Consider the following 57,671-nt stretch of genomic DNA (forward strand, 5'->3'; position numbering starts at 1 on the left):
CAACGCCTTGATTTTATCCGTGCCTGCCATGCAGGTACGGCCTCCTTCTCCGCTCTTTGCCGTCTTTTTGGTATCAGCCGTAAAACCGGCTACAAATGGCTTGAACGTTTTGACCCTTCTGACCTGTCATCCCTCTCTGACCAGTCGCGCGCTCCGCATTCCCACTCCCGGACAGTTCCTGATGATATCGTCGGGCATCTGACTGCCCTGCGTCAGAAACACCCTGACTGGGGGCCGAAAAAACTGCGGATGTGGTTGCTCAATCACCATGTCGATTTTGCCGTACCTGCCGCCAGTACTATCGGCGATATCCTCAAGCGTGAAGGGCTGGTTCCGGATAAAAAGAGAAAACGCAGAACACCGGGTAATCGCCAGCCGCTGACCACCATCAGTGAGAACAATCAGGTCTGGAGTGCTGATTTTAAAGGCAAATTCAGGTTGCTGAGCGGGGAGTACTGCCATCCCTTCACTCTGACCGACAATCACAGCCGGTATCTGCTGTGCTGCCGGGGAACACACCGGGAGAGTGAGCCCTTTGTCAGAGCGTGCCTGACTGATGCATTCCTGGAATATGGTCTGCCGGAAGTGCTCAGAACCGATAACGGTCAACCTTTCGCGGGAACAGGCATAGCCGGATTAAGCCGTCTTGCAGTCTGGCTAATCAAGCTGGGCATCAGGCCGGAACGTATCAGAAAGGGACACCCGGAAGAGAATGGCCGCCATGAACGAATGCACCGCTCCCTGAAAAGTGCGGTGAAATATGGCAACACCTTCATGACGATGGAAGAACAACAGCGGTGGTTCAGTGACTACCGGGAAGAGTTTAACCACGAGAGGCCGCATGAAGCCCTGGCAGGTGCAACGCCCGGAACGGTGTGGCAACCCTCGGGCCGACACTGGGATGGCAGAGTGCCTGAATATGTTTATCCGACAGGGGGCATGGTCTACAGGGTGAAATCGAGGGGAACACTGTATATGGGAAAAAAGGGGACCGTGTTCCTGAGTGAAGCACTGACTGGTGAGTACATAATGCTGAAAGAACAAGATGATGGCCTGGAAGCCATCATCTTTAATGGAATAACACTTGCGTACTACGACAGTAAAACCCAGAGTGTGCTCCGGATAGACTAAAAGTGTTACCTATGTTCCCGGTCTGATCTGTCACCTATGTATCCGGTCATACAGCAGCGCCACCGGGCTGTCTTTTTTATGCGAGAACCAGGTCACCCTGCGGATGACATGAGCACGCCAGCACGTAGCCTTCGGCGATTTCCGCGTCCGTTAACGTCATGGTGCTGGTGACGGTATAGCTGCCATCCACCACTTTTGTTTTGCAGCAACCACACACGCCAGCGCGACAGGCGGCAACAACGGGGACTTTGTTGCTTTCAAGCGCTTCCAGCAGCGTAGTGCCTACGCGGCCAAAGAAGGTCTGAGCCGGTTGCAGCTTCGTGAACTTCACGCCACTGGTCGCGGCTTCCGCCACCGGGGTAAAGAACTGCTCTTTAAAGAAGCGGCTAACGCCCAGCGCTTTCACTTCGTCTTCCACGATATCCATGTACGGCGCAGGGCCGCAGGTCATCACGGTGCGGGACGCGATATCCGGCACGCTTTGCAGCAGCTCACGGCTCAGGCGACCGGCAACAAAACCCTGTGTTGCGTTATTTTCAGCTACCAGCGTTACCGGGTAATTACGCCATTCGTCGGCAAAAATCACATCTTCCGGCGAACGCACGCTGAAGATCACCTGCACATCGGCCTGCGGACGATTTTTTGCCAGCCAGCGACGCATCGACATCACCGGCGTAACCCCACAACCCGCTGCCAGCAGCAGGAATTTATCTTCCGTCTTATCATCACAGGTGAAATCACCCTGTGCATCAGACAGCCAGATATAATCCCCGCGCTTCACATCGCGGGTCAGCCACTGTGAACCCGCACCGTCATCAATCCGACGGATGGTGAGTGTAATGTATTCGCTCACACCCGGCGTAGAGGAGAGGGTGTAGGCGCGCAGGGTGTTTGTGGAATTGCGGACACTGACCAGCGCATACTGACCTGCACGGTACGGATAGTAGTCATGGCACAGCAGTGACAGCGTCCACACATCCGGCGTCTCCTGATGGATGTGATGAACCTGCATCCGCCACGGACATTGTGAGGTTGGCATCGTCATGAATCGCTCCTTATGCGCTCAGCAGCTGCTGCATATCTTCTTCAACGGTGGTGACCGAACGCAGACCGAATTTCTCGTTCAGCACCGCCAGCAGGTCTGGCGTCAGGAAGCCTGGCGCAGTTGGGCCGGTCACGATGTTGGTCACACCCAGGGAGAGCAGGGTCAGCAGGATGACAATTGCTTTCTGTTCGAACCAGGAGAGCACCAGTGACAGCGGCAGATCATTCACGCCACAGCCCAGTTTTTCCGCCAGGGTTACCGCCAGAATGATGGCAGAGTAAGCATCGTTACACTGACCGGCATCAACCAGGCGCGGCAGGCCTTCGATGTTGCCGAAGTCCAGCTTGTTGAAACGGTATTTCCCGCACGCCAGAGTCAGGATCAGGCAGTCTTGCGGAACGCTGGTGGCGAAATCGGTGAAGTAGTTACGCTCACCGCGTGCGCCGTCGCAGCCGCCGATCAGGAAGATGTGGCGCAGTTTTTCACGGCTGACCAGATCAATCAGGGAATCGGCCGCACCCAGCAGGGTTTCGCGGCCAAAGCCGACGGTGATCAGGTGTTCGATTTCGCTGTACGGGAAGCCGGCCATCTGCTGCGCCTGGGCGATAACAGGTGCAAAATCGTCACCTTCGAGGTGGCTCACACCAGGCCAGCCGACGATGCTGCGGGTCCAGATGCGGTCATCATAGGCACCCACGGTTGGGTCGATGATGCAGTTAGAGGTCATCACGATTGGGCCAGGGAAGCGGGCAAATTCAACCTGCTGGTTCTGCCAGCCGCTGCCGTAGTTCCCGATCAGATGTTTGAATTTACGCAGTTCCGGATAGCCGTGAGCAGGCAGCATTTCACCGTGGGTGTAGACGTTCACGCCCGTGCCTTCGGTCTGTTTCAGCAGGTTGTACAGATCTTTCAGGTCATGGCCGGAGATCAGGATACATTTGCCTTCGGTCGCTTTGACGTTGACCTGGGTTGGGGTTGGATGACCGTAGGTGCTGGTTTCACCGGCATCCAGAATGCTCATGACTTTGAAGTTCATCTGGCCGATTTCCATTGAGCACTCCAGCAGAGCGTTCATATCGGAAGGCCAGGTGCCGAGCCATGCCATGATTTTGTGGTACTGGGCGTAGATATCGTTGTCGTACTGGCCGAGCACGTGAGCGTGTTCCATATAGGCCGCAGCACCTTTCAGACCGTACAGGCACAGCAGACGCAGGCCGAGAATGTTCTCGCCAATCGCCGCTTTGTCTTTGTTCGGGGTAAATTCTGCCGCCTGACGCTGCAAATCGCCCAGGTCGTCGCTCACCAGCTGAAGGCTGGCCATTGGGTTATCCACACGGGCATTCGCGTCTGCATTCAGGGATTGTGCTTTCAGCGCTTCGCGCAGGGCGATGGCTTCACGGGCATAACCGACAATGCGAGGGGAATCAAAGTTTACGTTCGTCAACGTGGAGAAAAATGCGCGAGGTGCAAAGCTGTCTACGTAGTGGTCGATAATGCCGTATTCACGGGCTTTAAACGCCCATGCAGAAAGACCTTGCAGGGCAGCAATCAGCAGGTCCTGGAGGTCTGACGTTTCTGCCGTTTTGCCGCACATACCCTGCGCGTAGGAGCAGCCATTGCCTGCCGGGGTACGGATGGTTTGTTCACATTGCACACAAAACATAATCACACCTGTTAAAGTTATATTTGATATACATCTTTAAGGTTATGCTTGTGCCAGAACGGTGAAAAGCCCTTTCTGCTACAAAATAGAGGGATATTGATTTAGCGCAATTTTGGCGGCAGACAGGCTACCGCCAAAGAAGTATCAGGCGGAGAAGAACGCCATCAAAACAGGAACCAGCAGGCTTAAAATAAAACCGTGCACGATGGCGGCAGGCACCATCTCCAGCCCACCCGAACGCTGTAATACCGGCAGGGTAAAGTCCATCGAGGTTGCGCCGCACAACCCCAGTGCGGTGGAGCGACTGCGACGCACAAGGCCCGGGATCAGCATAATAGCAATCAACTCACGCGCCAGGTCATTAAAGAAGGCTGCGCTGCCAATGACCGGGCCGAAAGATTCAGTGAGCAGAATACCCGACAGCGAATACCAGCCAAACCCGGAAGCCATCGCGAGACCTGTTTTCAGCGGCAGGTCGAGAATAAAGGCATTAATCACACCTGCGACCATTGAACTGGCAATCACCACCACAGCAACCATCATTCCGCGGCGATTAAGGACAATCTGCTTCAGCGTCATGCCATTATTTCGCAGCTGAATACCGATCAGGAACAGGAGGAATATCAAGGTATATTCGCTGGCTTCTGTAGCGTGTTGTAAAAATGCCCATCCGGTTAATCCCAGCAGGAAACCCAGTACCACCACACCGCACAGTTTTAATGATTCCAGCGCCATTGCAATTCGTGAAGGCAACTTTTCCTGATGGTGATGATTTTTCCATGGAATAGTCCGTTCGAGCCAGAACAAGGCCGCGATATTGCACAGCAAAATAACCACAACAGTCACGATGGAATAATGAAGGATTGCAAGCAGATTGACGGCCAGGTTATCCAGGAAAGCCAGGCTAATTCCCATAAAGAATAGAATGACGTAGACAATCCAACTGAGGAAGCGATTGATGAGCCTTAATGCTGATTCACGATGAAGCGGAATAAGGTAGCCCACAATCAGGGGCAGCAGAATGATTAAGAGTCCTGAAAACATGAACAGCCGGGTCCTTATGGGTATCTGTTGAGCGCCAGAGACACTACCCAATAAAGGCTGTCCAGTAAAGCGGCAAAAGAAAGCCGGGTGGCGGCTACGCCTTACCCGGCTTGTGTAGGTGGTGCGGTCTGATGCCCTCACCCCGACCCTCTCCCGGTGGGAGAGGGAGAAAACAGTTAATCGCGTTTTTCCAGCAGAGTGCGGTAGAGCACGCCACCCAGAATACCGCCGATGATTGGCATCACCCAGAACAGCCACAGCTGCTCAAGCGCCCAGCCACCCTGGAAAATCGCCACGGCGGTACTGCGCGCCGGGTTTACCGAGGTATTGGTTACCGGAATAGAGATCAAGTGGATAAGTGTCAGAGCCAGACCAATGGCAATGGGTGCGAAACCGGCTGGTGCATGTTTGTCTGTTGCGCCGTGAATAACCAGCAGGAAGCCTGCGGTCAGCACAATTTCAATCACGATGGCAGACATCATGGAGTAGCCGCCTGGAGAGTGCTCACCAAAGCCGTTAGACGCAAAGCCGCTGGCTGCTGCATCAAAGCCTGCTTTACCGCTGGCAATAACATACAGAACACCCGCAGCAATAATGCCGCCAATAACCTGCGCACCAATGTAGCCAATAACGTCTTTTGCCGGGAAGCGACCGCCAGCCCACAAACCTAATGTCACTGCCGGGTTAAAATGACCGCCAGAAATATGTCCAACCGCAAACGCCATGGTTAATACGGTTAAGCCAAATGCCAGAGCCACACCGACAAAACCAATCCCTAATTCTGGAAATGCTGCCGCCAGAACTGCGCTGCCGCAGCCACCGAACACCAGCCAGAATGTACCAAAACATTCTGCCGCTAATTTTCTGAACATAACCACCTCAATAATAAATTACCGCACACTTTCCCGCATACGGGTTATATCGTCATAAAGGGATGACGACTCAAAGAGTCATTATTTTAGAAACCAACAACACCCCTTCGCCACTTAAATAAATTCGATAAATTTGATTTAAGGCAATGTGATGTCAATCCTTGTTCAAAATGAAGGTTAATACAGCATAGTCCACTTCTCGGGCGGTAGTATCTTGTGTGGTAATTCCTATTTCAAATGAAACGTTGCGGGGAAATTCTGATTTTTTCGTGCGGCTTCGGAATAACTGAGGTGTATTACAGTGTTATGCAGGGCTTCCTCCCGCTATACTCCTGATAACTTGAAGGAAAAAGCGACCTATTCGCGGGGGATTTATGCTTCTCGAACGTGTGGATATTGTGGGATTTCGCGGTATTAACCGCCTGTCGCTGACGCTTGAGCAGAACAACGTTCTGATTGGGGAGAACGCCTGGGGTAAGTCCAGTTTGCTGGATGCGCTCACGTTGCTGCTGTCACCGGAGGATAAACTGTACCACTTTGTGCACGATGACTTCTGGTTTCCTCCGGGCGATGTTACGGGGCGTGAAAAGCATCTGCATATTATTCTGACGTTCCGGGAGGCAGAGCCGGGCCGGCACTGTGCGCGCCGCTTCCGCCCGATGTCGCCGTGCTGGGTTCCCTGCGATGACGATTTCCACCGTATCTTCTATCGCCTGGAAGGCGAGTTGGGCGAAAACGACACTGTGTTAACCCTGCGCGAGTTCCTTGATGGGAAAGGTAACCCCATTCCGCTGGATAACATCGACGAACTGGCCTACCACCTTATTCGCCTTACACCGGTACTGCGTTTGCGCGATGCGCGATTTATGCGCCGTATCCGTAACGGCACCGTACCGAATATGCCGGAAGTGGAAGTCACCGCACGTGAACTGGATTTCCTGGCACGCGAGCTGGTTTCTCGCCCACAAAATTTAACCGACGGCCAGATTCGTCAGGGCCTCTCGGCGATGGTACAACTGCTGGAACACTACTTTTCCGAGCAGGGGACCTCGCAATCTCGCAACCGCCTGATGCGCCGCCGTTCTCATGATGAACAGCGAAGCTGGCGATATCTCGACATTATCAACCGGATGATCGACAAACCCGGTGGGCGCAGCCACCGGGTGATCCTGTTGGGGCTATTTTCCACACTGTTGCAGGCGAAAGGCACTGTCCGGCTGGACAGGGACGCCCGTCCGTTGTTGCTGGTGGAAGATCCTGAAACCCGTCTGCATCCCATTATGCTTTCCGTCGCGTGGCATTTACTGAATTTGCTGCCGCTGCAACGCATCACGACCACCAACTCCGGGGAACTGCTGTCGCTCACGCCCGTTGAGTACGTCTGCCGTCTGGTGCGCGAATCCTCACGCGTTTCTGCTTATCGGTTAGGGCCGGGTGGGTTAAATGCGGAAGATGGCCGCCGCATCGCATTCCATATCCGCTTTAATCGCGCCTCATCGCTCTTTGCGCGCTGCTGGCTGCTGGTGGAAGGGGAAACGGAAACCTGGGTCATTAACGAGCTGGCGCGCTTGTGTGGGCACCATTTTGATGCCGAAGGCATTAAGGTGATTGAGTTTGCCCAGTCGGGGTTAAAACCGCTCATCAAGTTTGCCCGTCGGATGGGAATTGAATGGCACGTTCTGGTCGACGGCGACGAGGCGGGTAAAAAATACGCCGCTACCGTTCGCAGCCTGCTGAATAACGAGCGGGAAGAAGAACGTGATCATTTGACCATGCTCCCGGCCATGGACATGGAACACTTTATGTATCGTCAGGGATTTGATGATGTTTTCCACCGTGTAGCGATGGTGCCGGTCGATGTGCCGATGAATTTGCGCCGGGTGATCGCGAAGGCAATTCATCGTTCGTCAAAACCGGATTTAGCCATTGAAGTGGCAACAGAGGCAGCGAGAAGGGGTGTGGAGTCAGTGCCAACGCTACTGCGGAAAATGTTCTCCCGCGTGCTGTGGCTGGCACGCGGGAGAGCCGATTAAGTGCGGCTTGCCTGGATAACCTGATCGGTCAGGCTATCCAGCAGCTCATAACGGCGGCGATACTCAGAGCGTTTTTTGCTCGCAATCTCTTCCATAAGTTTGCGCGGCATCGTGAGCGGCAGAACGAAGTTGCCGTTATCACATTTTTCACCGCCAATGGAAAGCCAGAAGCTGTCGTAATCTGCCAGCAGTTTGCCCTCTTTTTTCTTGCGATAACGCCAGCTACGGTAGATGTGGGTGGCGTTACTCACCGCGACAATCTGCTCAACCGGGAAGGCGGTTCCCAGCGTCATCGCGGTTTCAACCAGCAGACGTTTTGGGAACAGGCCGTGACAGGCTTTCGTCGCCCCCTGAATCAGCTCGTGAGGTACATGGGCTTTTGCACCCTGCAACCCGCCAATAAAGAGTGTGGATTTCCCTTCGAACTGACACAGTGTAAAAGTTATCTCAGCCAGAACGGTGTTCTGATGGTCGCAAAACGCCAGTGTCGCTTCACCTTCTTTATCGAGGAAGGCATCGGCGCACAGACGCACAGTAAATTGCTGTTCATCTTTGCCTGTTAGGGTCAGCAGCGTCATGCCGGGTTTAGACAAATAGCCGTTCATCAGGGTTGCCGGAAGATGGCGACTCATCGCCTGGTAATGCCAGTTGAGAGACTCAAGCGCGTGCTGGCGGGTCATATTGACCGTCAGCCACGGGCGATGCAGACGACACGGCAGACCAGGCTGCACCTGTAGCATTTGCATTAAGCGGGGTTGTTTTGCCAGGTTTGCCAGCAGACGCGCGGTGCTGAATGGCGTTGCCAGCGAACGTAACATGAATTTACGTCGATAAGAGGGGTTTTGCCACGCAAGTCCGGGCGTGAGATTGCCAAGCGCCAGGTTTTTGAACAGCTGCCAGCCGGATTTGGGTTGCGGCTGATGTGAAAAAGGTGTGTCGACGATGGAAGACATGATAGATCTCGCTTCTTTTGGCAGACCTTTATTTCAGCAGGAGGTATATCAATATCTCGTAAACAAATTGTGACGATTCCAGGAAACAGGGGTTTCGTTGAGGAGAGGTTTAGTTAGAATCAACCGTTATGATTGCCTGAACATTTATTTGGAATATTTATGAACCTTAAGGGAAAACGCAGAAAGCTGTTACTGCTGCTGGCGGTGGTCGTGTTAGCGGGCGGATTCTGGTTGTGGCAGGTGCTGAATGCGCCCGTACCGCAATACCAGACGTTGATCGTACGCCCGGGTGAGCTGCAACAAAACGTACTGGCGACAGGCAAACTGGATGCGCTTCGCAAGGTTGATGTCGGGGCTCAGGTCAGTGGTCAGTTGAAAACCCTGTCGGTTGAAATTGGCGACAAGGTGAAGAAAGGTCAGTTGCTGGGAGTTATCGATCCTGAGCAGGCTGAAAACCAGATCCGTGAAGTGGAAGCCACGCTGATGGAGCTGCGCGCCCAGCGTAGCCAGGCGCAGGCGGAGCGTAATCTCGCGCAGGTGACATTAACCCGTCAGCAGGCGCTGGCTAAAACACAGGCCATTTCGAAACAGGATCTGGATACCGCCACAACCGAGCTTGCGGTCAAACAGGCGCAGATTGGCACCATTGATGCACAAATCAAGCGTAATCAGGCCTCGCTGGATACGGCAAAAACCAACCTCGACTACACGAAAATCGTGGCGCCAATGGCCGGGGAAGTGACGCAAATCACCACCCTCCAGGGGCAAACGGTGATCGCTGCGCAACAGGCTCCGAATATCCTGACGCTGGCGGACATGGGCACCATGCTGGTTAAAGCACAGGTATCCGAAGCGGATGTTATCCACCTTAAGCCGGGGCAAAATGCCTGGTTTACGGTGCTGGGTGACCCGCAAACCCGCTATGAAGGCGTGCTGAAAGACATCCTGCCAACGCCGGAAAAAGTGAACGACGCCATCTTCTACTATGCCCGCTTTGAAGTGCCAAACCCACAGGGCGTGCTGCGTCTGGACATGACCGCACAGGTGCACATTCAACTGACCGGGGTGAAAAACGTGCTCACTATTCCGTTGTCCGCCCTGGGAGAATCGGCAGGCGACAGCCGCTATAAAATCAAAGTGCTGCGCGCCGGTGAAACCCGTGAACGCGAGGTAATGATTGGCGCGCGTAATGATACTGATGTGGTGATTGCCAAAGGGCTGGAAGAGGGAGAAGAAGTGGTTATCAGCGAAAGCCATCCCGGAGCCGCTAAATGACGGCATTGCTGGAGCTGAACAACATTCACCGTAGCTATCCATCAGGTGACGGGCCGGTTGACGTGTTAAAGGGGATCTCCCTGCGCGTGGAAGCGGGTGAAATGGTGGCGATTGTCGGGGCGTCTGGCTCTGGTAAATCCACGCTTATGAACATCCTCGGCTGTCTGGATAAACCTACCCGCGGCACCTATCGCGTGGCGGGGACGGATGTCTCCACGCTGGATGGCGATGCGCTGGCGAAACTTCGCCGTGAACACTTTGGGTTTATCTTCCAGCGCTATCATCTGCTTTCTCACCTGAGTGCGGCGCAGAACGTTGAAGTCCCGGCGGTGTATGCAGGCGTTGAGCGGAAAAAACGGCTTGAACGCGCTCAGGGGCTGCTGACGCGTCTTGGACTGGCAGAGCGAGTGGATTACCAGCCATCGCAGCTTTCAGGCGGCCAGCAGCAGCGTGTGAGTATTGCACGCGCGCTGATGAACGGCGGACAGGTGATTCTGGCGGATGAGCCGACTGGCGCGCTCGACAGCCATTCCGGCGAAGAGGTGATGGCTATCCTTCATCAGCTGCGTGACCAGGGGCATACGGTCATTATCGTTACCCACGATCCGCTGGTGGCGGCACAGGCGGAACGGATCATTGAGATCCACGATGGCGAACTGGTCAGTAACCCGCCTCCGCACCCGTCAAGGGCGGCAGCGCCGAAAGAGGTCTTGCCTGCGTCAAGCGGCTGGGGGCAGTTCGCCAGCGGTTTTCGCGAAGCCCTGACAATGGCCTGGCTGGCGATGGCGGCTAACAAAATGCGGACATTGCTCACCATGCTCGGCATCATCATCGGGATCGCCTCGGTGGTGTCGATTGTGGTGGTGGGCGATGCGGCTAAACAGATGGTGCTGGCGGATATCCGGGCGATAGGCACCAATACCATTGATGTCTATCCCGGCAAAGATTTTGGCGATGACGAACCTCAGTATCAGCAGGCGCTGAAATACGATGACCTGATGGCCATTCAAAAGCAGCCGTGGGTTAACTCCGCCACGCCAGCGGTATCGCAAAATTTACGCCTGCGCTACGGCAATATTGATGTGGCGGCGAGTGCTAACGGCGTTAACGGTGACTATTTTAACGTGTACGGGATGACCTTCAGCGAAGGGGCAACCTTTAACGCGGAACAGTTGGCCGGCCGGGCTCAGGTGGTTGTGCTGGACGCCAACTCGCGCAGGCAGCTTTTCCCGGATAAGACGAATGTGGTGGGTGAAGTTATCCTGGTAGGGAACATGCCTGCCACGGTTATCGGTGTGGCGGAAGAGAAACAGTCTATGTTTGGCAGCAGCAAGATTTTGCGCGTCTGGCTGCCTTATACCACGATTTCCGGGCGGATCATGGGGCAGTCGTGGCTGAACTCCATCACCGTGCGCGTGAAAGAGGGCTACGACAGCGCGCTTGCCGAACAACAGCTTGAGCGTCTGCTGACGTTGCGCCACGGGAAGAAGGATTTCTTTACCTGGAACATGGACGGCCTGTTGAAAACGGCTGAAAAGACCACACATACTCTTCAGCTGTTCCTGACGCTGGTTGCGGTGATTTCGCTGGTTGTGGGTGGCATTGGGGTGATGAATATCATGCTGGTGTCGGTGACAGAGCGCACCCGCGAGATTGGTATTCGCATGGCGGTTGGGGCCAGGGCAAGCGATGTGCTGCAACAGTTTTTGATTGAAGCGGTGCTGGTGTGCCTGGTAGGTGGCGCGATGGGGATTGCCTTATCGATGATTATCGCCTTCACCTTAAAGCTCTTTTTACCCGGCTGGGAGATTGGCTTCTCGCCTGTGGCGATCCTCACCGCATTTTTGTGTTCGACCTTTACCGGTATCTTGTTTGGCTGGCTGCCGGCGCGCAATGCCGCGCGATTAGATCCGGTGGATGCGCTGGCGCGGGAATAGCCCGAAAATAAAAATGCCAGCCGATCGGGCTGGCATTTTGCCTGCGGGATGTACACAATGAAACAGAGGGCTACGCAACAACTTCCGCTTCGATGGGCACGATGACGCTGGCATGATTGCCCTTCGGCCCCTGGTGTACATCGAACCGAACCGATTGTCCGGCTTTGAGCGTTCTGTAACCATCCATCTGAATGGTGGAATAGTGAGCGAAGATATCCTCGCCGCCGCCTTCGGGGCAGATAAACCCAAACCCTTTGGCGTTGTTGAACCACTTAACAGTACCCATTTCCATGCTTCGACATCCTTCGTAAATCTTATAAATTAAGATGGAATGAACCGGTGGTGGAGTGGGGGCTGTTCAAAACCTCGCCATCTCACGCCTGTACAATTTAGATAAACGAAACAGGGCGTCAAGAGTTTGGCGCTGGAGTTGGGACAATAATCAACCAAAATTTGAAGCAGTTAACGCTATTGCAACAGTTTGTGACAGACATCGCGGATGACAGTAATAGATGATTGTTATCTAACATCTGAGGTAGATTCAAAGTGATTATGCAAAATGGGTAAGACGAACGACTGGCTGGATTTTGACCAGCTGGCGGAAGACAAAGTGCGTGACGCGCTAAAACCGCCATCCATGTATAAAGTAATGTTAATGAACGATGATTACACGCCGATGGAATTTGTTATTGACGTGCTACAAAAGTTCTTTTCTTATGATGTAGAACGTGCAACGCAACTGATGCTTACCGTTCATTATCGTGGCAAAGCTATCTGCGGCATCTTTACCGCCGAAGTGGCGGAAACCAAAGTAGCGATGGTGAACGACTACGCAAGGGAGAACGAGCATCCGTTGCTGTGTACGCTGGAAAAGGCCTGATAAGGCATAAAATTGGGGGAGGTGCCTATGCTCAATCAAGAACTGGAACTCAGTTTAAACATGGCTTTCGCCAGAGCGCGTGAGCACCGACATGAGTTTATGACCGTCGAGCATTTACTGCTCGCACTGCTTAGCAACCCATCCGCCCGCGAAGCGCTGGAAGCCTGCTCCGTGGATCTGGTGGCGCTACGTCAGGAACTCGAAGCCTTCATCGAACAAACCACACCGGTGCTGCCAGCCAGTGAAGAAGAGCGCGACACGCAGCCGACGCTCAGCTTCCAGCGGGTATTGCAGCGCGCGGTCTTCCACGTCCAGTCTTCCGGGCGTAGCGAAGTGACTGGTGCAAATGTGCTGGTTGCCATCTTTAGCGAGCAGGAGTCACAGGCTGCCTATCTGCTGCGCAAACACGAAGTCAGCCGACTCGACGTGGTTAACTTTATCTCTCACGGAACGCGAAAAGACGAGCCTAACCAGGCATCGGATTCCAGCAATCAGGTCAATAACAATGAAGAGCAAGCAGGCGGGGAGGATCGTATGGAAAACTTCACCACCAACCTTAACCAGCTTGCTCGCGTTGGCGGTATCGACCCGCTGATTGGCCGCGATAAAGAGCTGGAGCGCGCGATCCAGGTGCTGTGCCGTCGCCGCAAGAACAACCCGCTGCTGGTGGGTGAGTCTGGCGTGGGTAAAACTGCGATTGCCGAAGGGCTGGCCTGGCGTATTGTGCAGGGCGACGTGCCGGAAGTGATTGCCGATTGCACGATCTATTCGCTGGATATTGGTTCACTTCTGGCGGGCACCAAATACCGTGGTGATTTCGAAAAACGCTTCAAGGCGCTGTTAAAACAGCTGGAACAAGACACCAACAGCATTCTGTTTATCGATGAAATTCATACCATCATCGGTGCAGGTGCGGCCTCTGGTGGCCAGGTGGATGCCGCTAACCTGATCAAACCGCTGCTCTCCAGCGGCAAGATCCGCGTGATTGGCTCCACGACCTACCAGGAGTTCAGCAACATCTTTGAGAAAGACCGTGCGCTGGCGCGTCGCTTCCAGAAAATCGACGTGACTGAACCGTCCGTCGAGGAAACAGTGCAGATCATCAACGGCCTGAAACCGAAGTACGAAGCGCACCACGACGTGCGTTACACCGCGAAAGCGGTGCGTGCGGCGGTAGAGCTGGCGGTTAAATACATCAACGACCGTCATCTGCCAGATAAGGCAATTGACGTGATTGATGAGGCGGGCGCGCGCGCGCGCCTGATGCCAGCCAGCAAGCGTAAGAAAACCGTTAACGTGGCGGATATTGAGTCTGTGGTGGCCCGTATCGCGCGTATCCCTGAGAAGAGCGTTTCTCAGAGCGACCGCGACACGCTGCGTACGCTCGGCAATCGCCTGAAAATGCTGGTCTTTGGTCAGGATAAAGCCATTGAGGCCTTAACCGAGGCTATCAAGATGGCCCGTGCCGGACTGGGGCATGAGCATAAACCTGTGGGTTCCTTCCTGTTCGCCGGCCCGACCGGTGTGGGGAAAACCGAGGTGACGGTTCAGCTCTCTAAAGCGCTGGGCATCGAATTGCTGCGTTTTGACATGTCCGAGTACATGGAGCGTCACACTGTCAGCCGTCTGATTGGTGCGCCTCCGGGATATGTAGGCTTCGACCAGGGGGGCCTGCTGACCGATGCGGTTATTAAGCATCCACACGCGGTACTGCTGCTTGATGAAATCGAGAAAGCGCACCCGGACGTGTTCAACATCCTGTTGCAGGTGATGGACAACGGTACGCTGACCGACAACAACGGGCGCAAGGCGGACTTCCGCAACGTGGTGCTGGTGATGACCACCAACGCCGGGGTACGTGAAACCGAGCGTAAATCCATTGGGCTTATCCACCAGGATAACAGCACCGATGCGATGGAAGAGATCAAGAAGATCTTTACGCCGGAATTCCGTAACCGTCTGGACAACATTATCTGGTTCGATCACCTGTCGACTGAGGTTATCCATCAGGTCGTGGATAAGTTTATCGTCGAGTTGCAGGTTCAGCTGGATCAGAAAGGCGTGTCGCTGGAAGTGAGCCAGGAGGCCCGCAACTGGCTGGCTGAGAAAGGCTACGACCGTGCGATGGGTGCGCGTCCAATGGCGCGTGTGATTCAGGACAACCTGAAGAAACCGCTGGCGAATGAGCTGCTGTTTGGTTCGCTGGTGGATGGCGGCCAGGTGACGGTGGCGCTGGATCAGGCGAAGAGCGAACTGACGTACGATTTTCAGAGTGCGGCGAAGCATAAGCCTGAAGCGGCTCACTAAGTTAAACGTTGAACTTAAAAACCGGGCATTTGCCCGGTTTTTTTATGCCTGCAAGGTAAAAGCAAAACGGCAACGGCGTTGTCGTTTTTAGTGTTTGTTCCCTCTCCCTGTGGGAGAGGGTTAGGGTGAGGGCATCAGGCCGCAGCTATTTTCAGCCTGACCAGGGTGTCGCTGTTAGCCCATATTTCATTGGAAATAATCCATCGCTGAAATTTTGCGAGGCGCTTTCCAGTTTCTCTCGAAGATGATTGCTGGATAAATCCACAGTAATAAAATGGCGGCGCACCTGCAAAATCAGGTGTCAGGATTGGCGTTCTGATTACATAAATATGGAAAGATGTTGCTCGCGCAACGTCACTGGTTTCGTTCACTCTTTTTCTGGGTGCGGTATAATCCGTATCTTCAAATATGGTGGGCTGAACCGGGGCTTCTTTTGAAGCGCCGATTTTCCATATGGTCGGTACGCCAAACCGGTTCAGTCTGCCACCCGAAGTTGGCGTTTCTGGTGGTAGTTTTCAGCTTTTAATATGGAAATTATGAATATGGAAAACCAGTCAATCTCCCAGCTATACACCGAACTCTCCCTCAATCCCGATCTCCCAACGCTTGCTGAGCGTTGCAAACTGCTCACTGAAATCCTTCTGGACTGCAAATCACTTCCGCAGACTCAGCCTGTTTGTCGTTGTCTGGGGGCGTACCTCGAAGACGTTAAAACCGGGCTCGCAGAATCAATGCGTGATTTTCAGGTGGTGGAATTTGAGACGGAGGAAGAATTGCCGGGCAAAAAAGAGTGGCTACTGGAAGATACGGAAACGAAGTGCGATTACTGCCGGGCTCTGAACCATGTACTGCTGATTTCGCATTTTGACCACGATATGTTGCCGCATCTGACGGGATTGCTGCATGACATGGCACATTCGATGGCCGGGGATTTAATCGTGCCATTGCAGCCAAGGATGACAATTCGTCTTCCCGTGCATCAACACTAAGTTCATTAAATAAAAAAGGCCGGGATTATCCGACCTTTTAAATATTCATCTGCCATTACAGGCGAAACTAATTAGCGACTACGGAAGACAATGCGGCCTTTGCTCAGGTCGTACGGGGTCAGTTCAACAGTCACTTTGTCGCCCGTTAAAATGCGGATGTAGTTTTTGCGCATTTTACCGGAGATGTGCGCAGTTACCACGTGACCGTTTTCCAGCTCTACGCGAAACATGGTATTAGGTAACGTATCAAGTACGGTACCCTGCATTTCAATATTGTCTTCTTTGGCCATCTAATCCTCTGGGGTATCACTACCAAGTTTTGAACCGGCAAGATAATGCCGAAATTCATCAATTAAGTAAAGAATTGCGCGTTTAAAACGCAGCAAAACAGTTTCGGCGCATTGCCCAAGCGTCACGGTACAACCGAACGAGAAACGCATTCGTAAAGGGGAGACAACAGGATAAACGTCAGGACGTTATCTGAAGCGAGGGTCCCAAACGGCGGCGGGGCAACAGGCAGAAGCTACTCTGCGGCGTAATTATAACACCCTCGTAAAAAATGTGCGGAAAACATTTAGGCATTGGGCAGAAAGAGCGTTCTTGGTACCCAGAAGTCGCGCGGGAGCTTCTCCTGCCGGTAAATATCCAGATGCTCAATGTAGTCGCGGCGGGCGATTTCAACGGCACCAAGTGAGGCGGTATGCTCATTAAGCACCTGGCAATCCAGGAGCTGTCCGCCGCGGTTTGCAAACTCCTGACAGAAAACCAGCAGCGCTGTTTTCGAGGCGTTTACCGCCCGGGAGAACATCGACTCGCCACAGAACAGTGTTCCTTGCGCCACACCGTACATACCGCCAACCAGCTCGCTTTTATCCCAGACTTCGATGGAATGCGCATAACCAAGCTCATGCAAACGGTGGTAAGCGGTGATGATATCCTGGGTGATCCATGTCCCTTCGTGACGATCGCTAGCGCATCCTTCAATGACCTGGCCAAAAGCATGGTTGAGAGTCACGCGATAAGGCGATTTAGCGTGAAACCGCTTCATGCTGCGGCTGAGGTGAAAATGGGCAGGCCAGAGCACGGCACGCGGGTCGGGCGACCACCACAAAATAGGATCGCCTGGGGAAAACCAGGGGAAGATCCCGCGCTGGTATGCCATCAACAGTCGAGCAGGGCTGAGATCGCCGCCTAATGCCAGCAACCCGTTGGGCTCACGTAATGCGCCCTCCGGGGAAGGGAACGCGATATTATGACGAGAAAGCTGGACCAGGCGCATGACAGCAGAACTCCAATACGCGAGTTAGGATCGGTTCAAATATAGTCTACAGACGCTGTTTAAACTGGTAGTAGCGACCCTGTTTCGCTAACAGTTCTGCGTGACTACCTTGCTCAATAATGTGCCCGTTGTCCATCACAATTATCTGATCAAAACTCGCCAGTCCGCGCAGGCGGTGTGTCACCATAATCACCGTTTTACCGACCATCGCATTGGCCAGTAAATCAAGGATTTGACTCTCGGTCGTGGCGTCCAGCCCTTCAGTTGGTTCATCCAGCAGCATCAGCGGCGCATCGTGCAGCAACGCACGTGCAATTGCCAGTCGGCGTAACTCGCCACCAGAGAGCTGGCGACCACCTTCACCCAACCAGCTGTTCAGGCCGTCATCTTCGAGCAGCTTGTGCAGCCCAACGCGTTCAAGCATTGCACTCAGCACGTCGTCACTGGCTTCGGGGGCTGCCAGACGCAAGTTCTCACGTAGCGTGGCACTGAACAGGTGCACGCGCTGTGGTACAACACTGACAGTCTTACGCAGGGCGTGCTCGCTAAATACGCGTAGTGGTACGTCGTTAAACAGAACGTTCCCGTGCTGCGGATCCCATGCGCGGGTTAACAGCTGTAACAGTGTCGATTTACCACAGCCTGTCCGCCCGAGCAGGGCGATACGTGAACCGGCAGAAACCGACAAATTAACGCCTTCCAGGGCGTTCTGCGCTTGTCCATCATAGGCAAAGGTGATGTCCTGGAGTTGAAGCGCAACCTGTGCCGGGACTGCGGTTTGTTGTGTCTGGAACTGCACCTCTGGCTCTTGTTCGGTAATTTGCGTGATACGTACCGCGGAAGCGATAACCTGCCCGAGATGCTGGAAAGCGCCAGTGACAGGGGCCAGTGCCTCAAATGCAGCCAGCGCACAGAAGACAAACAGTGCGATGAGCGCGCCAGGCTGCGTATTGCCACCCACACCGCCAGATGCCATCCACAGCATTGCCACGACGGCAAAACCACCAATGAGCATCATCAGCGCTTGCGAAAAGGCCGTCAGTTCAGATTGCCTGCGTTGGGCTTCATGCCAGTTTAGCTCTGTGCTTTCCATCCGGGCGCGATAGCGCTGGCTGGCACCAAAGATGGTGAGTTCAGCTTGTCCCTGTAACCATGATGTCAGCTGCTGGCGGTACTCGCCGCGCAGACGCGTCAGGTTTTCTCCGGTTGGCTTTCCTGCGCGGTAAAACAGCGGCGGCAGCAGGAACAGCGTCAACAGCATAATGCCGCCCAGCGTCAGGGCGATAGGGGCATCGAGCGTACAAAGCCCAAGAGTGACCACCACAATCACCACAAATGCCCCCACCAGCGGGGACATCACGCGCAGATAAAGGTGATCCAGGGTATCGACATCCGCGACCACGCGGTTGAGCAATTCACCCTGGCGAAAACGCGCCAGCCCGGCAGGGGAGAGGGGCAGTAATTTGCTGAAGGTGTAAACACGCAGATGCTGAAGCACACGGAATGTCGCATCGTGGCTGACCAGACGCTCAAAATAACGTCCAGCAGTGCGGGTAATCGCCGCACCGCGAACGCCCGCAGCCGGCAGCATATAGTTAAAGCTGTACAGCCCGGCAACACCCACAACAGCAGAGGCCGACAGGAACCAACCGGAAAGCGTGAGCAGCCCGATACTGGCAAGCAATGTCACAATCGCCAGAACAATCCCGAGCGTCAGCATCCATTTGTGGCGTTTATACAGGGCAAGATAGGGGAGCAGGGCGCGCATCAGATATCCTCCTGACGGTTAGCCAGCAGGGTGGCAAATGGCCCCTGCGCAGCAACGAGAGAGGCGTAATCGCCTTGCTCGACAATATGACCATTCTCCATGACCCAAATCTGATCCCAGTCGGTTATACCTTCCAGCTGGTGTGTGACCATGAGTGTGGTTTGTTGCAATGAGGCTGCGTTCAGGGCCTGCATCACCCGTTGTTCGCTGTGCGCATCAAGGCTGGCTGCGGGTTCATCCAGCAGCATTAACTGACATGGATTAAGCAGGGCGCGGGCAAGGGCAACACGCTGGGCCTGACCAACGGATAAGCCAGCTGCCTGGTCGCCCACCACAGTATCAACACCTTGCGCAAGCAAAGGCAGAAACTCACTGACCCAGGCACGGTCAAGAACCGATTGCAGCTCATCTTCACGCGCATCAGGGCGGGCAAGTAGCACGTTCTCACGCAGCGTGGCGGCAGGTAATTGCGGATTCTGTCCCACCCAACTGAGTTGTTTACGCCATGCGTCAGGGTCAAGCTCGCGCAGTTCGGCATGATTAATACGCAGCGAGCCGGTATAGGCCATAAAACCTGATAACGCATTCAGCAGTGAGCTTTTACCTGAACCGCTGGTTCCAACCAGAACAACGCGTTGACCCGCAGAAAGCGTAAAGTTCAGCGGTCCGGCCAGCACTTTGCCCTCCGGCGAGAGAACCGAGAAATCGACCGCTTCAACGGTAACTGGCTCTTTGCTGTTCAGCGTAATTTCACCGCGCTCCGGGTGAGCAAGCGGTGTTTCAAGGAAGGTTTTCAGGCTGTCAGCGGCACCCACGGCCTGTGCTTTGGCGTGGTAAAAGGTACCAAGATCGCGAAGCGGCTGGAAAAACTCAGGCGCCAGGATAAGGGCAAGAAAACCGGCTGAAAGGGTAACGCCAGTGCCGTAATGGCCAAAATCAAGTTCGCCAAGATAGGAAAAACCAAAGTACACCGCCACCACCGCAATCGACAGGGAGGTGAAGAATTCGAGTACGCCAGACGACAGAAACGCCAGACGCAATACTTCCATTGTCCGCTGACGGAAATCCTGCGACGCCACACGGATATTTTCGGTTTCGGCTTCACCGCGGCCAAAAATACGCAAGGTTTCCATCCCGCGCAGGCGGTCCAGGAAATGGCCGCTTAAACGGCCAAGCGCCAGGAAGTTGCGGCGGTTAGCATCTGCTGCGCCCATCCCCACCATCGCCATAAACAGCGGAATAAGCGGAGCGGTACAGAGCAGAATAAGGGCGGCTACCCAGTTAGACGGGAAAATGGTGGCCACAATCAGCAGCGGTACGCATACGGCCAGCGCCATCTGTGGAATATAGCGCGCGTAATAGTCGTGCATATCGTCAATCTGCTCAAGGATAAGCGTCGCCCAGCTTCCGGCGGGCTTGCCCTGTATCCAGGCAGGACCTGCTTGCTGGAGCCTGTCGAGCACCTGGCGGCGAATTTCGAAGCGAATATGCTGTCCGGCGTGAAACCCGACACGTTCACGCAGCCAGACCACCCAGGCGCGCAGAACAAAGATCAGGACTAATACGATAAAGGGCATCAGAAGCGCTTCGCGCGGGATGTTCTCCATGATCATATGATTGAGAATGCGGGCCAGCAGCCATGCCTGGGCAACAATCAACAGACCGCTGATAAGTCCCAGCAGACGGGAAATATTCAGCCAGCGGCGGGAAATAACGCTTTGCTTTTTAAGCCAGCGAGTTAACTCTTGTTGACGGGTTTTTTCCATTGCGTACTTTGCAGGTGACGTTATTAGAAATTGGGCACGGCAATGTTACAACGGAGAGACAATAAAGGCGACTTATCGCCGCCTTTATTTACGTTTGTTACTGACTTGTAAAGATTATTTACCTGTTTCAGCCAGCCCGTCAAGGTAGCGTTCAGCGTCCAGCGCGGCCATACAGCCGGTGCCAGCAGAGGTGATCGCCTGACGGTAAATATGGTCCATCACGTCACCCGCAGCGAAGACGCCTGGGATGCTGGTCTGGGTCGCGTTACCGTGAATACCGGACTGCACTTTAATGTAGCCGTTTTCCAGCTCCAGCTGACCGTCAAAGATAGCGGTATTCGGGCTATGGCCGATAGCCACAAACAGACCCGCCACTTCCAGTGATTCCTCGTGGTCGGTGTTCTGCGTATCGCGGATGCGCAGGCCAGCAACGCCCATCTGATCGCCCGTCACTTCTTCCAGAGTACGATTGGTGTGCAGCACGATATTGCCGCTCGCCACTTTATCCATCAGACGTTTAATCAGGATCTTCTCTGCGCGGAAGGTGTCGCGGCGATGGATCAAATGCACTTCAGAGGCGATGTTCGCCAGATACAGCGCTTCTTCTACTGCGGTGTTACCGCCACCGATAACCGCGACTTTCTGGTTACGGTAGAAGAAACCGTCACAGGTTGCGCAGGCAGAAACGCCACGGCCTTTGAAGGCTTCTTCAGATGGCAGTCCGAGGTAACGCGCCGATGCACCGGTTGCGACAATGAGCGCATCGCAGGTGTACTCACCGTTGTCGCCTGTCAAGCGGAACGGACGGTTTTGCAGGTCAACCTTGTTGATGTGATCGAACAGAATTTCGGTTTCGAATTTGGTCGCATGTTCGTGCATACGCTCCATCAGCAGCGGCCCGGTCAGGTCGTTCGGGTCGCCTGGCCAGTTTTCTACTTCAGTCGTGGTGGTCAACTGACCGCCTTTTTCCATACCGGTAATCAACACCGGTTGCAGGTTAGCGCGCGCAGCATAGACCGCCGCGGTATATCCCGCAGGTCCAGAACCAAGAATTAGCAGCTTACTGTGTTTGGCCGTGCCCATGAGATCCCCATTGTTGTTGGCAGACATTTGTCAGGATTGTAGGGAATTTGTTGCCGTAAAAAAAGAGCGCAGCAATTTTGATATCGATATGTGCAATAGACACTGGCGATGGATTGAGCGCTATAACATAACGCTTTCTACTAAAAACCGGTCGTTTATAAGGCAATAAAATGAGGATTAATGGCCAGTCGTTATGAATATCCGGCATGTTGTACTAAAAATCGATGTTTTGCTTTGACAATCCCCTGCGCTTTTGCGAAAACATTGAAGGAAGAAAAAAACCGCGTTAACAGTGTGTCGCATAGACATGCACGTAAATGCCATTTTTACCGGGTCAGTGAAATCTACGCATGGTGTGGACAGACGCCATACGTGATGTCGGTGGCGGCCATTTCAGGCACCGGTCTTCTTACCGTAGAACCCGAATCCGCATCGCGTATATTACATAATCAGGCGATGTGATGAATAACGGGTACAGGCTCTGAACAGTGATGTGCACAGGGTCCAGGCAGGAGTAGGGAAGGAATACAGAGAGACAATAATAATGGTAGATAGCAAGAAGCGCCCTGGCAAAGACCTCGACCGTATCGATCGTAACATTCTTAATGAATTGCAAAAGGATGGGCGTATTTCCAACGTCGAGCTTTCAAAACGTGTGGGACTTTCCCCGACGCCGTGCCTTGAGCGTGTGCGCCGACTGGAAAGACAGGGTTTTATTCAGGGCTATACGGCTCTGCTGAACCCGCATTATCTGGATGCCTCACTTCTGGTATTTGTTGAGATTACTCTGAATCGTGGTGCGCCGGATGTGTTTGAGCAATTTAACTCCGCTGTACAAAAACTTGAAGAAATTCAAGAGTGTCACTTGGTTTCCGGTGATTTCGACTACCTGTTGAAAACCCGTGTGCCAGACATGTCCGCCTACCGTAAGCTGCTGGGTGAAACCCTGCTGCGTCTGCCAGGCGTGAACGACACCCGTACCTATGTGGTGATGGAAGAGGTCAAACAGAGCAATCGTCTGGTTATTAAGACGCGCTAACACGGAACAGGTGCAAAATCAGCGTAGTTTGATTACACTCCTGTTAATCCATACAGCAACAGTGCCGGGGATACCCGGCGCTGTTGTCCGTTTTAGCAAACAGGCAGGACATGCCTGATACCTGGAGAGCCTTTCTTGAGCCAGGAATATACTGAAGACAAAGAAGTCACACTATCGAAGCTAAGCAGCGGACGTCGACTCCTTGAGGCGTTGCTGATTGTTATTGCCCTTTTTGCCGTCTGGCTGATGGCAGCCTTACTCAGTTTCAACCCCTCAGATCCGAGCTGGTCGCAAACCGCATGGCATGAGCCTATCCATAATTTAGGTGGCACGCCCGGTGCCTGGCTTGCGGACACCCTGTTTTTCATCTTCGGTGTCATGGCCTATACCATCCCGGTGATCATCATCGGTGGCTGCTGGTTTGCCTGGCGTCATCGTCAGAACGATGAATACATCGATTATTTCGCGGTTTCGCTGCGCCTGATTGGTGCTCTGGCACTGATCCTGACCTCCTGCGGGTTGGCGGCGATTAATGCCGACGATATCTGGTATTTCGCTTCCGGTGGAGTGATTGGCAGTTTGCTGAGCACCGCGCTGCAACCGATGCTGCATAGCAGTGGAGGCACCATTACGCTGCTCTGTATCTGGGCTGCGGGATTAACCCTGTTTACCGGTTGGTCATGGGTGAGCATTGCCGAAAAACTCGGCAGTCTGATCCTTACTATTTTGACGTTTGCCAGCAACCGTACTCGTCGTGATGATACGTGGGTAGATGAAGACGAATACGAATACGAAGATGAGGACGAAGAGGATACCGCTTCAGCTCCGCATCGCGAATCTCGCCGCGCGCGTATTCTGCGTGGCGCGCTGGCGCGCCGCAAACGTGTGGCAGAAAAATTTGCTAATCCGTTAGGACGCAAAACAGATGCTGCGCTCTTCTCCGGCAAACGCATGGATGACGACGAGCAGGCTGAATACCGTGCTGCGGGTGCCCCCGTTGACCCTGATGATGTGCTCTTCTCTGGCAGCCGCGCCACTCCAGGTGATTACGACGAATACGACCCGTTGTTAAATGGTCATTCCGTTAGCGAACCTGTCGCGGCGGCAGCTGCGGCAACGACAGCCGCTCAGGCCTATGCTGCGCCTGTTGAGGCAGTCATGCCTTCCGCGCCGGTGTATGAGCCAGAGCCTCTTACCCAGCAACCTGCGGTTGAGTGGCAAGACGCGCCTGCAATCCCTGCACATCAGCCGGTTATTACCCCTGAACTGCAAAGCTATGCGCCAGCACAGCCGCAGGAACAGTGGCAGCAGCCATACCAGCCGGAACCGGAATACGCGCCGCAGCCGTACGCGGAGTATGAAGCGCCGGTGTCTCAGCCTTATCAGGACTATGCCCCGGTTGCGGTTGAGCCTGCTCAGCCTGACGCTGAACCGCAAGTTGAAGTGGAAGAGGTCAAACCGACTCGCCCACCAATGTACTATTTTGAAGAAGTTGAAGAACGCCGGGCACGTGAGCGCGAACAGCTGGCTGCCTGGTATCAGCCCGTACCGGAACCGAAGCAAGAACCTGTGACCAGGGCTCCTTCCGTTACTGTTCCACCAGTTGACCCAACACCTGTTGTTGCGCCAGTGGCGGAAAGTGTGAAGCACGCTACCGCGGCGGCGGCAGTTGCTGCGCCTGTCTTTAGCCTTGCATCCGGTGGCGCGCCGCGTCCACAGGTGAAAGAGGGTATTGGCCCGCAGCTTCCTCGTCCTAATCGCGTGCGTGTTCCTACCCGCCGTGAGCTGGCGTCCTATGGCATCAAATTACCTTCTCAGCGTATGGCTGAGGAGAAAGCGCGTGAATCTGAGTACGAAGATGACGCCGATGAGATGCAGCAGGATGAGCTGGGGCGTCAGTTTGCCGTACAACAGCAGCAGCGTTATGGCGAAGAGTATCAACACGAAGCCCGCCCGACTCATGTTCATGAAGAAGATGAAGACGACGTGGCCGAAGCAGAGTTAGCGCGCCAGTTTGCTGCCACTCAGCAGCAACGCTATTCCGGTGAGCAGCCTACGGGAGCGAATCCGTTCTCGTTATCTGACTTCGAATTCTCGCCAATGAAAGATTTGGTTGATGATGGCCCGAGCGAACCGTTATTCACCCCAGGTGTGATGCCTGAAACGCAAACTGCGCACCAGCAGCCTGCACCTGCGCCGCACGTGCAGCAGCCAGCGCCACAGGCTTATGCGCAGCCGCAACAGCCTCAGCACGCGCCGCAGTTCCAGCAGCCACCGGCACAGCCGAAGGAAAGCCTGATTCACCCGCTGCTGATGCGCAATGGTGATAGCCGTCCGCTGCAACGCCCAAGTACGCCGCTGCCGTCGCTGGATCTGTTAACGCCGCCTCCGTCAGAAGTTGAACCGGTGGATACCTTTGCACTGGAGCAGATGGCGCGTCTTGTGGAAGCGCGTCTGGCTGATTTCCGCATTAAGGCGGACGTGGTGAATTATTCCCCAGGTCCGGTTATTACCCGTTTCGAACTGAACCTGGCGCCAGGTGTTAAAGCCGCGAGAATTTCTAACCTGTCCCGTGACCTGGCTCGCTCGTTGTCGACCGTTGCGGTGCGTGTGGTGGAAGTTATCCCGGGTAAACCTTATGTCGGCCTGGAACTGCCAAATAAGAAACGCCAGACCGTCTATCTGCGTGAAGTGTTGGATAACGCCAAGTTCCGCGAGAATCCATCGCCGTTGAGTGTGGTGCTGGGCAAAGACATCGCAGGCGATCCTGTGGTGGCCGACCTCGCAAAAATGCCACACCTGCTGGTTGCGGGTACGACGGGCTCGGGTAAGTCGGTCGGTGTGAACGCCATGATCCTGAGTATGCTCTACAAAGCGCAGCCGGAAGATGTGCGTTTCATCATGATCGACCCGAAAATGCTGGAACTCTCTGTTTATGAAGGTATCCCGCATCTGCTGACTGAAGTGGTCACCGACATGAAAGACGCTGCTAACGCCCTGCGCTGGAGCGTTAATGAGATGGAACGTCGCTATAAATTAATGTCGGCACTGGGCGTACGTAACCTGGCCGGTTATAACGACAAGATCGCGGAAGCAGTTCGTATGGGGCGCCCAATTCCGGATCCTTACTGGAAGCCGGGTGACAGTATGGATGCCCAGCATCCGGTGCTGGAAAAACTGCCTTATATTGTCGTGCTGGTAGACGAATTCGCTGACCTGATGATGACCGTCGGCAAGAAAGTCGAAGAGCTGATTGCCCGTCTGGCGCAGAAAGCACGTGCGGCCGGTATTCACCTTGTACTGGCAACGCAGCGTCCATCCGTGGACGTCATCACCGGTCTGATTAAAGCTAACATCCCTACGCGCATCGCGTTTACCGTATCGAGTAAAATTGACTCGCGTACCATCCTCGACCAGGGCGGCGCAGAGTCGCTGTTGGGTATGGGTGATATGCTGTACTCCGGCCCGAACTCCACCTCTCCGGTGCGTGTCCACGGTGCATTCGTCCGCGATGAGGAAGTTCACGCGGTCGTGCAGGACTGGAAAGCGCGTGGTCGCCCGCAGTACGTGGATGGTATTACCTCTGACACTGAAAGCGAAGGTGGTGGCGGTGGCTTTGACGGTGGCGAAGAGCTGGATCCGTTATTCGATCAGGCGGTTAACTTCGTGACTGAGAAGCGTAAAGCGTCCATTTCTGGGGTACAGCGTCAGTTCCGTATCGGCTACAACCGTGCAGCCCGAATCATCGAGCAGATGGAAGCACAGGGCATCGTGAGCGAGCAGGGCCATAACGGTAACCGTGAGGTGCTGGCTCCGCCGCCGTTTGATTGACCCTTCACCGATTGCAAAGAAGGGTAAATCAGCAAAAATTAAGCATTTTCTTCTGTCGCCTGCCTGCGGGCAGGTTCACAATAGATGACAGAACCCCATATCGGGATGACGTATTTTAAGGAATAACAATGAAAAAATTCGCAATCGCCTGTGCATTACTGACCAGTTTTGTTGCCAGCAGCGTCTGGGCTGATGCAGCCAGCGACCTTAAAAGCCGACTGGACAAAGTGAGCAGCTTCCACGCCAGCTTCACCCAAAAAGTGACTGACGGCAGCGGTAATGCGGTGCAGGAAGGTCAGGGGGATTTGTGGGTAAAACGCCCGAATCTGTTTAACTGGCACATGACACAGCCGGATGAAAGCATCCTGGTATCAGACGGTAAAACCTTGTGGTTTTTCAACCCGTTTGTTGAGCAGGCAACTGCGACCTGGCTGAAAGATGCCACCAGTAATACCCCGTTTATGCTGATTGCACGTAACCAGTCCAGTGACTGGCAGCAGTACAACATCAAACAGAATGGTGATGAGTTTGTTCTGACGCCGAAAGGCAGCAACGGTAACCTGAAACAGTTCACCATTAACGTAAGCACCAACGGAACCATTAATCAGTTTGGTGCGGTTGAGCAGGACGATCAGCGTAGCAGCTACCAGCTCAAATCCCAGCAAAACGGCGCTGTCGATGCATCGAAATTCACCTTTACCCCGCCGCAGGGCGTAACGGTGGACGACCAACGCAATAAGTAAGAGGCGTGAGTGAGCAACCTGTCGCTCGATTTTTCAGATAATGCGTTTCAACCTCTGGCCGCCCGTATGCGGCCAGAAAATTTAGCGCAGTACATCGGTCAACAGCATCTGTTGGCTGCGGGTAAGCCGTTGCCGCGTGCCATCGAAGCCGGGCATCTGCACTCCATGATCCTGTGGGGGCCACCGGGTACGGGTAAAACGACACTCGCAGAAGTGATCGCCCGCTATGCGAACGCTGATGTTGAACGCATTTCCGCAGTGACCTCCGGCGTGAAGGAGATCCGCGAAGCTATCGAGCGTGCAAGGCAGAACCGCAATGCTGGACGCCGCACTATCCTCTTTGTCGATGAAGTCCACCGTTTCAATAAGAGCCAGCAGGATGCGTTCCTGCCGCACATTGAAGATGGCACCATTTTCTTCATTGGCGCGACGACCGAAAACCCCTCCTTTGAACTGAACTCGGCACTGCTTTCCCGTGCACGTGTTTATCTGCTCAAATCGCTGACAACTGACGATATCGAAAAGGTTCTCACTCAGGCGATGGAGGACAAGGCACGTGGTTATGGCGGGCAGGATATCGTGCTGCCAGACGAGACGCGGCTTGCGATCGCTGAGCTGGTCAATGGGGATGCGCGCCGTGCGTTAAACACGCTGGAAATGATGGCTGATATGGCCGAAATGGATGATTCCGGTAAGCGTGTACTGAAACCTGAACTGCTCACCGAAATTGCCGGTGAACGCAGCGCGCGTTTCGATAACAAAGGTGATCGTTTTTACGATCTGATCTCGGCCCTGCACAAATCGGTGCGAGGCAGCGCACCGGATGCAGCGCTGTACTGGTATGCACGGATCATTAGCGCCGGTGGCGATCCACTGTATGTTGCTCGCCGCTGCCTGGCTATTGCATCGGAAGATGTCGGTAATGCCGATCCCCGCGCGATGCAGGTTGCGATTTCAGCCTGGGATTGCTTTACCCGCGTGGGGCCTGCGGAAGGGGAGCGCGCAATCGCGCAGGCGATTGTTTACCTGGCCTGTGCGCCGAAAAGTAATGCCGTCTATACCGCGTTTAAAGCGGCGATGGCGGATGCGCGTGAACGCCCGGACTATGACGTGCCGGTTCATCTGCGTAATGCACCGACCAAACTGATGAAAGAGATGGGTTACGGGCAGGAGTACCGATACGCCCACGACGAACCCAATGCCTACGCCGCCGGAGAGGAATATTTTCCGCAGGAGATGGCACAAACCCGCTATTATCACCCCACAAACAGAGGTCTTGAAGGCAAGATTGGCGAAAAGCTCGCCTGGCTCGCCGGACAGGATCAAAATAGCCCTATAAAACGCTACCGTTAGTTCAATCGTTGCGGTAATGTTGGCGTGGTATCCTTGTGACCGCAGGCTGTGGTCACATTTTCCTATTTTAATTCGATAAGCACAGGATAAGCATGCTCGATCCCAATCTGCTGCGTAATGAGCCAGACGCAGTCGCTGAAAAACTGGCACGCCGGGGCTTTAAGCTGGATGTAGATAAGCTGCGCGCTCTTGAAGAGCGTCGTAAAGTTCTGCAGGTACAAACTGAAAATCTGCAGGCAGAGCGTAACTCTCGATCGAAATCCATCGGCCAGGCGAAAGCACGCGGGGAAGACATTGAGCCATTACGCCTGGAAGTAAACAAACTGGGTGAAGAGCTGGATCAGGCTAAAGCTGATCTGGACGTTCTTCAGACCGAGATCCGTGATATCGCGCTGGCGATCCCGAACATTCCTGACGACAGCGTACCTGTCGGCAAAGACGAAAACGACAACGTCGAAGTGAAACGCTGGGGTACACCTCGCGAGTTCGACTTCGAGGTTCGCGATCACGTCACTCTGGGTGAAATGCACGCTGGCCTGGACTTTGCAGCCGCAGTTAAGCTGACGGGTTCTCGCTTTGTGGTGATGAAAGGGCAGATTGCTCACCTGCACCGTGCGCTGGCGCAGTTCATGCTGGATCTGCACACTGAGCAGCACGGCTACAGCGAAACCTACGTACCGTATCTGGTCAACCACGATACGCTGTACGGTACCGGCCAGCTGCCGAAATTTGCCGGCGATCTGTTCCACACTCGCCCTCTGGACGAAGAAGCAGACAGCAGCAACTACGCGCTGATCCCGACCGCTGAAGTGCCGCTGACCAACCTCGTGCGTGATGAGATCATCGACGAAGACGACCTGCCAATTAAACTGACTGCACACTCTCCGTGCTTCCGTTCTGAAGCAGGTTCTTACGGTCGTGATACCCGTGGTCTTATCCGTATGCACCAGTTCGACAAAGTTGAGATGGTGCAGATCGTACGTCCTGAAGAGTCCATGGACGCGCTGGAAGAAATGACTGGCCACGCTGAGAAAGTGCTGGAGTTGCTGGGTCTGCCGTACCGTCGTATGGCGCTGTGTACGGGTGATATGGGCTTTGGTGCCTGCAAAACCTTCGACCTGGAAGTCTGGGTTCCCGCACAGAACACCTACCGTGAGATCTCATCGTGCTCTAACGTCTGGGATTTCCAGGCTCGCCGTATGCAGGCTCGCTGCCGCAGCAAATCAGACAAGAAAACCCGTCTGGTCCATACCCTGAACGGTTCTGGCCTGGCTGTGGGTCGTACCCTGGTTGCCGTGCTGGAAAATTACCAGCAGGCTGATGGTCGTATTGAGATCCCGGAAGTGCTGCGTCCGTATATGAAAGGCCAGCAGTACATCGGTTAATTTGTCTTAAATTAAAAAAGCGCCTAAGGGCGCTTTTTTTATGCCCCTGCTTTGACACGAAACAATAACGCCTCCCTCTAAAGTAGTAATACTCCTCCGAATGAAAGCCAGCATAAAAAACTAATAACGGAGAAATTCGTTATAAATATCACTATATAGCGATTTTTACCGTATCTCTTTTATTTGTGAGCAACCAAAGTGAGTCTTTATGAAAATCAAAGCGCCTGATGCTTTACTGGCTGCCGAGGTCACTCGCCGTGGGTTGATGAAAACCACGGCAATAGGCGGTCTGGCTGTTGCCAGCAGTGCGTTAACTCTGCCTTTTTCTCGTATGGTGTCGGCAGCGGATGCGCTGTCCCCGGCATCAGTCCCGGAAAAAATGGTGTGGAGCGCCTGTACTGTTAACTGTGGTAGCCGTTGTCCGCTGCGGATGCATGTGGTGGATGGCGAAATCAAATATGTCGAAACAGATAACACCGGCGACGATAACTATGACGGGTTACATCAGGTTCGCGCCTGTTTACGTGGCCGCTCAATGCGCCGCCGCGTCTATAACCCGGATCGCCTCAAGTACCCGATGAAACGTGTGGGAAAACGCGGGGAAGGAAAGTTCGAGCGCATTAGCTGGGACGAAGCCTACGACATCATTGCGACCAACATGCAGCGTTTGATTAATGAGTTCGGTAACGAATCTATCTACCTGAACTACGGTACAGGTACGCTCGGCGGCACCATGACCCGCTCCTGGCCGCCAGGAAAAACGCTGGTTGCACGCCTAATGAACTGCTGCGGCGGTTATCTCAATCACTACGGAGACTACTCTTCCGCGCAGATCGCGGCAGGGCTGAATTACACTTACGGTGGCTGGGCAGATGGCAACAGTCCGTCTGATATCGAAAACAGCAAACTGGTGGTGCTGTTCGGTAACAACCCGGGTGAAACCCGCATGAGCGGCGGAGGGGTGACGTACTATCTTGAGCAGGCTCGTGCTAAATCTAATGCCCGCATGATTATCGTCGATCCGCGTTACACCGATACCGGTGCCGGGCGTGAAGATGAGTGGATCCCTATCCGTCCGGGTACCGATGCCGCGCTGGTGAGCGCGCTGGCATGGGTGATGATCACTGAAAACTTCGTTGATCAGCCTTTCCTTGATAAATATTGCGTCGGTTACGACGAGAAAACTCTGCCAGCCAGTGCCCCTGCTAACGGGCATTACAAAGCGTATATCCTTGGCCAGGGTAGTGACGGCGTGGCAAAAACGCCTCAGTGGGCATCCACGATAACCGGTATTCCGGTAGAACGTATTGTTCAGCTGGCACGTGAAATTGGTTCGGCGAAACCGGCTTATATCAGCCAGGGCTGGGGGCCGCAGCGTCATGCGAACGGTGAAATCGCCACCCGTGCCATTTCAATGCTCTCTATTCTGACGGGCAACGTGGGTATCAATGGGGGTAACACCGGCGCGCGCGAAGGCTCTTATGAAGTGCCATTTGAACGTATGCCGAACCTGGACAACCCGGTACAGACCAGTATTTCCATGTTTATGTGGACCGATGCGATTGAACGCGGCCCGGAAATGACGGCATTGCGCGACGGTGTGCGCGGTAAAGATAAACTGGATGTCCCGATTAAGATGATCTGGAACTATGCTGGTAACTGTCTGATTAACCAGCATTCTGAGATCAACCGTACTCATGAGATCCTTCAGGATGATAAAAAGTGCGAGATGATTGTGGTCATCGACTGCCACATGACCTCGTCGGCGAAATATGCCGATATCATTCTACCGGATTGCACCGCATCAGAGCAGATGGACTTCGCGCTGGATGCCTCCTGCGGCAACATGTCCTACGTTATCTTTACCGATCAGGCGATTAAACCGCGTTTCGAGTGCAAAACCATCTATCAGATGACGTCTGAACTGGCGAAGCGTCTTGGCGTTGAGCAGCAGTTCACCGAAGGGCGTACTCAGGAAGGATGGATGCGTCATCTGCATGAACTTTCACGCAAAGCAATACCTGATCTACCTGACTTTGATACCTTCCGTCAGCAGGGTATGTACAAGCAGCGCGACCCGGAAGGGCATCATGTTGCTTATAAGGCATTCCGCGACGATCCTCATGCCAATCCGCTGACCACCCCATCGGGTAAAATCGAAATCTACTCTGAAGAACTGGCAAAAATTGCATCCAGCTGGGAGCTGCCGGAAGGGGATGTGATTGATCCACTGCCAATTTATACGCCAGGTTTCGAAAACTACAACGATCCGCTGACCGCGAAATTCCCGTTGCAGCTGACGGGCTTCCATTACAAAGCGCGGGTTCACTCGACTTACGGCAACGTTGATGTACTGAAAGCATCCTGTCGTCAGGAAATCTGGATCAACCCGATGGATGCGAAAGCGCGCGGCATTTCAAACGGCGATCGCGTGCGTATCTTTAACGGTCGTGGCGAAGTGCATATCGAAGCCAAAGTTACACCGCGTATGATGCCTGGCGTTGTCGCGTTGGGGGAAGGGGCCTGGTACAACCCGGATGCAAATCGCATCGACCAGGCTGGCAGTATTAACGTACTGACCACGCAGCGCCCATCGCCGCTGGCGAAGGGTAATCCGTCCCACACAAACCTTGTTCAGGTTGAAAAGGTGTAAGGAGTAACCGATGACAACCCAGTATGGATTTTATATTGATTCCAGCCGCTGCACCGGTTGCAAGACCTGCGAACTGGCCTGTAAGGATTACAAAGACTTAACCCCGGATGTCAGCTTCCGCCGTATTTACGAATATGCCGGTGGCGACTGGCAGGAGGATAACGGCGTCTGGCATCAGAACGTATTCGCCTACTACCTGTCGATTGCCTGCAACCACTGCGAAGATCCGGCCTGCACCAAAGTGTGTCCGAGCGGTGCGATGCACAAGCGTGACGACGGTTTTGTGGTGGTGGATGAAGATGTCTGTATCGGCTGCCGCTACTGCCACATGGCCTGCCCGTATGGTGCGCCGCAGTACAATGCCGCCAAAGGCCATATGACCAAGTGCGACGGTTGCTACACTCGCGTGGCCGACGCCAAAAAGCCTATTTGCGTGGAATCCTGTCCGCTGCGCGCGCTGGACTTTGGCCCGATTGAAGAGTTGCGCCAAAAACACGGCCAGCTTGCGGCGGTAGCCCCATTGCCGTCAGCGCACTTCACCAGGCCGAGCATTGTGATTAAACCTAACGCCAACAGCCGCCCGACGGGTGATACCACCGGCTACCTGGCAAATCCGAAGGAGGTGTGAGATGGGAAGTGGATGGCATGAATGGCCGCTGATGATCTTCACGGTCTTTGGGCAGTGCGTTGCGGGTGGTTTTATCGTGCTCGCCGTGGCGTTGTTAAAAGGCAATCTGAATACTGAACAGCAACAGCGTTTAGTACTGAGCATGTTTGGTCTGTGGGTGCTAATGGGGATTGGGTTTATCGCCTCAACCTTGCACCTCGGTTCACCGATGCGGGCGTTTAATTCCCTGAACCGCGTGGGTGCATCATCACTCAGTAACGAAATTGCCAGTGGCGCCATTTTCTTTGCTGTGGGCGGGCTGGGCTGGTTGCTGGCGGCACTGAAAAAGCTACCTTCAGGATTACGTAGCCTGTGGCTAATCATCACGATGGTTCTGGGTGTGGTGTTCGTGTGGATGATGGTGCGGGTTTATAACACCATCGACACTGTTCCAACCTGGTATAGCGTCTGGACGCCAATGAGCTTCTTCCTGACGATGTTCATCGGTGGGCCGCTGTTGGGTTTCCTGCTGCTGCGTGTGGCGGGTGTAGACGGCTGGGCGATGCGTTTACTGCCGGCGGTTTCACTCCTGGCACTGGTGGTGAGTGCCATCGTAGCCCTGATGCAAGGGGCAGAGCTTGCAACGATCCACAGCTCTATTCAACAGGCATCTGCATTGGTGCCTGATTACGGCTCGCTGATGGCCTGGCGCGTGGTGTTGCTGGCGGTGGCGCTGGTGTGCTGGATTGTGCCTCAGCTTAAGGGTTATCAGCCTGCGGTACCGCTGTTGTCTCTGGCCTTTGTTCTGGTGCTGGCAGGTGAGCTGATCGGCCGTGGTGTGTTCTATGGCCTGCATATGACGGTTGGTATGGCCATAGCAAGTTAACGCTGTTTTTTTGTTATATAAAGCCGGGACAGAGTGCCCGGCTTTTTGTTTTCAATCATGAAATTTTTCGACTGTCGTTTGGTTTTAATTCCGGATATTGGTAAATAAAAACAATTAGATAGTTTGTATCGATAGCAGGCATTGCATTAGCAGGATTAGTTTTTTAAATCGACAGGGCACATATTGTGCGAGCGCCCTGAATCGGTGGATTGACTTTGTTTTTGCCAGTGGCATGATGCGCACGAAATCTGAACTTCCTCACGGTTTTTAATCCATGTCCACCTATACCCGCCCAGTGCTTCTGCTGCTCTGTGGCCTGCTTTTGCTGACGCTGGCGATTGCGGTGTTAAACACCCTCGTCCCGCTTTGGCTCGCCCATGAAAACTTACCAACCTGGCAGGTGGGCATGGTTAGCTCGTCCTTTTTTACAGGTAACCTTCTGGGAACGCTGGTAACAGGGAGCCTGATTAAGCGCGTTGGTTTTAACCGTAGCTATTATCTGGCATCGCTGATTTTTGCCGCCGGGTGCGCCGGGTTAGGCCTGATGGTGGGATTCTGGAGCTGGATGGTCTGGCGTTTTATCGCGGGTGTGGGCTGCGCAATGATCTGGGTGGTGGTTGAAAGTGCCCTGATGTGTAGCGGCACGTCGCGCAACCGTGGTCGCCTGCTGGCGGCATATATGATGGTTTACTACGTTGGAACCGTGCTTGGGCAACTGATGGTCAGTAAACTGCCAACCGACCTGATGAGCGTCCTGCCGTGGGTGACTGGCATGATCCTGGCCGCTGTTCTGCCGTTGCTCTTTACCCGCATTGTTAACCAGCAGAGCGAACACCAGGAAGTGACCCACGTCTGGCCGATGCTGAGGCTGCGTCAGGCGCGTCTGGGAGTTAATGGCTGTATCATTTCCGGGATAGTGCTGGGTTCGCTTTATGGCCTGATGCCACTGTATTTGAACCATCAGGGCGTCAGCGATTCCGGGATCGGTTTCTGGATGGCGGTTATGGTCAGTGCGGGGATCGTCGGGCAATGGCCGATAGGTCGTCTTGCCGATCGCTTTGGCCGCCTGCTGGTGCTGCGCGTTCAGGTCTTTGTGGTGATCATGGGTTGCCTCGCGATGCTCAGCAGCGCTGCAATGGCGCCAGCGCTGTTTATTCTGGGGGCGGCGGGCTTCACTCTCTATCCGGTAGCCATGGCCTGGGCCTGTGAGAAAGTTGAACATCATCAGCTGGTGGCAATGAACCAGGCGCTGCTCCTGAGTTATACCATCGGCAGTTTACTGGGGCCGACGTTGACGGCCATGCTGATGCAGAATTATTCTGACAACCTGCTGTTTATCATGATTGCCAGCGTGTCGTTTATTTATCTCCTGATGCTGCTGCGCAAAGCGGGCGAACATCCAACTCCCGTGGCCCATGCCTGAATAAATAAAAGCCTGTCGATGACAGGCTTTTTTGACCCTATCAGAACTCAGAGTTTTACTTATTGTTTGTTTATTGCGCCAGGCGATAATTCAACTGAGTTCTATCACTAAAAGGCAGCAATCATGTCTATACGTCGTTTTTCCACGACTGCTCTGGCAGTCGTGTTGTCCTTAACCTTCGCAACCGCGCCAGCCCTGGCGAATCCAGGTAATGGTCATGGCAATGGTAATGGCGGTGGGCAAGGCAACAGCGGCAACCATGGGAACGGGAATTCCGGTAATCATGGTAGTAAACAAAATAATAGTAATCAGAGTCCCGGCAAATCAAATAAAAGCGTCGGTGATGATGCTGATGCGCGCGTGAGCTTCGATCACGCCCGTCATCTGGCATTGAATTACGGTTTAACCGGTTATGATTCATTGCCGCCGGGCATTGCGAAAAATCTCGCACGCGGAAAACCACTGCCTCCGGGTATTGCGAAAAAAACAGTACCGGCGTCTATGCTGGGCCAGCTTCCTTCCTATCCTGGGTATGAATGGCGGGTAGTGGGTGATGACCTGGTCTTAATTGCACTGAGTACGGCCATTGTGACCACGATCATTAACGGCGTGTTCAGATAGCATAAAAAAAGCCCGGTTAAACCGGGCTATTTTTTAATACATAACTTTGTGTCCGTACTGCTCAAGAATGCCTTTCACGCGTTCCATGGTTTCTTTCTTCGGTGGTTTAACGCCATCGAGCTTATATTCTTCACCCATCGCCACCCATTTATGTTTACCCAGTTCGTGATAGGGCAGCAGCTCAATTTTTTCTACGTTGCCCATATCGCGGGTAAATTCGCCCAGTCGATGTGCAGAGTCATCATCATCTGACCAGCCAGGTACAACCACATAGCGGATCCAGGTGTTGATACCCTTACCTGAGATGTATTTGGCGAACTCCAGGGTACGATGGTTGGAAACACCAACCAGATTCTGGTGGATCTCATCGTTCATCTGTTTGAGATCGAGCATCACCAGATCGGTCACTTCGAGCAGTTCATCGATGACCGGATCGTAACGACGTACAAAACCGTTAGTATCAAGGCAGGTGTGAATACCTTCTTTACGGCAGGCGCGGAACCAGTCGCGCACAAACTCGGCCTGAAGAATGGCTTCACCACCAGAAGCGGTAACACCACCACCCGATGCATTCATAAAGTGGCGATAGGTCACAACCTCTTTCATTAAATCATCAACAGTGATTTCTTTGCCGCCGTGTGTATCCCATGTATCACGGTTATGACAGTACAGGCAGCGCATCAGGCAGCCCTGGAAGAAGGTAATAAAGCGGATCCCTGGGCCATCGACAGTGCCACAGGATTCAAAGGAGTGAATGCGACCAATAGTTGACATTGCGGTGATATCTCCAGCATCGACCCGTCCGGGGCCTGAGTATGCACAGCTCAAAACCGGCTGTGTTTAAATCTGTTTTGGCTGATATCCATAAAGTATAGATAGCGGACAAAAGAGACTGGGGTGGAGAAGGTGTTAAAAAGGCCCCACTTGCGTGGAGCCTTTATTGTACGCTTTTTAACGCGTGATTTCAGTCAATTCCAGTTAGATGGACTGAGTGAAAGTACGGGTGATAACGTCCTGCTGCTGTTCTTTAGTCAGGGAGTTAAAACGTACTGCGTAGCCAGATACACGGATGGTCAGCTGAGGATATTTCTCAGGATTTTCCATCGCATCGAGCAGCATTTCACGGTTCATCACGTTCACGTTCAGGTGCTGACCACCTTCGATGGACGCTTCGTGGTGGAAGTAACCATCCATCAGACCCGCGAGGTTGGTTTTACGTACTTCGTCGTCTTTACCCAGTGCGTTTGGAACGATAGAGAAGGTATAAGAGATACCATCTTTAGCATAAGCAAACGGCAGTTTAGCAACGGAGGTCAGAGAGGCAACAGCACCTTTCTGGTCACGACCGTGCATTGGGTTAGCACCTGGGCCGAATGGCGCGCCAGCACGACGACCGTCTGGGGTGTTACCGGTTTTCTTACCATACACAACGTTAGAGGTGATGGTCAGAACAGACTGAGTCGGGATAGCGTTACGGTAAGTAGTCAGTTTCTGAATTTTCTTCATGAAACGTTCTACCAGGTCAACCGCCATGTCATCAACGCGAGAATCGTTGTTACCAAACTGCGGGTATTCACCTTCGATTTCGAAGTCAACAGCCAGGCCGTCTTCGTCACGAATTGGTTTAACTTTCGCATATTTGATTGCAGACAGGGAGTCAGCAGCAACGGACAGGCCAGCGATACCACATGCCATGGTGCGAACAACGTCACGGTCGTGCAGCGCCATCAGAGAGGCTTCATAGCTGTACTTGTCATGCATGTAGTGGATAACGTTCAGTGCAGTGACGTACTGTTTAGCCAGCCAGTCCATGAAGTGATCCATACGGTCCATCACTTCGTCGAACTTCAGAACGTCGCCTTTGATTGGTTCAGATTTAGGACCAACCTGCATTTTCAGTTTTTCATCAACGCCGCCGTTGATTGCGTACAGCATGGTTTTCGCCAGGTTTGCACGCGCACCGAAGAACTGCATTTGTTTGCCAACGATCATTGGGCTCACGCAACAAGCGATAGCGTAGTCATCGTTGTTGAAGTCCGGACGCATCAGGTCATCGTTCTCGTATTGCAGAGAAGAGGTGTCGATGGACACTTTAGCGGCGAATTTCTTGAAGTTCAGAGGCAGTTTTTCAGACCACAGAACAGTGATGTTCGGCTCCGGAGAAGGACCCATGGTGTACAGGGTATTCAGGAAGCGGAAGCTGTTTTTGGTAACCAGAGTACGGCCATCAACGCCCATACCACCGATTGACTCAGTTGCCCAGATTGGGTCACCAGAGAACAGTTCATCATATTCAGGAGTACGCAGGAAACGAACCATACGCAGTTTCATGACCAGGTGGTCAATCATTTCCTGAGCGTCTTGTTCAGTGATTTTGCCTGCTTTGATATCACGTTCGATGTACGCATCCAGGAAGGTGGATACGCGACCGAAGGACATTGCTGCGCCGTTCTGAGATTTAACAGCGGCCAGGTAGCCGAAGTAAGTCCACTGGATAGCTTCCTGAGCGTTGGTCGCAGGAGCAGAGATATCGCAGCCGTATTTAGCCGCCATCTCTTTGATCTGGCCCAGTGCACGATGCTGTTCAGCGATTTCTTCACGCAGACGGATAGTGGCTTCCAGATTTACGCCGTTTTCCAGATCAGACTGGAGAGAAACGAACTGCGCGTATTTGTCTTTCAGCAGGAAATCGATACCGTACAGTGCAATACGACGGTAGTCACCGATGATACGGCCACGGCCATACGCATCTGGCAGACCAGTCAGAACGCCAGATTTACGGCAGTTCAGAATGTCTTTGGTGTAAACATCGAATACGCCCTGGTTGTGGGTTTTGCGGTATTCGCTGAAGATTTTTTTCAGCATTGGGTCCAGCTCGCGGTTGTACGCTTTGCAAGAACCTTCAACCATTTTGATGCCACCGAACGGGATGATTGCACGTTTCAGTGGTGCTTCAGTTTGCAGACCAACGATTTTCTCAAGGGCTTTGTTGATGTAGCCAGCATCGTGAGAAGTGATGGTGGATGCAACGGAGGTGTCAAAATCAACTGGCGCGTGAGTGCGGTTTTCCAGTTTAACGCCTTCCATTACGCTGTCCCACAGCTTGGTGGTCGCGTCAGTTGCGCCAGCCAGGAAGGATTCGTCACCTTCATACGGGGTATAGTTTTTCTGAATGAAGTCACGGACGTTTACTTCATTCTGCCAGTCACCTTTCGCAAAACCTTCCCAGGCTGTGGCTAACTTTTCATTAAGCTCGGACATGTAACACCTACCTTCTTAAGTGGATTTTTTATTTACTGCCTGAGATAACCATCAATGATGGTCGTCGCCACGCAGGTAAATGACCCAGTATGTCAACCCAACTAACAGACCCCCACCGATAATGTTCCCGATAGTGACAGGGATCAGGTTATCAGTAATGAAGTTCATAATAGTCAGGTGAGAGAAACTTTCCGGGGTTGAACCAACCGCGGTCCAGAACTCCGGGCTCGCAAAGTTGCGGATTACAATTCCCATAGGGATCATAAACATGTTTGCGATACTGTGCTCAAAGCCGCTGGCAACAAACATCGCAACCGGCAGAACCATAATCATGGCTTTGTCCATCAGGCTACGACCAGAGTAGCTCATCCAGACAGCCAGGCAGACCATCAGGTTTGCGAGAATGCCAAGAGCGACAGCTTCGATAAATGTGTGGTGCATTTTGTGGTCTGCGGTTTGCAGGACGTTAAGCCCCCAGCCGCCGTTGGCGGTCATGTATTCGCCAGATAACCACATCAACAAAACAAAGAGCAGACACCCAATCAGGTTACCAACATAGACGTTTAACCAGTTACGCGCCAGTTGGCCCCAGGTTATTCTTCCGCTCGCTTTTGCGACGACAATCAGCACCGTTGAGGTGAAGAGGTCAGCGCCGCAGATGACGCAAAGAATCAGTCCCAGTGAGAAGCAAATACCGCCAATCAGTTTAGCCATGCCAAAAGGCATTGTGGCAGTACCGGTTGTGGCAGTGATGTAAAAGACAAAAGCAATTGAGATGAACACACCCGCGGTGATCGCCAGATAGAAGGTCTTCATCGGGTGTTTCGTTGCTTTATAGACACCCGCTTCTTCGGCAACTTTGGCCATCGCAGCTGGGAGTAAAAGATCAAAAGGGTTGTCAGCTTTCACACTAACTCTCTCTTTATTAAGTCGGCGACGAGATACTAACAAAGCATTATAGAAGAGAAATTGATATAGATCATATCTCGCCTGGCTTATAGGCCCGCAATGTGTATGGTTTTACAGCGAAAGCGGAGTAAGTATTTGATTATCCGTATAAAAATAAATTTTAAAAGTTATGAAAAGAGTTGAATTTTTTCGTGCGCGCTCCCGTAAAACAGTTAATTAAAATGGAGTATTTACCATAAAAAGTAACAGTCAAGCTTAGGCAAGTATTATTATATTTACCCATATTTAACTTTATTATTACAATCAAAAATCATTGCGAAAGAAATAAAAAAACGGGGCAATGAAATTGCCCCGTAATATAGCCCAGACGATTGAATCCGCCTACAGTTGGTAATGTTATATGCGCTTATTTTGACCAATAAGCGGCTTTAGCCTTCTGTAACTTCTCATACGCGTTCAGCAGCGACTGATGTGCCGGGAAGGCTTTCAAATCGTTATCTACAGCGTGCAGACCGTAGAACGGTTCTTCACCGCTCAGGGCCGCGCTGGCAGCTTCTACAGCGTCTGCGCCATACATACGCACAAAGGCATTCAGATATTGCAGCGGCTGACGTTCGTCTTCCTGCGAGAGCAGCAGCAGGGTTTGCAGGCAACGGTAGTAGTTTGCGCGTTCTGCGGAGAAGACAGACTGGTTGAACTCCATCGTCCATTCCGTCCATGCCAGCGCCTGATCCAGATCACCACCTGCTAAGGCCAGCATCGCTTTCAGCTCGCCAATACGCAGGGTATACCAGCCATTGTCTTTACCGGTTGCCAGACCGAGCAACTCACGCACACGGGTAAAGTCATCGTGACCTTCGTCGTCCAGTTGCGCGATCAGGTTCAGATAGTCTTCTTTTTCCCACTCGCTACCTGGTAGTGACAGTAGCGTTTCACGAAGATGCGCACCCATACTGTTATTTGCCAGCCACAGATCTTCTGCCGGATAAATATCCGACATGCCAGGCACCAGAATACGGCAAGCGTATACGCTCAGGTGTTCGTAGTCGGCAATATAGACTTCTTTATCTTCAGCTTTGAAGATAGCCATCAGGGTGGCGAACTCTTCTTCAGTGGTGCCTGCAAAGCTCCAGTCTACGAACGGGTAGTCCGCATCCTGCTTAAACATATCCCAGGAGATCAAACCGCTTGAATCGATGAAGTGGGTTTCGAGGTTCGCGTGTTCAGCCACTTCTTCGTCGTCGAAGGTTGGCGGGGTAAACACGTCGAGGTCTTTCAGACTACGGCCCTGAAGCAGTTCGGTGACCGTACGTTCCAGTGCGACACCAAAGTCAGGATGCGCACCAAAGGAAGCAAAGCAGGTACCGTTCGCCGGGTTGAACAGCACCACGCAGATAACCGGGTATTTACCCCCCAGAGAACCATCATAGGCAAAGATTGGGAACCCTTCAGCTTCCAGCTTCTCGATAGACTCCACAACGCCCGGGTAACGCGCCAGAACCTCGGCCGGAATTTCAGGCAGGCTGATGGATTCTGCGATAATTCGGTTTTTAATGTGGCGTTCGAACACTTCAGACAGACCCTGCACACGCGCTTCGTTGCGGGTGTTCCCGGCAGACATACCGTTCGACACATACAAGTTACCGACGATGTTCATCGGGATGTATACGGTCTGCTCGTCAGACTGACGGGTAAACGGCAGGGCACAGATACCGCGATCCTCATTACCTGACTGTAAATCGATAAGCATACTGGCGGTCAGTTCGTTATCGGCATCGTAGAACGCACGCAGTCGGGCATCCAGAATACCTTCCGGCAGTTCGTCATCTTCGGTCAGCGGGAACCATTTTTCATTCGGGTAGTGAACGAATGGGCCATTAGCGATGGTGTCACCCAGCCAGAAGTCGGCGAAGAAATAGTTGGTGGACAGACGCTCAAAATACTCACCCAGCGCAGAGGCCAGTGCGGCTTTTTTAGTTGCGCCTTTACCGTTGGTAAAGCACAACGCGCAGTCTTTATCGCGAATATGCACGGACCAGACGTGAGGAACCGGATTCAGCCAGGAGGCTTCTTCAATATTAAAGCCCAGGTCGGTCAGTTTCTGCTGGAAGCGAGCGATGGAATCTTCCAGAGCGGCGTCTTTGCCGGGGATAAACGTTTGAGTCATGGCGTTCACTTTTATCGTACGTAAAGCGCGCAATGATACGGGTTTTGCGTGACGGGTGCTATCTTCGGCGAAAATAAATGAGTGGGCTATGCTTAGTGACAGTAACTCTCTGTTAAGGCATAGAAAAATGAAAGCATTCGATCTTCATCGGATGGCATTTGACAAAGTTCCACCCGATTTTTTATGGGAGGTAGCGCTGCGTAGTCTTTATACCTTCATCCTGGTCTTTCTTTTCCTCAAAATTACCGGGCGTCGCGGTGTTCGCCAGATGTCGCTTTTTGAAGTGCTTATTATCCTGACGCTAGGGTCCGCGGCCGGGGATGTTGCCTTTTATGACGACGTGCCGATGGTGCCGGTCTTCGTGGTTTTTGTCTCACTGGGCCTGCTGTACCGGCTGGTGATGTGGCTGATGTCAAAAAGCGAAAAGCTGGAAGACCTGTTTGAAGGGAAACCGGTGGTCATCGTCGAAGATGGGCAACTGGCCTGGGAGAAAGTCCGCGGTGCCAATATGACGGAATTTGAATTCTTTATGGAGTTGCGGCTCAACAGTGTAGAACAGCTCGGGCAGGTGCGTCTGGCCATCATGGAAACGAACGGACAAATCAGCATTTATTTCTATCGCGATGATGATGTGAAGCCTGGCCTGTGTATCCTTCCTGAAAGCTTCGTTGAGCGGTTTAAGACGATACCTGAAACGGGTGAGTATGCCTGTATAAGATGCAGCCATGTCGAAGCGATGCAGGCAGGAGAGCATCAATTATGTCCCCGTTGCACGAATCCAGAATGGTCGAAGGTTAGCCGGGCCAAACGTATCACCTGACAGCCATTTTGTCGGTTTTGTTACAGCGAGGTGGCAGATTGTATTGTGTGACGACGGGCACATTTCGCCGGTCATAAGTTTTAGACATTGCGGCGCGTGTCACTGAATGATAAAACCGATATCCACAGTAATAACTTATTGCTTTTAGCGTGGTGAGGGAAATGGCTCAAGTCTTTAATTTCAGTTCAGGTCCGGCAATGTTACCGGTGGATGTGCTCAAACAGGCTCAACAGGAACTTTGTGACTGGCAGGGTCTGGGCACGTCGGTGATGGAAATCAGTCACCGTGGCAAAGAATTTATTCAGGTAGCTGAAGAAGCAGAAAAGGATTTTCGTGATCTGCTGAATATTCCCTCGAACTACAAAGTATTGTTCTGCCACGGCGGCGGGCGCGGTCAGTTTGCGGGCGTACCGTTGAATATCCTGGGCGACAAAACCACTGCTGACTACGTTGACGCTGGCTACTGGGCGGCAAGCGCCGTTAAAGAAGCCAAAAAATACTGCTCACCAAATGTTATCGACGGCAAAATCACCGTTGATGGCCTGCGCGCCGTTAAGCCGATGAGCGAGTGGCAGCTTTCTGACAACGCTGCGTACCTGCATTATTGCCCGAACGAAACCATTGACGGTATTGCCATCGATGAAGTGCCGAATTTCGGCAAAGATGTGGTGGTTGCTGCCGACTTCTCCTCAACAATCCTCTCCGCGCCAATTGATGTCAGCCGTTTCGGCGTTATCTACGCGGGCGCGCAGAAAAATATCGGCCCGGCTGGGCTGACGCTGGTCATCGTGCGTGAAGATTTGCTGGGCAAAGCCCATACTTCATGCCCGTCAATCCTTGATTACACCGTGCTGAACGACAACGACTCTATGTTCAACACCCCGCCAACATTTGCCTGGTATCTGGCAGGTCTGGTCTTCAAATGGCTGAAGCAGAATGGCGGCGTGGCGCAGATGGACAAGATCAATCAGCAAAAAGCCGATCTGCTGTACGGTGTGATTGATAAGAGCGATTTTTACCGCAACGACGTGGCGCAATCCAACCGCTCCCGCATGAACGTACCTTTCCAGCTCGCCGACAGCAGCCTGGATAAGCTCTTCCTTGAAGAGTCCTTCGCGGCGGGTCTGCACGCGCTGAAAGGCCACCGTGTGGTGGGTGGGATGCGTGCTTCTATTTATAACGCCATGCCGCTGGAAGGCGTGAAAGCGTTGACCGATTTCATGGTCGACTTCGAACGTCGCCGCGGTTAATCACGCTGATTTTTCACCCCCGCAGTTATGCTGCGGGGTTTTTATTATGTTGAGTTGAGAGTTAAGTTTCATGGAATCCCTGACGTTACAACCTATCGCGCGGGTAGATGGCACCATTAATCTGCCTGGTTCAAAAAGTGTCTCGAACCGCGCTCTGCTGCTGGCAGCTCTGGCAAACGGCACCACCGTCCTTACAAATCTGTTGGACAGCGATGATGTTCGCCATATGCTCAATGCGCTGAAAGCGTTGGGAGTTCATTACACGCTGTCTGATGACCGCACGCGTTGCGAAGTGACCGGTAACGGTGGTGCGTTGCACTCTGGCGAAGCGCTAGAGTTGCACTCTGGCGAAGCGCTAGAGTTGCACTCTGGCGAAGCGCTAGAACTGTTCCTGGGGAACGCCGGTACTGCGATGCGTCCGCTGGCAGCTGCCCTGTGCCTGGGCAGCAACAACATTGTGTTGACCGGTGAGCCGCGCATGAAAGAGCGTCCAATCGGTCATCTGGTGGATGCCCTTCGTCAGGGCGGCGCGCAGATTGATTATCTGGAGCAGAAAAATTATCCGCCACTGCTTCTGCGCGGTGGTTTTACCGGTGGCTCCGTTGAAGTTGACGGCAGCGTCTCAAGCCAGTTTCTGACAGCCCTGTTGATGACCGCGCCACTGGCACCGCAGGATACCGTCATCACCATTAAAGGTGATTTGGTTTCTAAACCTTACATTGATATCACGCTGCACCTGATGAAAACCTTCGGTGTTGACGTTGAAAACCAGACGTATCAACGCTTTGTTGTGCGTGGCGCGCAGCAATATCAGTCCCCGGGTAACTACCTGGTTGAAGGCGATGCGTCATCTGCCTCTTACTTCCTGGCTGCCGGCGCGATTAAAGGCGGTACGGTGAAAGTGACCGGTATCGGGCGTAACAGCGTGCAGGGCGATATCCGTTTCGCTGACGTGCTGGAGAAAATGGGGGCTGTTGTGACCTGGGGTGATGATTTCATCTCCTGTACACATCGCGAGCTGAACGCCATTGATATGGACATGAACCATATCCCGGATGCCGCAATGACCATTGCGACAGCTGCGCTGTTTGCGAAAGGTACCACCACGCTGCGTAATATCTATAACTGGCGCGTGAAAGAAACCGATCGTCTGTTTGCGATGGCGACCGAATTGCGTAAAGTGGGTGCAGAGGTAGAAGAGGGCGAAGACTACATTCGCGTGACACCTCCGGCCAAATTGCAGGTTGCAGAAATTGGTACCTACAATGATCACCGTATGGCGATGTGCTTCTCGCTGGTGGCGTTGTCCGACACGCCTGTAACTATTCTCGACCCGAAATGTACGGCGAAAACCTTCCCGGACTACTTCGAGCAGCTGGCGCGCATTAGCACGCTGGCCTGATGACATTATGCCGCATTCTGCGATGCGGCATTTCCTTACGCTTCCTGACGTTCATTCCTGCCCATTTCTTCTACACTCTGCTTCATTAAATCCGTAATTTGCACGCAAAGGTAACAGTTGCGCACGTTGGCGCGTATAATGCGCGGCGTTTATGTTAACGGTATGCCTTGATTAAGGAGAAAAAGATGACGGCAGTTGCCCCGGTAATCACCATTGATGGGCCTAGTGGCGCAGGGAAAGGTACTCTGTGCAAGGCGATGGCGGAAGCATTGCAATGGCATCTTTTAGATTCAGGAGCAATCTATCGCGTGCTGGCCCTGGCTGCGTTGCATCACCATGTGGATGTCGCATCTGAAGAAGCGCTGGTACCGCTGGCGGCGCACCTGGATGTGCGTTTTGTTTCGACCGACGGCAACCTTGAAGTGATCCTGGAAGGGGAAGATGTGAGCGGAGAAATCCGCACGCAGGAAGTGGCTAATGCCGCCTCTCAGGTTGCTGCGTTTCCACGCGTTCGCGAGGCGCTGCTGCGTCGCCAACGTGGCTTCCGTGAAGCGCCAGGTCTGATAGCCGATGGGCGTGATATGGGTACAGTGGTATTCCCTGATGCACCTGTTAAAATTTTCCTTGATGCTTCCTCTGAAGAACGTGCGCATCGCCGTATGCTTCAGTTGCAGGAGAAGGGCTTTAGTGTTAACTTTGATCGCCTTTTATCCGAGATAAAAGAGCGCGACGACCGCGATCGTAACCGCGCCGTTGCCCCACTTGTTCCTGCAGAAGATGCATTAGTTCTGGATTCCACCAGTTTAACTATTGAGCAAGTGATTGAAAAAGCGCTACAATATGCGCGCCAGAAACTGGCACTCGCGTAATTGCGACCGATTTAGCAGTACCCCCGCTGCAATGGATTGACGGCGGGTATGTGAAACAACCCCATCCGGCAGGAGCCAGGTGGACGTTATATTAACCTGAAGATTAAACATGACTGAATCTTTTGCTCAACTATTTGAAGAATCCTTAAAAACAATCGAAACCCGTCCGGGTTCCATCGTTCGTGGTGTTGTTGTTGCTATCGACAAAGACGTAGTACTGGTTGACGCCGGTCTGAAATCTGAGTCCGCCATTCCGGCAGAGCAGTTCAAAAACGCCCAGGGCGAGCTGGAAATCCAGGTTGGTGACGAAGTTGACGTTGCTCTGGATGCAGTAGAAGACGGCTTCGGTGAAACCCTGCTGTCCCGTGAAAAAGCTAAACGTCACGAAGCTTGGATCACGCTGGAAAAAGCTTACGAAGAAGCTGAAACTGTGGTCGGTGTTATCAACGGCAAAGTTAAAGGCGGCTTCACTGTTGAGCTGAATGGTATTCGTGCGTTCCTGCCAGGTTCACTGGTAGACGTTCGTCCAGTTCGTGACACCCTGCACCTGGAAGGCAAAGAGCTTGAGTTCAAAGTAATCAAGCTGGACCAGAAGCGTAACAACGTTGTTGTTTCCCGTCGTGCTGTTATCGAATCCGAAAACAGTGCAGAACGCGATCAGCTGCTGGAAAACCTGCAGGAAGGCATGGAAGTCAAAGGTATCGTTAAGAACCTCACTGACTACGGCGCATTCGTTGACCTGGGCGGCGTTGATGGCCTGCTGCACATCACCGACATGGCGTGGAAACGCGTTAAGCACCCAAGCGAAATCGTGAACGTTGGCGACGAAATCACTGTTAAAGTGCTGAAGTTCGACCGCGAACGTACTCGTGTATCCCTCGGCCTGAAACAGCTGGGCGAAGATCCATGGGTTGCTATCGCTAAACGTTACCCAGAAGGTACTAAACTGACTGGTCGCGTTACCAACCTGACTGACTACGGCTGCTTCGTTGAAATCGAAGAAGGCGTTGAAGGTCTGGTGCACGTTTCCGAAATGGACTGGACCAACAAAAACATCCACCCATCCAAAGTTGTTAACGTTGGTGATGTAGTGGAAGTTATGGTTCTGGATATCGACGAAGAACGTCGTCGTATCTCCCTGGGCCTGAAACAGTGCAAAAACAACCCATGGCAGCAGTTCGCGGAAACCCACAACAAGGGCGACCGTGTTGAAGGTAAAATCAAGTCTATCACTGACTTCGGTATCTTCATCGGCCTGGACGGCGGCATCGATGGCCTGGTTCACCTGTCTGACATCTCCTGGAACGTTGCAGGCGAAGAAGCAGTTCGTGAATACAAAAAAGGCGACGAAATCGCAGCAGTTGTTCTGCAAGTTGACGCAGAGCGTGAGCGTATCTCCCTGGGCGTTAAACAGCTCGCAGAAGATCCGTTCAACAACTGGGTTGCACTGAACAAGAAAGGCGCAATCGTAAACGGTAAAGTGACTGCAGTTGACGCTAAAGGCGCAACCGTAGAACTGGCTGACGGCGTTGAAGGTTACCTGCGCGCTTCTGAAGCTTCACGTGACCGCGTTGAAGATGCAACTCTGGTTCTGAGCGTTGGCGACGACGTTGAAGCTAAGTTCACCGGTGTTGACCGTAAGAACCGCGCTATCAGCCTGTCCGTACGTGCTAAAGACGAAGCTGACGAGAAAGATGCAATCGCAACTGTTAACAAACAGGAAGATGCAAACTTCTCTAACAACGCAATGGCTGAAGCTTTCAAAGCAGCTAAAGGCGAGTAATATCAAGTTCTCTGCATCATTTTGAGCTGTAACGCAATTACAGTGAGAAGGATGAGGAGCAGACTTGACAGATTGCAGGATTCGTCCTGTAATCAATAACAAAGGGCGGCTACGGCCGCCCTTGTTTAATGAGCTGTTCAGCTAATTGGTTTGAAGGAACCGGAGGAATCATGACCAAGTCAGAATTGATTGAGAGACTTGCCAGTCAGCAGCCGCATGTCCCGGCGAAGGCCGTGGAAGATGCTGTTAAAGAGATGCTGGAGCATATGGCCACCACTCTTGCCCAGGGCGAGCGCATTGAAATCCGCGGTTTCGGAAGTTTTTCTCTGCACTACCGTGCTCCACGTACCGGGCGTAACCCGAAGACAGGCGATAAAGTAGAGCTGGAAGGTAAATACGTTCCACACTTTAAGCCTGGTAAAGAACTGCGCGATCGCGCCAATATTTATGGCAACTGAGTTTAGCCTTCAGGGTTAAACTGGGTTAAAAAGAAAGCACCTTAGGGTGCTTTTTTTGTTTGACGTTATTCTATTCTGAAGATGCCTCGCAATTCTGCATCCGCTTTTCTGCAAACTGAAAAAATCATTACAGCGCCCGCTGTCGTTCTCACTTTCTCTGCCTGACTCTCACCCTTAACAGCCACATACTCCTGCAAAACAGGGAGGTTGTGATGGGGATACCGACGATCAGCATGTGTGTCATTTTGGCAGTAATACCACTGCTCTGGTTGCCCGTGCTGCCAGGTATACATGGAGTATGGGTGATGATCGCGGCAGGGGTTTTATTCTCATTACACCGGTTAACGGGAATGCGTTTTATAGGCCTGTGGATGCTCTTTTTTTCCTGGGCAGTTCTGTCGGCAATGGAGCTCGTCTGGCCGATGCAGCATTTAACCCACGGAGCACAACAGGCTGAGGTGGTGATCACTGAAACAGATGGCGCAACGACCCATAAAGGAACGATTGTGTCCCTGAATGGAAAGCGCTGGTGGCCCGCAACTGGCGTGGTGCTATACGGCAATGAGTTACAGCAGCCAGCCTGCGCAGGGCAGCGTTGGGCGTTGGCACTGCGCCTCAGGGCCGTACATGGTGAGTTAAATGATGGCGGCTTTGATTCACAGCGAAATGCATTTGCCCGGCACCAGACATTGACCGGCAGATTTACAGCGGCAGAAATTGTCGATGGATCCTGTAGTTTACGCTCACGCTATCTGGCTTCTTTGCAAAACACACTTTCTTCTTATCACTGGGGGCCGGTGATCCTGGGCCTGGGGATGGGAGAGCGTCTGGCAGTGTCACGGGAAATCAATAACCTGATGCGTGAGACCGGCACGATACATCTGATGGCAATATCCGGGTTACACATTGCACTTGCTGCATCAGTTGTATGGCTATTGGCCCGGGGCGTGCAGTTTTTCTTACCCTGCCACTTCATTAACTGGCGAATGCCTTTACTGGCGGGGCTTTTTTTTGCCGCCTTCTACGCGTGGCTGACAGGCCTGCAGCCGCCCGCGTTACGTACGGTTATCTCGCTCGCAACCTTTGCGGCATTACGACTCAGCGGGCGACGATGGTCAGTCTGGCAAGTTTGGCTGTGCTGTGTGGCCGCTATTCTGGTTGTCGACCCGATGGCTGTGCTTTCGCAGAGCCTCGTATTGTCCGCTTTTGCCGTAGCGGCACTGATATTCTGGTATCAGTGGTTACCGCTGCCGTCCTGGCGATTGAACCGTTGGCTAAAGCCATTTGTGGAGCTGCTGTATCTACAGGTGGGCATGTTGCTGCTGCTGTTGCCATTGCAGGTCCTGATTTTCCATGGCGTGAGTCTCTCTTCGTTAGTGGCTAATTTGTTTGCCGTACCCCTGGTGACGTTTATCTCTGTTCCACTGATCCTGCTTGGCATGTTGCTGCATTTGTTGCCGCTAGCTGCTCTGGAAATGGCTACCTGGCTCGCGGCGGATAAATCACTGGCGTTGCTTTTCTGGTTATTGATGTATTTACCCGACGGATGGCAGGACATCGATGAACGCTGGCAGTATCTAACACTGCTGCCCTGGTTCGCCATTATTGGCTGGCGCTTGCACATCTGGAAAACAGCGCCGGCGGTGTGCCTGGCGGGTACTGTTTTACTGACGTTCCCGCTCTGGAGAACGGTGAAAAATGATAGCTGGACGTTGCACATGCTCGATGTAGGGCAGGGGCTGGCTATGGTTGTTGAGCGTGACGGCAAGGCGATTCTGTACGATACCGGGCTTGCCTGGCCGGGTGGCGACAGTGCCAAGCAGGTTATTATTCCCTGGCTACGCTGGCATCACCTGGTCCCCGAGGGGGTTATCCTGAGTCATGAGCATCTTGATCATGCCGGGGGCCTGCAATCATTACAGAAAGTCCGGCCGGCCATATGGATAAGAAGCCCGCTGCGATGGGCAGGCCATCTTCCGTGTTTTCGTGGGCAACAATGGCGATGGCGAGGGTTAACATTCACCGTTCACTGGCCACCGGAAGAATTGTCTGTAACGGGAAATAATCGCTCATGCGTGGTAAAAATCGATGATGGCGAGCAGAGCATTCTGTTGACGGGGGATATTGAGGCTAAGGCTGAGCAGGCGATGGTAAGCCATCACTGGCGTTATCTTACGTCTACACTCATTCAGGTGCCTCATCATGGCAGTAACACCTCTTCTTCATTGCCACTGATTCAGCGCACGGAAGGGAAAGTCGCGTTGGCCTCCGCAGCACGCTATAACGCATGGCGATTTCCGTCGACCAAAGTGGTCCGACGTTACAGGAAAGAGGGCTATTTATGGCTGGATACACCTCAATCTGGACAAATCTCTGTGACTTTTTCGCAACATGGCTGGCAAATCCGCCGCTTACGTGATCAATATTTACAGCGTTGGTATCATCAGTGGTTTGGCGAGCCAGTAGATAACGGGTAGAATATGCGGCTATTTCAACAAGTGCTGGTTTTTTGAATGCATAACGACAAAGATCTCTCCACGTGGCAAACGTTCCGCCGACTCTGGCCGATGATTGCACCTTTTAAAACAGGCTTGATCGTGGCGGGCGTAGCGTTAATCCTCAACGCAGCCAGCGATACTTTTATGCTATCGCTTCTCAAACCGTTACTGGATGACGGTTTTGGTAAAACGGATCGCTCAGTGTTGCTATGGATGCCTCTGGTGGTTATCGGACTGATGATCTTACGCGGTATCACCAGCTATATTTCCAGCTACTGCATTTCATGGGTATCGGGAAAAGTGGTTATGACCATGCGTCGTCGGCTGTTCAGTCATATGATGGGGATGCCAGTCTCTTTCTTTGACAAGCAGTCTACCGGGACGTTGTTATCACGTATCACTTACGACTCAGAGCAAGTTGCGTCGTCCTCCTCCAGCGCACTGATTACCGTTGTGCGTGAAGGTGCGTCGATCATCGGCCTGTTTATCATGATGTTCTATTACAGCTGGCAGCTGTCGATCATCCTCATTGTTCTGGCACCGATTGTTTCTATTGCGATCCGCCTGGTTTCTAAGCGTTTTCGTAATATCAGTAAGAACATGCAGAACACCATGGGGCAGGTGACGACCAGCGCGGAGCAGATGCTGAAAGGGCATAAAGAAGTGTTAATTTTCGGCGGTCAGGAAGTCGAAACAAAACGCTTTGATAAGGTCAGCAACAAGATGCGCCTCCAGGGGATGAAAATGGTGTCGGCCTCCTCAATTTCCGACCCTGTCATTCAGCTGATTGCGTCTCTGGCGCTGGCGTTTGTTCTGTATGCTGCAAGCTTCCCAAGCGTAATGGAAACCCTGACTGCCGGTACCATCACCGTGGTCTTCTCCTCGATGATTGCGCTGATGCGTCCGCTGAAATCTCTGACCAATGTGAACGCGCAGTTCCAGCGCGGTATGGCGGCTTGTCAGACACTGTTCAGCATCCTGGATTCCGAACAGGAAAAAGACGAAGGCAAACGCGTTATTGAGCGCGCCCAGGGTGACGTTGAGTTCCGTAACGTCACCTTCACCTACCCGGGCCGTGAAACCCCTGCGCTGCGCAACATCAACCTGAATATTCCAGCGGGTAAAACCGTTGCGCTGGTGGGGCGTTCTGGTTCAGGTAAGTCTACTATTGCCAGCCTGATCACGCGTTTCTACGACATTAACGAAGGTGAGATCCTGTTAGACGGTCACGACCTCAGGGAATACACACTGCAATCGCTGCGTAATCAGGTTGCACTGGTGTCCCAGAACGTCCATCTGTTTAACGATACGGTTGCCAACAACATCGCTTATGCACGTACTGAAGAGTACAGCCGCGAGCAGATTGAAAACGCTGCACGCATGGCCTACGCGATGGACTTTATCAACAAGATGGATAACGGCCTTGATACGATCATCGGTGAGAACGGCGTCCTGCTCTCGGGCGGTCAGCGTCAGCGTATCGCCATTGCGCGTGCACTGCTGCGTGATAGCCCAATCCTGATCCTCGATGAAGCGACCTCAGCACTGGATACGGAATCTGAGCGTGCTATTCAGTCTGCGCTGGATGAACTGCAAAAGAACCGCACGTCACTGGTGATTGCGCACCGTCTTTCGACTATCGAACAGGCGGATGAAATCGTTGTTGTTGAAGATGGCCTGATTGTCGAACGTGGCAGCCATGCCGATCTGCTGGCACATCGTGGCGTTTACGCCCAACTTCACAAGATGCAGTTTGGCGAATGATCGCACGCATCTGGTCAGGTGAATCCCCACTGTGGCTGTTGCTTCTGCCGCTTTCCTGGCTTTATGGCCTGGTGAGCGGCGTCATTAGCCTGCTTTATCGTATGGGGATAAAACGTGCCTGGCGTGCGCCGGTTCCTGTTGTGGTGGTCGGTAACCTGACTGCCGGTGGAAATGGCAAAACGCCGGTCGTTATCTGGCTGGTGGAACAACTTAAAGCGCGCAGTATTCGCGTTGGAGTAGTGTCACGCGGTTACGGTGGCAAAGCGGCTCAGTACCCATTGCTGCTGACATCCGACACCACGACGGCTGAAGCTGGTGATGAGCCTGTTTTAATCTACCAGCGAACAGGTGCGCCGGTTGCGGTGTCGCCTGTGCGTAGCGAAGCGGTTCAGGCTCTCCTGGCTGAACATGACGTACAAATCATCATCACTGACGACGGCCTGCAACATTACGCGCTGGCGCGTGACAAAGAGATTGTGGTCATTGATGGCGTTCGCCGTTTTGGCAATGGCTGGTGGTTGCCCGCCGGGCCGATGCGCGAACGTGCTTCACGACTGAAGTCAGTTGATGCGATCATTGTGAATGGTGGTGTGGCGCAGCAGGGCGAAATTCCTATGCATCTCCATCCCGGCCTGGCTGTGAATTTGCTGACCGGGGAACGCAAGGCTGTTGCACAACTTCCGGCTCTGGTTGCAATGGCGGGGATTGGGCATCCACCTCGTTTCTTCGCTACTCTGGAGCAATGCGGGGCAAAGCTTGAGAAGCGTGTTCCGCTGGCCGACCATCAGGCATTGGTGCAGGAACAGGTCGACGCCCTCACCGTTTCAGGGCAGACGCTTATCATGACAGAAAAAGACGCAGTGAAATGCCGCGCCTTTGCAAAAGAGAACTGGTGGTATCTGCCGGTTGACGCTGAACTCAGCGGTGAGCAACCGGAACAATTGCTAAAGGACCTGATTGCGTTGGTGCATTAATCGCAAACGCGGTTCTGGTGGCGCTTTGACTGACAGGAAAACGCATGTCTCTACCGCAACTCTCACTCTCAGCCGCACGTAATCTACATCTTGCCGCGCAGGGGCTGCTGAAAAAGCCCCGTCGCCGCGCACAACCTTCCGATATCCTTTCCACCGTGCAGCGTATGTCTCTGCTGCAAATCGACACCATTAACATCGTGGCCCGTAGCCCCTATCTGGTACTGTTTAGCCGCTTGGGGGCGTATCAGCCTCAGTGGCTGGACAATGCGCTTAGCCAGGGCGAGTTAATGGAGTACTGGGCGCATGAAGCCTGCTTTCTGCCGCGCAGCGATTTTTCGCTGGTGCGTCACCGGATGCTCTCCCCGGATAAAATGGGCTGGAAATACCGCCAGGAGTGGATGCGGGAGCACGCCGCTGAAATCGAACAACTTATTGCCCATATACAGGAAAACGGCCCGGTTCGTTCGGTTGATTTTGAGCATCCACGAAAAGGGGCGAGTGGCTGGTGGGAGTGGAAACCGCACAAACGCCATCTTGAAGGATTGTTTACTTCAGGAAAGGTGATGGTGATAGAACGCCGCAATTTTCAGCGGGTGTATGACCTCACGCATCGCGTAATGCCGCGCTGGGATGACCAGCGCGATCTGCTCTCGCAGGGTGATGCCGAAGCCATCATGCTGGCAAACAGCGCCCGAAGTCTGGGGATCTTTCGCCCACAGTGGCTGGCGGATTACTACCGGCTTCGCCAGCCAGCGCTAAAACCGCTGCTGGACATGTGGCAACAGGCGCAGCGTGTTATCCCGGTTGAAGTCGAAACGCTCGGTGAGATGTGGCTGGACGCCGATTTACTGCCCCTGTTGCCGCAGGCTCAGGAGGGTAAACTCCAGGCGACGCACAGCGCGGTGCTTTCACCTTTTGATCCGGTGGTCTGGGACAGAAAACGTGCCGAGCAGTTGTTTAATTTCAGCTACCGGCTGGAGTGCTACACCCCGGCGCCAAAACGTCAGTACGGCTATTTTGTTTTACCGCTGCTGCACAAAGGGCAACTGGTCGGGCGTATGGATGCCAAGATGCACCGCAAAACGGGAGTACTCGAGGTTATCGCTCTCTATCTTGAAGAGGGGATAAAAGTGACCGCAACGCTTGATAAAGGGTTAGCCACCGCAATTACGGATTTTGCCGTCTGGCAGGGTGCCCGGGAAGTGACGCTGGGGCGTTTACCTGACGGGCTGTTTACAGCCTGTCGAAGTGGCTGGGAAACAGGCACTCCCTGAAAAGGGATTGTGTTAAGCTTTAGGGATTACCCATACGGAGGAACTATGGATCACCGTTTACTTGAAATTATTGCCTGCCCGGTATGCAACGGCAAACTGTACTACAGCCAGGATAAACAAGAACTGATTTGCAAACTGGACAGCCTGGCTTTCCCTCTGCGTGACGGTATTCCGGTTCTGCTGGAAAACGAAGCCCGTTCACTGGTGGCAGAAGAGAGCAAACCATGAGTTTTGTTGTCATTATTCCTGCGCGCTATGCTTCAACGCGCCTGCCAGGTAAACCGCTGGTGGATATCAACGGTAAGCCGATGATTGTGCATGTCCTCGATCGCGCCCGTGAATCGGGTGCCGATAGTGTTATCGTGGCAACCGATCACCCTGATGTCGCCCGGGCTGTAGAAGCAGCGGGTGGCGAAGTGTGCATGACCCGTGTCGATCACCAGTCCGGTACAGAGCGTCTGGCTGAAGTGGTCGAAAAATGCGGCTTCAGTGACGATACTGTCATTGTTAACGTGCAGGGCGATGAGCCGATGATCCCGGCGGTAATTATCCGCCAGGTTGCAGAAAATCTGGCCCGGCGTAAGGTGGGAATGGCCACGCTTGCGGTGCCTATTCACCACGCTGAAGAAGCGTTCAACCCGAATGCGGTGAAAGTGGTGATGGACGCAGAAGGCTATGCCCTCTATTTCTCCCGTGCGACGATCCCGTGGGATCGCGATCGCTTTGCGGCGTCGAAAGAAACAATTGGCGATACCTTCTTGCGCCATCTGGGGATTTACGGCTACCGCGCAGGCTTTATCCGCCGCTATGTGACCTGGGCGCCAAGCCCGCTGGAACATATCGAAATGCTCGAACAGCTTCGCGTGCTGTGGTACGGCGAGAAGATCCATGTTGCCGTTGCTCAGGAAGTCCCTGGCACAGGGGTTGATACCCCAGAAGATCTCGAACGCGTTCGCGCAGAGCTGCGCTAATCTCTCAGCATCCCCTCGCCTGGGGGGATGTTTAACCGCCTGGGCTTTTCTCTTTTTTCTTTCCCATAATTGATCTCATTCGGGTGACAACCGTCGCCACCACGCTCATTATAAAAGCAGTAGTCTTGATGGGGGTAATCTCATATGGAACAGCTGCGTGCCGAACTTAGCCATCTGCTTGGCGAAAAATTAAGCCGGGTTGAGTGCGTGAATGAGAAGGCAGACACCGCGCTATGGGCATTGTATGACAGTCAGGGAAACCCAATGCCGCTGATGGCCAGAAGTTTTACCTCGCCGGGTGTCGCCAGACAGCTGGCCTGGAAAATGTCGATGCTGGCACGAGAAGGAACGGTGCGGATGCCAACGGTATACGGCGTAATGACGCACGAAGAACACCCCGGCCCGGATGTACTGCTGATTGAACGGTTACGCGGGGTGTCCGTTGAAGCCCCGGCACGTACGCCGGAACGCTGGGAACAGCTGAAAGATCAGATTGTCGAAGCTCTGCTCGCATGGCATCGGCAGGACAGCCGTGGTCTGGTGGGCGCCGTCGATAGCACACAGGAAAATCTGTGGCCTCTCTGGTATCGCCAGCGGGTTGAAGTGTTATGGGGTACGCTTAATCAGTACAGCAATACCGGTCTGACCATGCAGGATAAACGCATCCTGTTTCGCACCCGCGAGTGCTTACCGGCTTTGTTTGAA

General features: G+C 53.2%; 46 protein-coding genes (2 of these 46 only partly in view). 30 read left to right on the forward strand and 16 right to left on the reverse strand.

The window, feature by feature from the left end; translation table 11 throughout:
- Nucleotides 1-1,131 carry the 3' portion of a DDE-type integrase/transposase/recombinase gene (locus tag ACT9TW_RS12750; protein WP_315685889.1) on the forward strand. 27 nt of this gene lie to the left of the window's left edge, so only the last 1,131 of its 1,158 coding nucleotides appear in the window; its start codon lies beyond the left edge, outside the window; the stop codon is at nt 1,129-1,131.
- Nucleotides 1,132-1,207: 76 nt separating this feature from the next.
- On the opposite strand, the gene hcr is transcribed toward ACT9TW_RS12750, so the two are convergent.
- The 4 genes from hcr to aqpZ form a co-directional block, all read right to left on the reverse strand.
- On the reverse strand, nt 1,208-2,176 hold the full coding sequence (gene hcr, locus ACT9TW_RS12755) for an NADH oxidoreductase (protein ID WP_182060203.1): 969 nt from the start codon (nt 2,174-2,176) through the stop codon (nt 1,208-1,210).
- A gap of 10 nt (nt 2,177-2,186) precedes the next feature.
- Nucleotides 2,187-3,839: a hydroxylamine reductase gene (gene hcp, locus ACT9TW_RS12760; RefSeq protein WP_182060204.1), complete on the reverse strand. Its 1,653-nt coding sequence runs from the start codon at nt 3,837-3,839 to the stop codon at nt 2,187-2,189.
- Nucleotides 3,840-3,983: 144 nt separating this feature from the next.
- Nucleotides 3,984-4,883, reverse strand: a complete 900-nt coding sequence (locus ACT9TW_RS12765; protein WP_182060205.1) for a lysine exporter LysO family protein — start codon at nt 4,881-4,883, stop codon at nt 3,984-3,986.
- A gap of 176 nt (nt 4,884-5,059) precedes the next feature.
- Nucleotides 5,060-5,755 carry an aquaporin Z gene (gene aqpZ, locus ACT9TW_RS12770; protein ID WP_446492574.1) on the reverse strand — a complete coding sequence of 232 codons (696 nt, stop codon included), beginning with the start codon at nt 5,753-5,755 and terminating at the stop codon, nt 5,060-5,062.
- Between the two features lie 374 nt (nt 5,756-6,129).
- Between aqpZ and ACT9TW_RS12775 the strand changes: the two genes are divergently transcribed.
- Nucleotides 6,130-7,788 (forward strand): ATP-dependent endonuclease, encoded by a 1,659-nt coding sequence (locus ACT9TW_RS12775; protein ID WP_446492575.1) that lies wholly within the window; start codon nt 6,130-6,132, stop codon nt 7,786-7,788.
- On the opposite strand, the gene ACT9TW_RS12780 is transcribed toward ACT9TW_RS12775, so the two are convergent.
- On the reverse strand, nt 7,785-8,741 hold the full coding sequence (locus tag ACT9TW_RS12780; protein ID WP_446492576.1) for a VirK/YbjX family protein: 957 nt from the start codon (nt 8,739-8,741) through the stop codon (nt 7,785-7,787). The genes ACT9TW_RS12775 and ACT9TW_RS12780 overlap by 4 nt on opposite strands.
- A gap of 159 nt (nt 8,742-8,900) precedes the next feature.
- Here ACT9TW_RS12780 and macA point away from each other — a divergent pair, with 159 nt between their 5' ends.
- Complete coding sequence (gene macA, locus ACT9TW_RS12785) at nt 8,901-10,016, forward strand: macrolide transporter subunit MacA (protein WP_182060208.1); 1,116 nt, start codon at nt 8,901-8,903, stop codon at nt 10,014-10,016.
- Entirely contained in the window at nt 10,013-11,953 is a 1,941-nt protein-coding gene (gene macB / locus ACT9TW_RS12790) for a macrolide ABC transporter ATP-binding protein/permease MacB (protein WP_182060209.1), read from the forward strand. Before macA ends, macB begins: the two co-directional genes overlap by 4 nt.
- 70 nt (nt 11,954-12,023) lie before the next feature.
- Here the strand turns inward: macB and cspD are convergent, their stop codons facing one another.
- Nucleotides 12,024-12,245, reverse strand: coding sequence for a cold shock-like protein CspD (gene cspD / locus ACT9TW_RS12795; RefSeq protein WP_014069558.1), 222 nt, complete (start codon nt 12,243-12,245; stop codon nt 12,024-12,026).
- 267 nt (nt 12,246-12,512) lie between these two features.
- Between cspD and clpS the strand changes: the two genes are divergently transcribed.
- Both clpS and clpA read left to right on the forward strand, forming a co-directional pair.
- Nucleotides 12,513-12,833, forward strand: coding sequence for an ATP-dependent Clp protease adapter ClpS (gene clpS, locus ACT9TW_RS12800; protein WP_006174393.1), 321 nt, complete (start codon nt 12,513-12,515; stop codon nt 12,831-12,833).
- A 27-nt stretch (nt 12,834-12,860) separates the two neighbouring features.
- A complete protein-coding gene (gene clpA, locus ACT9TW_RS12805; RefSeq protein WP_446492577.1) occupies nt 12,861-15,140 on the forward strand; it encodes an ATP-dependent Clp protease ATP-binding subunit ClpA in 2,280 nt (759 codons plus the stop codon).
- A gap of 134 nt (nt 15,141-15,274) precedes the next feature.
- Here the strand turns inward: clpA and ACT9TW_RS12810 are convergent, their stop codons facing one another.
- Nucleotides 15,275-15,511: a hypothetical protein gene (locus ACT9TW_RS12810; protein WP_446492578.1), complete on the reverse strand. Its 237-nt coding sequence runs from the start codon at nt 15,509-15,511 to the stop codon at nt 15,275-15,277.
- Between the two features lie 165 nt (nt 15,512-15,676).
- Between ACT9TW_RS12810 and ACT9TW_RS12815 the strand changes: the two genes are divergently transcribed.
- Nucleotides 15,677-16,129 (forward strand): hypothetical protein, encoded by a 453-nt coding sequence (locus tag ACT9TW_RS12815; protein WP_446492579.1) that lies wholly within the window; start codon nt 15,677-15,679, stop codon nt 16,127-16,129.
- Nucleotides 16,130-16,200: 71 nt separating this feature from the next.
- Here ACT9TW_RS12815 and infA read toward each other — a convergent pair whose 3' ends face one another.
- The 5 genes from infA to trxB all read right to left on the reverse strand — a co-directional run bounded on the left by infA (nt 16,201) and on the right by trxB (nt 22,025).
- Nucleotides 16,201-16,419 (reverse strand): translation initiation factor IF-1, encoded by a 219-nt coding sequence (infA, locus tag ACT9TW_RS12820; RefSeq protein WP_002211347.1) that lies wholly within the window; start codon nt 16,417-16,419, stop codon nt 16,201-16,203.
- A gap of 284 nt (nt 16,420-16,703) precedes the next feature.
- Complete coding sequence (gene aat, locus ACT9TW_RS12825) at nt 16,704-17,408, reverse strand: leucyl/phenylalanyl-tRNA--protein transferase (RefSeq protein ID WP_182060219.1); 705 nt, start codon at nt 17,406-17,408, stop codon at nt 16,704-16,706.
- Between the two features lie 46 nt (nt 17,409-17,454).
- Entirely contained in the window at nt 17,455-19,176 is a 1,722-nt protein-coding gene (gene cydC, locus ACT9TW_RS12830) for a heme ABC transporter ATP-binding protein/permease CydC (protein WP_446492580.1), read from the reverse strand.
- The gene (gene cydD, locus ACT9TW_RS12835) at nt 19,176-20,942 is read right to left on the reverse strand and encodes a heme ABC transporter permease/ATP-binding protein CydD (RefSeq protein ID WP_182060221.1); all 1,767 of its coding nucleotides are present in this window, start codon (nt 20,940-20,942) and stop codon (nt 19,176-19,178) included. The genes cydC and cydD overlap by 1 nt, the downstream gene beginning before the upstream one ends.
- A gap of 114 nt (nt 20,943-21,056) precedes the next feature.
- On the reverse strand, nt 21,057-22,025 hold the full coding sequence (gene trxB / locus ACT9TW_RS12840; protein ID WP_446492581.1) for a thioredoxin-disulfide reductase: 969 nt from the start codon (nt 22,023-22,025) through the stop codon (nt 21,057-21,059).
- Nucleotides 22,026-22,569: 544 nt separating this feature from the next.
- On the opposite strand from trxB, the gene lrp reads away from it, so the two are divergent.
- The 10 genes from lrp (at nt 22,570) to ACT9TW_RS12890 (ending at nt 36,566) form a co-directional block, all read left to right on the forward strand.
- Complete coding sequence (gene lrp / locus ACT9TW_RS12845; protein ID WP_002439523.1) at nt 22,570-23,064, forward strand: leucine-responsive transcriptional regulator Lrp; 495 nt, start codon at nt 22,570-22,572, stop codon at nt 23,062-23,064.
- 135 nt (nt 23,065-23,199) lie between these two features.
- Nucleotides 23,200-26,895, forward strand: a complete 3,696-nt coding sequence (locus ACT9TW_RS12850) for a DNA translocase FtsK 4TM domain-containing protein (RefSeq protein WP_446492582.1) — start codon at nt 23,200-23,202, stop codon at nt 26,893-26,895.
- A 128-nt stretch (nt 26,896-27,023) separates the two neighbouring features.
- Complete coding sequence (gene lolA / locus ACT9TW_RS12855; protein WP_014069567.1) at nt 27,024-27,638, forward strand: outer membrane lipoprotein chaperone LolA; 615 nt, start codon at nt 27,024-27,026, stop codon at nt 27,636-27,638.
- Nucleotides 27,639-27,647: 9 nt separating this feature from the next.
- The gene (gene rarA / locus ACT9TW_RS12860; protein WP_446492583.1) at nt 27,648-28,991 is read left to right on the forward strand and encodes a replication-associated recombination protein RarA; all 1,344 of its coding nucleotides are present in this window, start codon (nt 27,648-27,650) and stop codon (nt 28,989-28,991) included.
- A 92-nt stretch (nt 28,992-29,083) separates the two neighbouring features.
- Nucleotides 29,084-30,376, forward strand: coding sequence for a serine--tRNA ligase (gene serS, locus ACT9TW_RS12865; RefSeq protein ID WP_182060224.1), 1,293 nt, complete (start codon nt 29,084-29,086; stop codon nt 30,374-30,376).
- Nucleotides 30,377-30,584: 208 nt separating this feature from the next.
- Nucleotides 30,585-33,029 carry a dimethylsulfoxide reductase subunit A gene (gene dmsA, locus ACT9TW_RS12870; RefSeq protein ID WP_446492584.1) on the forward strand — a complete coding sequence of 815 codons (2,445 nt, stop codon included), beginning with the start codon at nt 30,585-30,587 and terminating at the stop codon, nt 33,027-33,029.
- A gap of 10 nt (nt 33,030-33,039) precedes the next feature.
- The gene (locus ACT9TW_RS12875; RefSeq protein WP_446492585.1) at nt 33,040-33,657 is read left to right on the forward strand and encodes a DMSO/selenate family reductase complex B subunit; all 618 of its coding nucleotides are present in this window, start codon (nt 33,040-33,042) and stop codon (nt 33,655-33,657) included.
- Between the two features lies 1 nt (nt 33,658).
- Complete coding sequence (locus ACT9TW_RS12880) at nt 33,659-34,522, forward strand: dimethyl sulfoxide reductase anchor subunit family protein (RefSeq protein ID WP_446492586.1); 864 nt, start codon at nt 33,659-33,661, stop codon at nt 34,520-34,522.
- A gap of 274 nt (nt 34,523-34,796) precedes the next feature.
- Nucleotides 34,797-35,945, forward strand: a complete 1,149-nt coding sequence (locus tag ACT9TW_RS12885) for an MFS transporter (RefSeq protein ID WP_182060228.1) — start codon at nt 34,797-34,799, stop codon at nt 35,943-35,945.
- Nucleotides 35,946-36,068: 123 nt separating this feature from the next.
- Nucleotides 36,069-36,566 (forward strand): anti-virulence regulator CigR family protein, encoded by a 498-nt coding sequence (locus ACT9TW_RS12890; protein WP_446492587.1) that lies wholly within the window; start codon nt 36,069-36,071, stop codon nt 36,564-36,566.
- 33 nt (nt 36,567-36,599) lie between these two features.
- On the opposite strand, the gene pflA is transcribed toward ACT9TW_RS12890, so the two are convergent.
- The 4 genes from pflA to ycaO form a co-directional block, all read right to left on the reverse strand.
- On the reverse strand, nt 36,600-37,340 hold the full coding sequence (pflA, locus tag ACT9TW_RS12895; protein ID WP_182060230.1) for a pyruvate formate lyase 1-activating protein: 741 nt from the start codon (nt 37,338-37,340) through the stop codon (nt 36,600-36,602).
- Between the two features lie 204 nt (nt 37,341-37,544).
- Entirely contained in the window at nt 37,545-39,827 is a 2,283-nt protein-coding gene (pflB, locus tag ACT9TW_RS12900) for a formate C-acetyltransferase (protein ID WP_182060231.1), read from the reverse strand.
- 51 nt (nt 39,828-39,878) lie between these two features.
- Nucleotides 39,879-40,736 carry a formate transporter FocA gene (focA, locus tag ACT9TW_RS12905; protein WP_182060232.1) on the reverse strand — a complete coding sequence of 286 codons (858 nt, stop codon included), beginning with the start codon at nt 40,734-40,736 and terminating at the stop codon, nt 39,879-39,881.
- Between the two features lie 406 nt (nt 40,737-41,142).
- Complete coding sequence (gene ycaO, locus ACT9TW_RS12910; RefSeq protein WP_446492588.1) at nt 41,143-42,903, reverse strand: 30S ribosomal protein S12 methylthiotransferase accessory factor YcaO; 1,761 nt, start codon at nt 42,901-42,903, stop codon at nt 41,143-41,145.
- A 127-nt stretch (nt 42,904-43,030) separates the two neighbouring features.
- Between ycaO and ACT9TW_RS12915 the strand changes: the two genes are divergently transcribed.
- From ACT9TW_RS12915 to ACT9TW_RS12975, 13 genes are all read left to right on the forward strand, one after another.
- Nucleotides 43,031-43,723 carry a DUF421 domain-containing protein gene (locus tag ACT9TW_RS12915; protein WP_182060234.1) on the forward strand — a complete coding sequence of 231 codons (693 nt, stop codon included), beginning with the start codon at nt 43,031-43,033 and terminating at the stop codon, nt 43,721-43,723.
- Nucleotides 43,724-43,884: 161 nt separating this feature from the next.
- Nucleotides 43,885-44,973, forward strand: a complete 1,089-nt coding sequence (serC, locus tag ACT9TW_RS12920; protein WP_182060235.1) for a 3-phosphoserine/phosphohydroxythreonine transaminase — start codon at nt 43,885-43,887, stop codon at nt 44,971-44,973.
- A 70-nt stretch (nt 44,974-45,043) separates the two neighbouring features.
- Nucleotides 45,044-46,375, forward strand: coding sequence for a 3-phosphoshikimate 1-carboxyvinyltransferase (aroA, locus tag ACT9TW_RS12925; protein ID WP_446492589.1), 1,332 nt, complete (start codon nt 45,044-45,046; stop codon nt 46,373-46,375).
- A 185-nt stretch (nt 46,376-46,560) separates the two neighbouring features.
- Complete coding sequence (gene cmk, locus ACT9TW_RS12930; RefSeq protein ID WP_014069582.1) at nt 46,561-47,244, forward strand: (d)CMP kinase; 684 nt, start codon at nt 46,561-46,563, stop codon at nt 47,242-47,244.
- 109 nt (nt 47,245-47,353) lie between these two features.
- Nucleotides 47,354-49,027 (forward strand): 30S ribosomal protein S1, encoded by a 1,674-nt coding sequence (gene rpsA / locus ACT9TW_RS12935; RefSeq protein ID WP_010429251.1) that lies wholly within the window; start codon nt 47,354-47,356, stop codon nt 49,025-49,027.
- Between the two features lie 170 nt (nt 49,028-49,197).
- Nucleotides 49,198-49,485, forward strand: a complete 288-nt coding sequence (ihfB, locus tag ACT9TW_RS12940) for an integration host factor subunit beta (RefSeq protein WP_014069584.1) — start codon at nt 49,198-49,200, stop codon at nt 49,483-49,485.
- Between the two features lie 212 nt (nt 49,486-49,697).
- A complete protein-coding gene (locus ACT9TW_RS12945) occupies nt 49,698-51,962 on the forward strand; it encodes a ComEC family protein (protein ID WP_446492590.1) in 2,265 nt (754 codons plus the stop codon).
- A gap of 36 nt (nt 51,963-51,998) precedes the next feature.
- Nucleotides 51,999-53,747 (forward strand): lipid A ABC transporter ATP-binding protein/permease MsbA, encoded by a 1,749-nt coding sequence (gene msbA / locus ACT9TW_RS12950; protein ID WP_436353444.1) that lies wholly within the window; start codon nt 51,999-52,001, stop codon nt 53,745-53,747.
- Entirely contained in the window at nt 53,744-54,721 is a 978-nt protein-coding gene (gene lpxK, locus ACT9TW_RS12955; RefSeq protein WP_446492591.1) for a tetraacyldisaccharide 4'-kinase, read from the forward strand. The genes msbA and lpxK overlap by 4 nt, the downstream gene beginning before the upstream one ends.
- Before the next feature lie 44 nt (nt 54,722-54,765).
- Complete coding sequence (locus ACT9TW_RS12960; RefSeq protein WP_446492592.1) at nt 54,766-55,995, forward strand: winged helix-turn-helix domain-containing protein; 1,230 nt, start codon at nt 54,766-54,768, stop codon at nt 55,993-55,995.
- 45 nt (nt 55,996-56,040) lie between these two features.
- Nucleotides 56,041-56,223 (forward strand): protein YcaR, encoded by a 183-nt coding sequence (gene ycaR / locus ACT9TW_RS12965; protein ID WP_006174474.1) that lies wholly within the window; start codon nt 56,041-56,043, stop codon nt 56,221-56,223.
- Nucleotides 56,220-56,966: a 3-deoxy-manno-octulosonate cytidylyltransferase gene (gene kdsB, locus ACT9TW_RS12970; protein ID WP_446492593.1), complete on the forward strand. Its 747-nt coding sequence runs from the start codon at nt 56,220-56,222 to the stop codon at nt 56,964-56,966. Before ycaR ends, kdsB begins: the two co-directional genes overlap by 4 nt.
- A gap of 144 nt (nt 56,967-57,110) precedes the next feature.
- Nucleotides 57,111-57,671, forward strand: the 5' portion of a protein-coding gene (locus ACT9TW_RS12975) for a YcbJ family phosphotransferase (RefSeq protein ID WP_182060243.1). 333 nt of this gene lie beyond the right edge of the window; 561 of the gene's 894 nt are visible here — the first part of the coding sequence; the start codon lies at nt 57,111-57,113; its stop codon lies beyond the right edge, outside the window.

The organism is Enterobacter sp. C4G1, assembly GCF_052886895.1.

Excerpts from the sequence above, each read along its gene's own strand:
- hcr (WP_182060203.1), bottom strand. The coding sequence starts at position 2,176 with ATGACGATGCCAACCTCACAATGTCCGTGGCGGATGCAGGTTCATCAC.
- hcp (WP_182060204.1), bottom strand. The coding sequence starts at position 3,839 with ATGTTTTGTGTGCAATGTGAACAAACCATCCGTACCCCGGCAGGCAAT.
- ACT9TW_RS12765 (WP_182060205.1), bottom strand. The coding sequence starts at position 4,883 with ATGTTTTCAGGACTCTTAATCATTCTGCTGCCCCTGATTGTGGGCTAC.
- aqpZ (WP_446492574.1), bottom strand. The coding sequence starts at position 5,755 with ATGTTCAGAAAATTAGCGGCAGAATGTTTTGGTACATTCTGGCTGGTG.
- ACT9TW_RS12775 (WP_446492575.1), top strand. The coding sequence starts at position 6,130 with ATGCTTCTCGAACGTGTGGATATTGTGGGATTTCGCGGTATTAACCGC.
- ACT9TW_RS12780 (WP_446492576.1), bottom strand. The coding sequence starts at position 8,741 with ATGTCTTCCATCGTCGACACACCTTTTTCACATCAGCCGCAACCCAAA.
- macA (WP_182060208.1), top strand. The coding sequence starts at position 8,901 with ATGAACCTTAAGGGAAAACGCAGAAAGCTGTTACTGCTGCTGGCGGTG.
- macB (WP_182060209.1), top strand. The coding sequence starts at position 10,013 with ATGACGGCATTGCTGGAGCTGAACAACATTCACCGTAGCTATCCATCA.
- cspD (WP_014069558.1), bottom strand. The coding sequence starts at position 12,245 with ATGGAAATGGGTACTGTTAAGTGGTTCAACAACGCCAAAGGGTTTGGG.
- clpS (WP_006174393.1), top strand. The coding sequence starts at position 12,513 with ATGGGTAAGACGAACGACTGGCTGGATTTTGACCAGCTGGCGGAAGAC.
- clpA (WP_446492577.1), top strand. The coding sequence starts at position 12,861 with ATGCTCAATCAAGAACTGGAACTCAGTTTAAACATGGCTTTCGCCAGA.
- ACT9TW_RS12815 (WP_446492579.1), top strand. The coding sequence starts at position 15,677 with ATGAATATGGAAAACCAGTCAATCTCCCAGCTATACACCGAACTCTCC.
- infA (WP_002211347.1), bottom strand. The coding sequence starts at position 16,419 with ATGGCCAAAGAAGACAATATTGAAATGCAGGGTACCGTACTTGATACG.
- aat (WP_182060219.1), bottom strand. The coding sequence starts at position 17,408 with ATGCGCCTGGTCCAGCTTTCTCGTCATAATATCGCGTTCCCTTCCCCG.
- cydC (WP_446492580.1), bottom strand. The coding sequence starts at position 19,176 with ATGCGCGCCCTGCTCCCCTATCTTGCCCTGTATAAACGCCACAAATGG.
- cydD (WP_182060221.1), bottom strand. The coding sequence starts at position 20,942 with ATGGAAAAAACCCGTCAACAAGAGTTAACTCGCTGGCTTAAAAAGCAA.
- trxB (WP_446492581.1), bottom strand. The coding sequence starts at position 22,025 with ATGGGCACGGCCAAACACAGTAAGCTGCTAATTCTTGGTTCTGGACCT.
- lrp (WP_002439523.1), top strand. The coding sequence starts at position 22,570 with ATGGTAGATAGCAAGAAGCGCCCTGGCAAAGACCTCGACCGTATCGAT.
- lolA (WP_014069567.1), top strand. The coding sequence starts at position 27,024 with ATGAAAAAATTCGCAATCGCCTGTGCATTACTGACCAGTTTTGTTGCC.
- serS (WP_182060224.1), top strand. The coding sequence starts at position 29,084 with ATGCTCGATCCCAATCTGCTGCGTAATGAGCCAGACGCAGTCGCTGAA.
- dmsA (WP_446492584.1), top strand. The coding sequence starts at position 30,585 with ATGAAAATCAAAGCGCCTGATGCTTTACTGGCTGCCGAGGTCACTCGC.
- ACT9TW_RS12875 (WP_446492585.1), top strand. The coding sequence starts at position 33,040 with ATGACAACCCAGTATGGATTTTATATTGATTCCAGCCGCTGCACCGGT.
- ACT9TW_RS12880 (WP_446492586.1), top strand. The coding sequence starts at position 33,659 with ATGGGAAGTGGATGGCATGAATGGCCGCTGATGATCTTCACGGTCTTT.
- ACT9TW_RS12885 (WP_182060228.1), top strand. The coding sequence starts at position 34,797 with ATGTCCACCTATACCCGCCCAGTGCTTCTGCTGCTCTGTGGCCTGCTT.
- ACT9TW_RS12890 (WP_446492587.1), top strand. The coding sequence starts at position 36,069 with ATGTCTATACGTCGTTTTTCCACGACTGCTCTGGCAGTCGTGTTGTCC.
- pflA (WP_182060230.1), bottom strand. The coding sequence starts at position 37,340 with ATGTCAACTATTGGTCGCATTCACTCCTTTGAATCCTGTGGCACTGTC.
- pflB (WP_182060231.1), bottom strand. The coding sequence starts at position 39,827 with ATGTCCGAGCTTAATGAAAAGTTAGCCACAGCCTGGGAAGGTTTTGCG.
- ycaO (WP_446492588.1), bottom strand. The coding sequence starts at position 42,903 with ATGACTCAAACGTTTATCCCCGGCAAAGACGCCGCTCTGGAAGATTCC.
- ACT9TW_RS12915 (WP_182060234.1), top strand. The coding sequence starts at position 43,031 with ATGAAAGCATTCGATCTTCATCGGATGGCATTTGACAAAGTTCCACCC.
- serC (WP_182060235.1), top strand. The coding sequence starts at position 43,885 with ATGGCTCAAGTCTTTAATTTCAGTTCAGGTCCGGCAATGTTACCGGTG.
- aroA (WP_446492589.1), top strand. The coding sequence starts at position 45,044 with ATGGAATCCCTGACGTTACAACCTATCGCGCGGGTAGATGGCACCATT.
- cmk (WP_014069582.1), top strand. The coding sequence starts at position 46,561 with ATGACGGCAGTTGCCCCGGTAATCACCATTGATGGGCCTAGTGGCGCA.
- rpsA (WP_010429251.1), top strand. The coding sequence starts at position 47,354 with ATGACTGAATCTTTTGCTCAACTATTTGAAGAATCCTTAAAAACAATC.
- ihfB (WP_014069584.1), top strand. The coding sequence starts at position 49,198 with ATGACCAAGTCAGAATTGATTGAGAGACTTGCCAGTCAGCAGCCGCAT.
- ACT9TW_RS12945 (WP_446492590.1), top strand. The coding sequence starts at position 49,698 with ATGGGGATACCGACGATCAGCATGTGTGTCATTTTGGCAGTAATACCA.
- msbA (WP_436353444.1), top strand. The coding sequence starts at position 51,999 with ATGCATAACGACAAAGATCTCTCCACGTGGCAAACGTTCCGCCGACTC.
- lpxK (WP_446492591.1), top strand. The coding sequence starts at position 53,744 with ATGATCGCACGCATCTGGTCAGGTGAATCCCCACTGTGGCTGTTGCTT.
- ACT9TW_RS12960 (WP_446492592.1), top strand. The coding sequence starts at position 54,766 with ATGTCTCTACCGCAACTCTCACTCTCAGCCGCACGTAATCTACATCTT.
- ycaR (WP_006174474.1), top strand. The coding sequence starts at position 56,041 with ATGGATCACCGTTTACTTGAAATTATTGCCTGCCCGGTATGCAACGGC.
- kdsB (WP_446492593.1), top strand. The coding sequence starts at position 56,220 with ATGAGTTTTGTTGTCATTATTCCTGCGCGCTATGCTTCAACGCGCCTG.